The following is a 57,241-nucleotide window of genomic DNA, read 5'->3' on the forward strand; positions in this document are numbered from 1 at the left end:
CATCCACTTTTATAACCACTGTCGACCACAACGAAGACTAAACAAGCTGACTCCGGTTGCGTACCGACGCCAGCTTGCTGCCTAGAGGCTTTTTTCACTGTCTACAATTCGGGGGCTTGACCATTGTACAAATGAGGGCTTTCCAGATAGCGGCCGCCTGTTCCTTGCCAGATCGAGCGGCTGGGGGACAGCTTGGCTCCTGTTTCCACATCGATTTGGCATTGAACGATCCCGCCGACGCCGTTATCGTCCGTTCCGTTGCTCATAAAGAAGGTTTTGCCATCCTCAAAGTACAAATCCGGGTCAATTCCCCCCTGATCGACGTAGACCGGCTCCGACCACTCTCCATATATATCGTCCGTCCAGACATAGAAGTTTTGGCGCGTTGTATCGTTGGTGGTCGTCATATAGAAACGGCCGTTGTTGTGGCGCAGGGTAGGAGCAAAGACGCCTCCCGAGCTGGTCACGGTGTCCAGTTGAATCTGGCTTTTTCGGGTCAAGCAATGGCCGATCTGCGTCCAATTGATCAGGTCCTTGCTTTCGAAGATCGGAACACCGGGGAAAAATTGAAAGGAGCTGCACACCAGATAATAGCGGCCGTTTGCTTTGCAGATGCTGGGGTCCGGGTAGAAGCCTTTGATGACCGGATTCGTAAACTTCATGCATACACCTCATTCGTAGATTTCGATCCCAAAAAAGTTTGATTGGTCACTAAACAAAGTGAACACCAATGGGCCGTATTTTGCAAGGGGGAGCAAACGTTTTTTTGCAATCCAGTCCGTCTGTCGTGATCGGACACCAGTGTGCTGAAAAGCTTACTGGGGGATTGATCCTGTTCCAAGGCTTTGCTATCATCAAAATGTAACCGGATACATTCGGTGACAGATACGGAAAAGGTGGGGTCCGCACATGAAGATCACGGCTATTCAGGAGATCCACATTCAGAGAGCAGCGGGCGAGCCGTTGCAACTACCCTCGCGTGTTCAGGCGGAAGCGGAGGGTGGCGTAAGAGGCTGGCTTTCGGTGAACTGGGAGCCGATCTCTCCGATGCTCTTGAACAGAAGCGGAACGATCGTGGTGGAAGGAACGGTGGTTGCGGACGAGTATCCGAACCCGCTTATTCCGAATCGGGCGGATCCTTTTGTGATGAAGCATACCGATGGGTATTACTATTTCACCGGGTCCGTGCCGGAGTATGATCGATTGGTGCTGAGGCGATCCCGTACGATTGCGGGACTGGCGGATGCAGCTGAAACGGTGCTTTGGACGAAGCACGAAGAAGGCGAAATGGGCAGCCACATCTGGGCGCCTGAGCTTCATCGGATTAATGGAAAGTGGTACCTGTATTTTGCGGCGGGTTCCGCCGAAGACAAGTGGGCGATTCGTCCTTATGTGCTGGAGTGCGCCGAAGAGGATCCCATCTCGGGAGCCTGGGTGGAAAAAGGGGAGATCAAGCTCCCGAATGAAAGCTTTTCGTTGGATGCGACTACCTTTGAGCATGAGGGCCAGAGGTATTTGATATGGGCTCAAATCATCGGTGTGTCCAGCTTATTTATGGCAAAGATGAGCACGCCGTGGTCAATTGAAGGAGAACCGGTGAAGCTTTCAACCCCGGAGTATGAGTGGGAGATCCGAGGCCATCACGTCAATGAAGGACCCGCCGTTTTGAAGCGGAACGGGCGGATCTTCCTCGCTTATTCCGCGAGCGCCACAGATGATCGCTATTGCATGGGGCTGTTAACGGCTTCCGATAAGAGCGATCTATTGGACCCCGCTTCTTGGACCAAGTCGAAGGAACCGGTATTCGTCAGCCACGAGCAGACTTCCGAGTTCGGGCCTGGTCATAACAGCTTCACGGTATCCGAAGATGGAGTTGCGGATGTTCTTGTCTACCATTCGCGGTCCTATCGTGAAATTGCAGGAGAGCCCTTGTATGATCCCAATCGTCATGCCCGCGTTCAACCGCTGTGGTGGAACGCAGATGGGACGCCTTATTTCGGCCAGCCCGGGTGGAAGCCGCTAGCTGGATCAGGCGATCTCCAGGCGATCGCCCGAATCACCACGCGGTGCTGACGAGTCGAGGTTGCTTCCTTCTTGCATCGAATGCAAGCTTGACCGCGCAGAAAAAAGAGGGCCGAAGTGGCCCTCTTTTCGTTATCCGATTGTCTTTACCTTCAAGCGGATTACGTTCCAGGATGCCTTCGGCAAGCGAATCTCCAGCCTGCCCCCGTCCACCTGAAGCTCCTCTGTGCTTTGCAGATGAGGCTTGACGGTATTCGGTGCCTCCTTCGTGTTGCAAGCCCGAAGGTCGTCATGCGTCAGGACGTGATGCTCGATGACCTGAACCGAACCGAAGCTACGCAGGTCGGTCTGCAGCTCGAGGGCTTCCGTTAAATGGCGATTGACGGCAAACACCGTGACTTCTCCCGCTTCTTCGTTGTAGACCGCAACGGCCTCCACGTAGGGCACGTCGCTGAAGTCCTTGGAATCATACTTGGGCGAGTGGAGGATCGGATGCAGTACGGTTCCCCTCCCATAGAGCGAGGCGTGAAGGTAGGGATAATAGGTTGTCTGCAGCCACAACGGCCCGCCGTTCTCGGTGGAGATCGGAGCGATGACGTTGACGAGCTGTGCCAGGCAGGCAATCTTGACGCGATCCGCGTGCTTCATGAGCGTGATGAGGCAGCAGCCCACGACGAGAGCATCCTCCAGGTTGTACACATCCTCAAATTCTGGCGGCGCCACCTGCCAGCGCTGCTCCGCCCGGCTGGAGCCTTGGGTCTTCCAGACGTTCCATTCGTCCATGGAGAGGTGCAGCTTCTTCTTGCTCTTTTTCTTCGCTTGAATGTAGTCGCAGATGGAGGCGACGCTGCCGATGAACCGATCCAGATCGAGCGATCGGGCCAGGAAGTTGGGCGTATCGCCTTCATGATTGTTGTAGTACATATGAAGGGACAAGAGGTCAACATTGTCGTAGCAGAGGTCAAGCGTGGTCGCTTCCCATTCGGCGAAGGTATCCATGCTGCTGCCGGAGCTGCCGCATGCGACCAATTCCAGGTTAGGATCGACCCATTTCATCACCTTCGCGGTCTCATTCGCCAGTCGGCCGTATTCCACGGCCGTCTTCGCCCCAATCTGCCAGGGACCATCCATCTCATTGCCGAGGCACCACGTCTTGAAGCCGTGCGGCTGTTGATAGCCGTGCGCTATTCTCAGGTCGCTCCAATAGGAGCTGCCGGGATGGTTGCAATATTCCACGAGGTTGCGCGCTGCATCCACTCCACGAGTGCCGAGATTGACCGCCATCATGACCTCGGAGCCGGCGAGCCGCGCCCAATCGGCAAACTCGTTCGTCCCCATCTGGTTGGTCTCCGTCGTCCACCAGGCGAGCTCCAGCTTCTGCTTCCGCTCTTCTCGCGGGCCGACTCCATCCTCCCAGTTGTACCCGGACACAAAATTACCGCCGGGGTACCGAATGATCGGCACGTTCAACCGGCGAACGGCGTCCAGCACATCAAGGCGGTACCCGTTTTCGTCCGCTGCCGTGTGTCCCGGTTCATAGATTCCTCCATAGACGGCCCGTCCCAGGTGTTCGATGAAAGAGCCGTAAATTCGCTTATCGACCTCCGCCAGGACAAAATCCTTATCGACGATCAAAGATGCCTTCAAAGCCATCCTGCCTGCCTCCTTTTAATGAGGGTTTGGATTTCATGATGACTAAATTCAAATTCCGCTTCTCAAGGTTGATCTTATCTCTTGAGTGGGTCATTGACAATTTGATTTTTCAGGATTAATCTAAACCCGAATTCTAGGCTTGATAGGTTTTGGGAAGGGCTTAGGAAATAGGAAAGGAGGAGTGTCATGTACCTGACGACGAATGAGGAGTCCCTGCGGGTGTATGAAGCACTCGCCAGCGGGGTGCGCTTGCGCATCATCGAGCTGCTGGATCGGCGGGAGATGACGATCATGGAGCTGGCGGATGAGCTGGGGCTAAGCAATGCAATGGCAAGCACCCATGTGGCAAAGCTGCAAAAGGCGGGCCTGGTCGGCTCCCGGATGCGGCGCATCGAGGGAGCTACCTACAAATTCTGTTCGCTCACGGCAGACTTCCTCCAGATCAAGCTTTCTGGTGCTCTCCCGATCGCGAGAAAGGTTGTAGAGCTGTCTATACCTGTCGGTCATTACTCCGCCTTCGAAGCTCACCCCACCTGCGGGCTGGCTACCGTGGATCGGCTGATCGGGTATTACGACGATCCCCGTTTCTTCGCTGACCCTGAGCATGTTCACGCGGGCATTCTCTGGTTTGGCAAGGGCTTCGTGGAGTATACGCTCCCTAATTATTTGTACCAGGATCAGGTGATCCAGGAAATGGAGATCTCGATGGAGCTGGGCTCAGAGGCGCCTCATGTCAATGAGAAGTGGCCATCGGATTTGAACTTCTCTCTGAACGGGACCGAACTGGGCGTGTGGACGAGCCCGGGGGATTTCGGCAAGGAGAGAGGACGACTCACGCCCACCTGGTGGCATCCGGATGTGAACCAATACGGCATGCTGAAGGTTCTGCGCATCAATGCGAAAGGCACCTTTATGGACGGGCAGCAGATGTCTACGGTAACCCTGCAGGATATCGACTGGGAAACCAATCACTGGCGCCTTCGCCTGACGGCGGAACCGGCGGGACGGAGACGGGGAGGAATGACGCTCTTTGGTCGTGGCTTCGGGAACTACGATCAGGATATTTTTGTACGCATTTATCATGAATGAGCGGAAGGCAAGAGGCCGCTTGCGTGGAGTGAAGCGCATGAAGAAGCACGATTAGAGGAAAAAAGAGCATCGAACGCAGCCGTTACCCGGTTGCTCGATGCTCTTCTGGCTAGACGGGGAAATTGAAATACCGTTCGGCGTTTCGATAAGCAATGTCCTGAACCATTCCTCCCAGTAGATCCAGATCGTCGGGTGCCTCACCGCGCATGGCGAGTTCTCCGAGCCAACCGCAGAGCACCCGGCGGAAATACTCGTGCCGGGTATAAGACAAGAAGCTCCGCGAGTCCGTCAGCATGCCGACGAACCGGGACAAGAGTCCATTCTCGGCGAGCTTGGTGAGTTGTTCCCGCATGCCGCTGTAGGTATCGTTGAACCACCAGCCCGAGCCAAGCTGAAGCTTTCCGGGCATCTCTCCTTGGTAGCACGCCATCAAGGTAACGAGAACCGGATAATCGTTCGGGTTTAGCGAGTAGAGAATCGTCTTCGGCAAGCCCTGCTCGCGCTCTGCTCGGTCGAGCAAGCGGGACAGTGCCTGCGCGAGGGGGAGGTCTTGAATCCCGTCGAAGCCGGCATCGGGCCCGAGCTGCCGGAGCAAGCGGGAATTATGGTTGCGGAAGGCGTGCAGGTGCAGCTGCATCGTCCAGCCCAGCTCGCGGTAAAATCCGATCAGTGCACTCAACAGCTCCGTTCGGTAGACGGTCACTTCTTCCGCCGAGAGGGAGGCTCCTGCTCTTCTCTTCTGGAAGATTCGCTCCACGTCCGCTTCGCTTCCCGCCTGGTAGTGAAGGGTATCGAGTGCATGATCGGACAGGCGGCAGCCATGCTCGTGGAAGACCTGCATGCGACCCCTCAAGGCCTCCAGGAGGTCCCTGAAAGAAGTCACACTGCGTCCGGAGGCAGCCTCCAGGAGGCTAAGCCAATCGAGAAAGCCGGGAGAATCGAGGTTTAATGCTTTGTCCGGGCGGTAGGTGGGGTACACGCGAAAGGCCGTCTCCTCTTCGGCTAACAGCCGGTGACAGCTCAAGGAGTCAGCCGGATCATCGGTCGTGCAGAGCGCCGCGACCTTGGAACGCTTGATCAGTTCTCGCCGCTTGAAGGCTGGGGAAGCGAGCTGCTGGTTTACCGCTTCCCAGATGGCCGGGGCTGTTCGTTCGGTAAGACGCTCGTCGATTCCGAAGAAGCGGCGAAGCTCCAGATGGGTCCAGCTGTAGAGCGGGTTCCCGATCGTCATGGGAACGGTCTTCGCCCAGGCATAGAATTTCTCTTCATCCGATGCATCACCGGTGATGAAGCGCTCGTCAATTCCATTGGCACGCATGAGCCGCCACTTGTAGTGGTCGCCAGAGAGCCATGCGGCCGTCAGATTGGGGAATGCGCGGTTCTCGTAGATTTCCTTCGGGTCCAGGTGACAGTGATAGTCCAGAATGGGCATTTCCTTCGCATAGTGATGAAACAAATCCCGGGCTGTCGGACTGGTCAGCAAAAAGTTATCCTCCAAGAACATGGGAATCCACCTCGTAGGCATGGAATGGAGAAGCCGCCGAAGGACCTGCCGTCCCCAACGGCAGGTCCTTTTTCATAAAAACCTGATTGCGTTGAATGGCTCAATCCATACTCGTGGAATGAGGATGGTCATGAGCTCCCGGTTTATTTTTTTAGCAACGGAACAAAGATGGAGGCGCAGTTCCCTTGACGGAAGCGGGCGATGATATGACGGCTCTCATCACGATCATAGTTCGGGTGATCGGCCAGGTAGAGAGCATGCAGATGCTGATAGGCCGCTTCATACAGCATGGAGGGATTGTCTCCGTTGAACTCCAACTGGGTGATGTGGAGATAGAGGCCGCCGGGAAGAACAACCTGCTTTACGGTATCCGGTAAGCCTTCAAAGGAGCTTACGCGGATGCCGAAGGCGCTGTGGGCCGTGCCTCTCTCGTTGTTCACCGGGAATCCGTAGTACTCATGCAGGTAATAGCGGGAGACCGGGCAAGCATAAACCTGCTGCTCGACCTCAAAAAACTGGAAGATGACACTGTCATCAATTCCTGCTTCGGCTACGCAGCAAGCAACCTTCATTTCCGGGAGCACAACAGGCTTGAAGCGATAGCTGGCAAACGTGTCCCGCTCATCCGCTGGGAGCCGAATCGGCTCATACTTGGCGAGCAGGTCACCAGTAGCGTCATAGAGCACCCAGGGGGTAGAAGCGGAGTCCAACACATAAGGAGTTTCCTTACGGAAGGAACTGATGAAGAAATCGTCTGCCTGCATCCGTTCATGGAAGCCGTCGCGGTCCAGCTTTCCCTGGTCATTGATTTGAAATTTTGCGTAGCGGGCTGCTGGAATCGTCCAGGATTTCACGTTTTCCGGGAGTTCGTCGGGCAGCGTGGTCTGTTGCGGAATTTCAATCCCTACGAGCACCTGGTAGTTTCCGTCCCCTTCAATGTGAAAGCGAGCGCTCACCACCTCATAGGATCCGGGAGCAAGGCCCAGCACGTCGGCAAGAAGGGCGATATCGCCTTCCGTGATGAGCTTGGCGGCAAAGGCGCCGTCCGAAAAGCTTCCGTTGATGGCGTTCTGGCCGGCGTAGGCATATCCGCGGCTTTCGTAGCTGATAGGGACGCAGTACCCGACAACCGGAAGATTCGGTCGATCGACAATCGAGACGAAGGAATGAACCTTCTCGATAACCGTTTCCGTGGTGCGAGGCTTAGCAGCCTGCTCGGCCATGGATACGAGGACAGGCTTGCCTTTGGGGCCGTAGCCTCCCGGATTGATTTCTTCAGGGCTCCAATCAGGAGTGGGCAATGCATTCATGTGAAATACGCTCCTTTGTTAGATCAAGATAAGGTTATCCTACTTCTCCAGGGGCAAAAGAGTATTATCCGTTTCTATCATCTTTTAAAGGGAGGAACAGTTTGGTTCGGATGTTGTCCGGATCGAAGCCGCTCATGGCCTCATGGACCACGAAGAGCGAGTCTTCCTCGCAGCGAATGCCGATTTCGTCCACCCAACTTAAGAGAAGGCCCTCATACACCTCACTGTCCGCGGAGCAAGCTCCATCGAGTACGGCATAACGGCCGGCGGGCATGACCAGAAATAGCAGATCGCGGTCTTCCTCCGGCAGCATCAGAAGATCGTTCGTTTCCACTCCGCAGATACAGTCTCCCGCCTTATGAACCATGCAGAAGCGTCGGGCATTCGGAAGAACAAGAGGGTAACGTCGCTGCAGGAAGGAGCAGAGCTTCTCCGAAGCCTCTTCCTCCGCCTCCATGCCCCTGCCGTGAGCCGCAACAAATCGCTGCTCCGGCCAGACCTCCAAGCGTAAACGGGGGAAATCCTCCCGCTTTACAACCGGCAGATACAGAACAAGCTTGTGGACCTTACCGGAGCGATAGAGGAACTCTTCCCAATAGGGGGAATCCGCTTGCTTGAACATGCTGGAGCCGAGCCAACGGGTATACAGATCGTCCCAAGCGGCATTGACCTCCTCTTCCCGGTGTCGTGCTGTGGTTTTGGCAAAGACGGCTGTTCTCTCGGGAAGGAAAGCAAGGTTGGCGAACCCGCCTTCGGCGAGCAGCCCCACCAGGTCTTCACTTCCTTCGATATACAGCTCATAGGATGCGCCTCGATCCTTCCCCTGGGGACGATTCCGGCCAAAGATTCTGCCATTGTAGGCAGGCAGAAGCCGAAAGAGACGCGCGATCGCACGAGCTTCGATTCCCTTTGGCTCGGGATGGGAGTAAACCAACCGGAGGGTAAGAGGAAGGGTCTCGGTAGACAGTGTGATTTGACGCTGGCTTTGCTGGTTGAATCGCGGAAAATAGAATTCGTTACTGCTGTCCTTGTAGGCGAGCGGCGACAGGCCGGTAACAGCCTTCACGGAACGGCAAAAGGCTTGCTGGGAGCTATATCCACATTCGTAAGCGATTGCAGAGAGGCTGAGAGCGGAATGCTTCACCAGCGAGAGGGCCTTGGAGAGTCTTCGCTTCCGGATGTATTCTTTGACCGAATGGCCGGTCATCTGATAGAAATCCCGGTACAGCTGCATAGGGGAAACGTGGCTTCGCTCTGCCACCTGCCCCGCAGTGAGCTCTTGCGCCAATTGCTGCTCGATGGTTTCAAGGGCTGCTTCAAGATGAGGTTTTGTCTTCATGAACGAATCGCCTCGCGAGTGTCACAGTTGTTCTTTCTTCCAGTTTATCATGCTCATCGCTTCCAGACTTGCTTATTTGTAACAAAATTGAGAAGGCCTCCTCGCTGGCTAGGCCTTATTGCCTAGGAATCTTCCCGGTTGGTAGGCATCTGTTCGCTAGACTGGTATACTGGAGAGAAAATTCCAAGAGAGAGATGGGAGAAAACCATGGGAACGCCAAACGCGCTTTATGACCGGATTCGGACGGAAGTAGGCAAGCAGGTCGTTGGACAGGAGGAGGCGATTCGGCTTATCGTGGCCGCGCTTCTGGCGGAAGGGCATGTGCTTCTGGAGGATGTGCCCGGCACAGGCAAAACAACCTTAGCGAAGGCGCTCGCTCGCACCTTCGAGGCGAAATTCAATCGCGTGCAGGCGACCCCGGATCTGCTGCCGCAGGATTTGCTGGGGGGACTTGTCTATCAGCCCGGAACGGGAGAATTCACGCTGCGAAAGGGCCCGATCTTTACGCAGTTTCTGCTCTATGATGAAATCAACCGCTCCACTCCCCGCACGGCTTCCGCGCTCCTTGAAGCGATGGCGGAGCGTCAGGTGAGCCTGGACGGATTAACGGAATCCCTTGCGTTTCCCTTCTTCGTCATTGCGACGCAGAACCCGTTGGAATCGCAAGGGGTCTTTCCTTTGCCGGAAGCCCAACTCGATCGCTTCCTCGTTCGGGTGCGGCTGGGGTATCCCACAAGGGAGGAAGAAGCGGGCATCCTGCGCCGTTTCCGCTCTGGTGAAGAGACGGATACTCCATCAGCCGTGGTTACTCCGGAGCTTCTCGCCTCAAGCCAGGCGGAATGCCGCCAGGTGAAGCTCGCCTCCGATGTGGAAGCTTATCTGCTGGACATCGTTCAGGCGACGCGTGAGCAGGGGGCTTTCCGGTTTGGAGCGAGCCCGCGGGCTGCACTGGCTCTCCTCGCCATTGCCCAAGCGTTCGCTTGGCTGGATGGCCGTGATTTTGTTACCCCTGACGACATCAAGCACGGGGTAGTTCCGGTTCTGGCTCATCGTGTGCAGTTGACCCCTGAGTCCCGAGCAAGAGGAATTACAGAAGAAACCGCACTCTCCCAACTGCTAGAGATCGTGCCGGTTCCAACCGAGCTGGAGCTTCATCCGTGATCGGGGGACAGCGCTCACTGCGCGGAAGCGGAGAGCGGTCCTTGACAGCTCGAAGAGAAGGAGGTGGCACGGATGTGGATCCTTCTTTGGCTGGGTCTGGTTCTCCTCATTGCGGCATTTTGGCTCGCGCCTGAGTACGCCGAGCGCCGGGTTTACCCTCATGTGCTTGTCGAAGCCGATACCCTCTCTGAGGTGGCTGACGTGGGCGACGAGGTGGTCTTTCGCTGTCGCATGACGAACCCGAGCCGCCTCCCTTGCCCTCGGGTGGTTTTATCGATGCAGCTTCCCGAGGAATTGGCCGCGGCCCTTGGCAGCGAAGAGCGCAATGTGCGGGTGGAGACCTACCTTCTTCCTCGGCAGACGGCTGACATTCGCATCACCGTCTACGCCGTCCGAAGAGGCGTCGCTCGCTGGAATCAAGCCGAGCTGCAATTCACTGATATGTTCGGACTGCGCAAGTCAGACCGGACGGTGTACACCCAAGCCCAGGTCATCGTCAGGCCCTCGCGACGTGTTTCGGATGGAGCCAGCCCGTTGATGAACGAGCTGATCGGCGAGCTTCGGACGCAGCGCTTCTATCAAGAGGACCCGAGCCTGTTTACGGGAGTGCGCCCGTATTCCCGCGGGGATTCGATGCGGGCAGTCAGCTGGTTTGCGACGGCTCGCACCGGAGAGTTGATGGTCAAGCAGTTCGGATATACGACCGAGTCAAGGGTGCTCCTCCTCCTGAGCGGTCAGATGCATGAGGCTTTTTGGAAAATCCCGCAGCGCGACGTAATTGACGAGCTTTGCGAGCAGGCGATGCAGCTGACGGATCGCATGATCGGAGAGCGAACCTCGGTCGGCTTGCTGACGAATCTGACGGACGGCTTAGGCGGGGACCGGTATCTCTCGCCGGAGCCGGGGCTTGTGCAGCGTGAGCGCATCGCGAACCGGCTGGGCTCGCTGTCGCTTCATCCTGCGCTGTCATTGGCTGATCTCCTGCGGTCGGCTGCTCGCATCATACGACCGGGGGAGACCCTGGTGCTGCTCACGGCCTTTCAGGATGAAGAGGCAGAGAAGGCTCTAGCTGAGCTGAAACGGATGCATCCTTCGGTTTATGCTTATCCGAATGCTCATCGAGAGGAGGTGGCTCGAACCCGATGAATGCACCTGAATCCTCTTTGTCTTCCTTACCGCCGGCTGCCGTTCGCCGGGCCATGTCTCCTGCTGTTTACTTAGGGCTAGAGGGCTTTGTTCTTCTTAGCGGGCTGCTCTTGTTCGCGGGAGTCATCACATCAGACGTCGAGCGCTGGGTCCTTCTGCTGTTCGTTCCCTTTCTCTTGCTGGTGGGAACGGTTATGAATCAAGCCTATCGGCGATATGGGGAAAAGGCGGCCTTTCTCGCGGGAAGTGCTATTGCAGCGGGAAGTGCCTTTGGGGTCCTTTTCAAGCTGACCGATACCGGCTTTCTTGTCTGGACGACTGTCCTCGTCTTTGTCCTGGTCGGTCGCTTCGGGCTTTGGCTGGCCGATCAGGTCTCACCGGAGGAGCGGTTTCGCGGGTACTTCATCTGGGAATCCTGTGCCGTTCCGATACTCGTGTTGATCGCCTTTCGTCAATCGGAGGATCCTTCCTTTGTTCTGGCCGCTGTAATCTTCTATCTGGCCTTCCGCGGCTTCTCGCTCGTTTACGCCCAACGGACGGTCACAGGAAGCTGGAGCTTCCGGCTGCGCGGGGTGATGCTCCTATTTGTGATCGTGGCGGGATTGATTCCCCTGATCATGGTCTTTCCAGCGGTATCGGTGGTGCTCGGTTATTTGGGTGTCCCCGTGATTCGTCTGCTCACCTGGCTTACGCGTAACATTACGGTTCGTCCCGCTCCCGAGCAGGACCCCCTCGCCGGGGAAGGGCTCGGCAACCCGGATCGACAGCTTTGGCCCGAGACGCAGGTTACGGATGCCGGGGGAATTCCCGATTCCGTTTGGATCGGGCTCCTCATTCTCGCCATCCTTCTCCTGCTCGCCATTCGCATCAAGAACCGTCGCATGAACGAACGGGATTCCGCTGCGCCGGTGCAGGTGCAGATCAACCGCACGCCAGCCGTTCAGACAAGTGCCAAGCGGCTGAAGTACTCCACAAGCGGGAAAGGCATTCGCGCCGTATACCGGGAACTGCTCGGCGGAATGGAGCAGAAGGGAGAACCGGTGCGCGCTCACGAGACGGCGCGCGATTATACGCGGCGCATCGCTCTTGATCTGCCGCCTGGTCAAGTGACCCCCGCGGAGCTCGACGAGCTGGTGGAGCAATACGAGCAGGTGCGCTATGGAGGCGACCCGCTCTCCGCACCTGCGAATCCCGCTGCAGAGGGCAGCGCCGAACGGCTGCGGCGGGCAGAGAACCTGGTCCAGCGACTCGTGTCGCTCTTCCCGGCGAGAACCGTCGGGAAGGACGAAAAGCCCAAGCTGGACGGCAAGCCCAAGCCGAGCGGCAAGAAAAGCCGCTGATCCAGCGGGTGAGGGGATACAACCGGCGATGGATGCGAGAAGAGAGGAGAACGCTGCATGGCCCGAATAAAGGAAACCGCGTCCGAGCTGCCCGCCGAGCTGTCTCAGTTCGCCCTCCCGGACTTTCAATATTCGTTTCATTTCGGCGGGACTCACTGGCGGCGGGTTCATGAGGGGTGGTCCTACCCTGAGCACAACCATCTGCTTTTTGAGTTGAACATCGTTCGGGAGGGGGAGCAGATCACCACGCTTGAGGGCGACGGAGAATACGGGCAGAGGAAGGGAGACATCTTCTTCATTCAGCCCGGATGCCTGCATTCCAGCCGAATCGGAGCCGCAAGCAGCATGACCTACTTCAGTCTTCATTTCGACATCGATGATCCCGCCATGTATCGGCAGCTTTCCTGCCTGGGAACGACCCTGTACGAGAACGGCTCTGAGCTTGCTCGATTGCTGGCCCCCTTTTTTGATCGCTTACTGGCCATGACGGGAGATACCTTTGAGGAGGGATCGGGCAGCGATTACCGCCTGCGGGCGACCGTGCTCGGGTTGATCCTGCAATTGTGTGATTACGCGGCGGAGAACAACGGGAAACAAGACGAGCAACCTCCCGAGTTGGAATCGTGGGGGGCTACTCATCAGCTCCGGGAAAAGCACCTTCTGGAAAAGCGAATTCAGGATGTGCTGGAAGCGCCATTGGAGGGCTCGCGGCTCCAGGACCCGACCTTGTACCCTCGATTTCGTTGGGTGGGGCTCTTCTCGCTGTTGATTCCCGAAAGGAGCTTTTGGACCAAGACGGAGCGTTTTTTTGTAAAGCTGTTCCTCGACGAGCTTCTGTCGGAGCTGGGGGTCCCCGTCGTCGTCATCGGCAAGCCGCTCGCTACACTGGTCCTGTTCTCCGATCGCTTTCACGTTCCCCCTCTGGAGGAATACGCGGTACGGAGCAAGGCCCAGCTTGAGAAGAAGCTATCGGTTGCCATTCAGCTCGGCTTCGGCGGAATCTCCCATACGGTGGAAGACATCGGGGGCCTGTACCGGCAGAGCCTGCTTCAGCTGGATCTGGCCAAGCCGACACCGGGCATGAAGCCCAGCTATGACCTCGTCAGCCCCGTCATTCGCTCCGCCTTGCTCATGTTGGAGGCGGACTATGCCAACCCGGACCTGTCCCTTGCTCAGCTTGCCAGGACGCTCGGCTTGACCCCCAATTATGTTAGCGGCCTTTTCACAGCGGATACGGGACATCCCTTCACCTGGCACCTGTCCCGTATCCGCATGGACCGCGCCAAGGAGCTGCTGCGCGACACTAACGGGAAGGTGTTTCAGATTGCCAGGCAAGTGGGATACGCTGACCAGGCCTACTTCAGCCGCTCCTTCAAAGCCGCCATCGGAATCAGTCCGTTGGAGTTCCGCAAGCATGTGCAGACCTCCTAGAGCGCAGGAAAATGCAGGCAATCAAGCCGTCGCTGTGCAACAGAGCACCTTCATTGAAGAGAATCCTTATCGTAAGATAAGGGCACATTCGATGCGGGTGCTTTTTTCTTTTCACTCGGACGGAAACCTATTTTTGAAGGCATTGAACGATTTGCGACCCTGGCGACTCTAAGGAGAAGAGAGAGAGGTGACAGCATGGAGCAAGCTCGCCTGGTGGAGAGAGCGAAGAAGGGGGAAAAGGACGCCTTGTTGCAGCTGATTATGGCGGAGAAGGATGCCTACTATCGTCTCGCCTTGGCCTATATGAAGAACGAGCACGACGCCCTGGATGCTTTGGAGGATATGATTGTGACGCTCTATGAACAGATCGGGCGGTTGAAGAAGAACGGGAGCTTCTCCTCCTGGAGCAAGACCATCCTCGTGAATCGCTGCAAGCAGGCGCTGCGCAAATCCAATCGGATGCAGCCGTTTGGGGAAATGCTCGGGGACAACCACGAGAGTGGGCACGTCGGACAAGCACAAGGGCTGAATCTGGCGGACCCTCGCCGGGTGGAGGAACGGATGGACCTCCAAGCCATGCTGGATCAGTTGAATGAGGATCAGCAGGAGGCGATACGCCTGAAGTACTATCACGATCTGGACGACCGTACGATTGCTCAGATGACCGAGGTATCGCTCGGGACTGTGAAATCACGCATTTTCTATGGCCTGAAAAAGCTGAGGGCCTTATCCGGGAGGGATGGACATGAAGGAACTCACTGAACGCTTGGAACTGCAAAAGTCGAGGTGGGAGGACGTGTTGGCGCCGGAGGAGATGGAGGAACGGCTGCGAGCGGCACTGGATCGGGTTGAGCCTAAGCCCGTCAGGCGCCGGATGGTTACGCGAGGCCGGGCTGCAGCGGTGGCTGTGCTTGCTTTTAGCCTTTTTGCAGGAAGCCAGTATCATGCCCTTGCGTATTATGGAAAAAAACTGCTTGGCTTCGATGATATCGGGAGTGGAACGCTGCAAGCCCTTAACGAGCAGGGACTCGGTCAGTCTGTGGAGGAGCGAGTGATTCTCCAGGATGGGACGGAGCTGATTCTGGACGGCGTCATGTCGGACGCCAATCAATTTATTCTGTATTACACCTTGAAGAATCCGCGTGGACTAACGGACGAAAGCGGCTCGCTCTTTACTCCGGGGAGAATCACGGGCTTCTGGACGAACGCATCGCTTGCCACCGGTCAATACCGGTTGACCGAGGATAAGACCGAAATCAAGGGGATCTACACGTTCGACCCGGTCAGCCCGCTAGCCAAAAAGCTAACCTTTACCTTCTGGGACGAAGGGACGACAGCCCAACGGCAGGAGAGAAGCGTGACGTTCCCTTATCACCCCGAAGAGGCGATGGAAACGGCCCTCAAGCAATCCATCAACCGAACGCTCAAGGCAGGCGGAAGCAAGCTTACGTTCCGCTCGATTCAGGCGACCCCCACCATGACCTTGATCGAAGGGACGTTCCAAACGGATCGGGAGCGAGTGCTGGAGCGCTCCATGGACGGGGTGGAGCTGATGGTGAACGGCAAGCCGATGGAGGCCCAAGGAACGGGAGTCTCGCATACGGCCAAGGGCCGCCTTTTCGAGGTGAAGTTCGACGCCTTGCCTAGCGATCTAAAGTCGCTCCAGATCGTGTTGAAGGACTTCCTCACCTACGAAAAGCTGAACCGCAAGCTGACCTTCGCAGAACTCGCTCAGCCGCAAGCCTTGGCAGGCGAGGAGCTTCGGCTGCTGGAGACGAAGCACGGCGCGGAGGGGCTTGAAGTGACCATTGAAACCAGCGAGGAAGTCCGCTTCGATGATGTTTCGCTCGGAACGAAGGAGGGAGAGCGGGTGCCGCTCGAGGCCACCATTAATCAGACGATCGAAGCCAAGGAAGAGGGCGGCCCCTTCTATAACAAACGAACCCTCGTGTTTAAAACAAAGGGAGAGCCGGACTTCCTGCAGCTCGGCGGGATGTACTACCGCAAAGCCTATAACGAGACAATCGATATTCCGATCCGCTAGGGTTGCCGTCTATCGGTAGTGGAGCGTCAGGTTGTCGCTGTCGAAGTAGACAACATCACCGCTTTTCTCATGCCAGACCGCTCTCATGCGAGTAGGCTGCCGGATGCCGTCTACCACCTTGAAGTTGTCCATAAGAGCAGACCATCGCACCTGCCGGCTGGTGCCGTCCGATTCCACGACATAGCGATCATCGGTTGTGAAGGATACCGATTCCCCGCCTTCCCGAAATTGAAACCAGCCGCTGACCGACAGGCCATATGCCGAGAGTGTTGCTTTCACTTGGGTATCGTCGATCGGATTCCACACAATTCCACTCTCCAGGGCGGCGCTTGGAAATAGCAGCACCTCCGACAGGTAGGTGACGAGGCTAGCCTGATCGAGTTCTTGACTGTGCTGATCGAAGAGAGGGAAGAGCTTACCCAAGACGCCCTTCATGCCGCCTTTGCCTGCGAGAAAGGTATCCAGCCCTTCGAAGGGAACGCCGGCAAGTGAGGTATCAATCCAGGCGATACGTTCTATTGGTTGAAGAAAATTATACTGGGTGTAGTCGATCGTCAGGGACTTTCCGGACAGCAAGAAGGGGACATCACGAAACTCTGCCTTCATCGAACTCATTTTGGGCTGTCCGGTAAATCCAGAGGATTCAAAGTAGGTTCGGACCGACGGAGGGAGCGACTCCCAATCGGAAGCCGTGAATACTCCCTCAAGCGGGCTGGAGGTGGAGAGTCTCTCTTCAGCCAGTAGGTGGAACTTGGATTTCGTTTTGGAATAGGGGAGATGAAAGAAAGTCAGCGTTGCCCCAACGAGAATAGCGATTACAACCAAGGTGAGAATCATAGGCTTCCTACTCCTTTTCCTCATGAGAGGCTGAATCCTCCATTCGGGCGATGTTTTCGGCGAGCTTAACCAACCCGCGGTAGAGTCCTTCGGTGAGGGCGGGGTCGAAATCATGGAAGAGAGCGTCCATAAAGCGAGCTTCCTTCCCGTCTCTCGCAGCAAAATACTCCATGCAGTGCTCCGTCAGACGAACGCGCAAAATGCGGGCGTCCGAATCATCCCGATTGAGGGCGACGAAGCCTTGCTTTTCCAGAAGAAGCACCAGCTTCTTGACGTTCTGCCGTGAGCTGCCGAGTCGATCAGCCAGCTCGGTCAAGGGGAGGGAAGATGCTCCGCTCTTTAACAGGACCGCGATGGTCAGCCACTGCTTTAGGGTAACCCGCTCATCCAGTTTGTCACCCAGCACCTGCAACCGATTGACCAAAACCAGCATCGTACCGAAGCTGTACGCTTGTTGTTCTAGGGAATCCATCGATTGTACCTCCTTCTATCATTATGTAACCTGTTACCTAATTGGTCATTAGCTTGATTATAGGTAATAGGTTACCTTTTGACAAGGCCTGCTCTGCTTCTTCTTTCCACCTCGCATCGTACGCATGGTATAATGTCGATAAGTTGAAAGGAGTCGAGAACCGTTGGTTGAACGGATGGACATTCCGCTTGCGAGCCGAATGGGCACGAACAGCGAGCTGATCTATTATTACAGCGGACATGATCGCTGCTCCCCGGATCACAGCTGGGGCCCCGGACTCCGCGATCATTACGTCGTTCATTATATCATCAGAGGCCGAGGAAGCTTCACCTTGGGGAACCGCAGCTACCCGCTGGAGAAGGGACAGGGCTTCGTCCTCTTTCCGGAGGAGCTCGTCTATTACCAGGCGGATTCAGAGGATCCCTGGTATTATGTCTGGATCGGCTTCAACGGGCTGAAGGCTGGTGAATTCCTCCAGCGCGCCGGACTGGATGCGCATCATCCTGTGTTCGATTACCCGGGGCTGCTTCTCGCCCCGGAACGGCTGGAGCACTTCATGAAGACGGATCGTCCTGAGCCGAACGACGACCTGAAGTGGACTGGACTTCTCTATCAGCTCCTCTGGGGGATGGCCGAATCGGGACGACCGGTCCCTCCCGAGGAGCAGAGTGCAGCCGACGGTTACGTTCTGCGCGCCGTGGAATTTGTCCACAAGAACTATTCCCGCAAAATCTCGGTTACGGACATCGCCCGTTACGCGGGAGTGGACCGCAAGCATCTGCACGCCATCTTCAAACGCAAGCTGCAGCTCTCCCCTCAGCAATTCCTCATCCGCCATCGAATGGAGATCGCCACGGAGATGCTCCGGCTGACGGAGCTGCAGATTGGCGATATCGCACGCTCGGTCGGGTACGAGGACCCGTTCTTGTTCTCACGCATGTTTCGCAAGACAAAAGGGGAAGCCCCCGCCAAGCTGCGGCAAGCGCAGCTCGGTCACGTTGCCTCCCCATTGGAAGAGTCATGATGAGAATGAGCCTCCTGAAGCGCGATTGCTAACACGCGCCAGGAGGCTCTTTCTTGTTTAGAGAACCAGAATTCGCACATCGTAGGGAGCAAGCTCGCATTCTCCCGACAAGACCTCTCCGCGGAGCAGCTCCTCCTTCGGTTCGGTAAGGGTGATGCGGGCCGGCTCATTGGCATAGTTGAGCAGGAAGGCGTACGTGCGGCCATCGCCCTCCCGCAGCGTGAGCTCGACCGTGGAAGGCAGGCGCAGCCAATCGGCAGCGGGAGAGTGAATGTTAAGGCGGTCGAGGATGCGACCCGCCGATTCCTCATGGAACACCGCACCGAAATACCAGACTTCGCCTTCGCCCAAGCCACGCCGGGTGACGGCAGGCTGTCCCTCGTAATAATCGCCGGCGTATACGGCTTCCACCGTCACGTCCTCCGCCTCTACGCGGAGCACCTCGTGAAATTCGTCAGCGCGGGTGAGCGCTTGGTTTCCATTTTCCTCCGGCGAGGAAACCCACCGAATAGGGACAGGCTTGCGCGTTCCCTTGATTCGGGTGAAGTCGTCTACGGTGATGCCGGTCAACGCGGCGGCCTGCCCTGGGAAGGGAAGCATGTAGCAGTGACCGCGCTCATCCTTGTAGCCGGTTCGACAGCCGAAGATAAGCGTCCCCCCTGCCTTCACATAGTCGGTGAGGAGGTGGGCGGTGTCTTCCCGCATGATGGCCGGGTGTGGGTAGACGAGGACGGAATAACGCAGCAGCTCGGCCAGGGTTGTCGTCGGGCGCAGGTACAGGATGTCGTTCGGAATGTGCCGGCGCTGCATCGCCTTGAACCAGGCTTTGCCGCTCTGCCACGAGAAGGGGCCGTGCCAGATGTCGTATTCGCCGTCCCACTCGTTGTCGTAGTCCCGGACAATGGCAATGCTCGCCTGATTTTTCTTGCCAGCGATGCGTTCTCCGATTCGGCCGAGCTCCTGGCCGATCTGGGCTGCTTCCCGTACACGGCGGTTCGGCCGGTTGTCATAGTCGTGGATGCCGTGCCAGTAGATTTCATTGCCGACAGTAGCGGTCCGCCAGCGGAAGTACAGCACCATGTCCGCTCCATGGGCGATGGACTGGTAGGTCCACAGCCGCATTTGACCGGGGCGAGGAGAAGGCATGTCCATCCGGTTTACCCAGCCGCCTGCACCGGATTGCTGCTCCATGATGCAGAAGTTGGGCGAGATGGAGCGGACGGCTGAGAGGGTGAGGCTCCAGTTGCGATCGAGAAGGGGATCTTCCTCGGTGTCGCCGCCGATGGTAGAGAACTGCGGATAGGAGTCATAGCTGAAGAAATCCAGCTGTTCTTCGGTCAATCGGTGGCTGTCCAGATGACCGAACAAGCCGTTCGTGGTGATCCAATGATGCGGGACCAGCTCCCGGAGAATGTCGGCCTGCCGTTTGGCGAACGCAAGCGTGCTGTCTGAGATGAACCGCTTCTCATCAAGCGCCAGATGCGGGTTGGGCTGGCCGGGGGCTGCCGTCGGCCGGGTTAAGTACACCTGCTGCCAGTCCGTATAGGTTTGGCTCCAGAAGACGGTGCCCCACGCTTCGTTAAGCGCTTCCAAAGTACCGTACTTTGCTTGCAGCCAAAGACGAAATGCGGCATGGTCCGCCTCGGAGTAATACACGCTGATCTCGCAGTTCAGCTCGTTGTCGATCTGCCAGCCGATCACCGCCGGGTGGCTTCGGAAATGAGCGGCCATTTCCCGGGTAATGCGGGCACAGAGCTCCAGAAAGATCGGGCTCGTATGGTTGGTATGTTGGCGCATGCCGTGATGAAGGGTGACTCCGTCTCTCGTGACGTTCAAGGCTTCCGGGTACTTTTGCGTGAGCCAGGCGGGCGGCGTGGCGGTGGGAGTGCCCAGAATGACCTTCAAGCCGTGTGCATGGGCGGCATCCAGAGCGCGGTCAAAGAGAGCAAAATCATATCGGCCTTCCTCCGGTTCGAGGATCGCCCAAGCGAATTCCGCCATACGGATGATCGAAAAGCCCAGTTCTTTCATACGCGCGAAGTCATCGTTCCACATCGCTTCCGGCCAATGCTCTGGATAGTAGCAGACGCCCAGCATGGAGGGCGGGGGGACTTGGGTTCGGGTCATGAGGATACAGCCTCCCTGTTGATGGATTTGGGTCGCAGCCGCCGGATTTGCGGGATGGTGAAAGGGCTTCCGGTCAGGCTACCTCCATTGTATAGGATGTACGGACAACTTGTCTTCTTTTTTCGAAAAGGAGGGGATGTTCGTACGTACCTTTTCATAATCCTTGCCTTGTCACCGCCTCGAATTTGCGCTAAGGTGAAGGAAGGATGGACCCGGACAAGACGAGTGGATGGCAGCAAAAGCCGATTCGTTTGCATGTTCTGGGAAACGCTTTATTTGACATGGATGATTCAGGAGGTCGATCTATACAATGGAAGAATTGCTTTGGCCGAACGGCGCCCCTTATGCCACGGGAAGCGGCGGGGAGGACAAGCCGGCGGTTACCCCTTACTTGGTCTCAGGCACGACAGCATCCCCTCGTGCCGCGGTGGTGATCTGTCCAGGCGGAGGGTATGAAATGCGCGCCGACCATGAAGGGGAGCCGATTGCGTTATGGCTTAATTCGCTGGGCATCTCCGCCTTTGTTCTCCGTTATCGGGTGGCTCCCTATCGCGAGCCTGCGCCTCTCTTGGATGTGCAGAGGGCCATCCGCTATGTTCGCTTCCGGGCGGACGAGTGGAACATCGATCCAACGCGTGTCGGCGTACTTGGATTTTCCGCTGGCGGTCATCTGGCGGCTTCGGCTTCCACGCTCTATGACCGGGGGGATGCCAGTGCGGTGGATCCCATCGACCGCTTGTCGTGCCGCCCCGATCTGTCTATTCTCTGCTATGCCGTCATCAGCATGCGCGACGGCATTACCCATGACGGCTCCCGGGAGAAGCTTCTCGGCATCAAGCCGAGCGAGGAGTTGCTCGCTCGCTACAGCGCCGAGGAGAACATCACGGCGGATACGCCGCCCGCCTTCCTTTGGCACACCTCGGAAGAGGGGCTTGTGACGGTGCTGAACAGCTTGATGTATGCGTCAGCTCTTAAACGGGAAGAAGTCCGGTTTGACCTGCATGTGTATGAAATGGGACACCACGGCCTCGGCCTCGCAGAAGACCAGGAGCATGTTCGCCACTGGACAGGACAATGTGCCAGCTGGCTGAAGCAGCGTGGGTTCTGCAACTAACTTCAAGCAGAGACTTGCCCTTCCTGGGCGTAAGCCCAGACCCCCGGAGCGCTGCCGGAATACGATGTAGGCAGCCGCACATCGGGGGGAGAGTCTCTATGAATCGCGAGGAATGGGTGCTCGTCGTCTTGGTCTTGTTTCTCCTGCTCGTTCTGCTCCTGCTGCTGGTTGAGTAGAATCGTATTCGCTTCTCTGCATCGGAGCCTCTTCGTCTACTCTTTTTTGTCTGTCTCCAGAAGAGGCTCACCCGCATGACCATCACGCTGCCGGCGCGACAATGTCCGGTTTGAAAGGAGTTTCTGACCCATGAATACCAAGGCGGATGCTTATCTTGGCGATTATCAAGGAGAAAAAGCAGTCTGGCTGAAAGCAGGGCGTTATGAAGCAGCCCTCTTGCCCGAAATCGGCGGCAACCTCATCGCGTTCCGCGATACGGAGAACGGGTATGCCATTTTGCGTGAGCCCGCATCGGACGAGATGGATGCCTTCAAGGCGAACCCCGGCGTACACGGGATCCCGGTGCTCTTCCCTCCGAACCGCTTCGAAGATGGCAAATTTCCATGGAACGGGCGCGTGCTGCAGCTTCCCGTCAATGAGACCGATCGAGGAAACCATCTGCACGGCTTTTTGTATACAGCGGCATGGAATGTGGACCAGGTTGGCGTAAACGGAGAGGAAAGCTATGCGGTTATCTCGATTACGGTGACAGAAGATCACCCGATCTACCGCCACCTGCCTTTCTCGTTCACCTTCCAGCTTCGCTATACCCTGCACCCGACTCTTGGATTGGCTCAGCACGTGCTCATCCGCAACCTGGGAGACGAGCCGCTTCCTTGCTTGCTGGCGTTCCATACCGCCATCAACGCGCCGTTCGTTCCGGGAAGCTCGGCTGATGATTATAAGGTCAAGCTGACCATTGGCGACCGCTGGGCCATGACCGAGCGGATGCTGCCGACGGGAAGCTTCCAAGCTCTCGCTCCTGAGGAAGAACAGCTTCGGGATAATGGCGTGTATCCCTATTTTGCTTCGATGGACAACCATTACACGGCCAAGCCTCAAGGCGGCCGCAACCGGATGGAGCTGACCGATGCCCGAGCCGGAATCAAGCTGGTCTATGACGCAGGAACCGCGTACAAGCAGTGGATGATTTGGAACAACGGAGGCGAAGTCGGGTTCTTTTGCCCAGAGCCGCAGATGAACCTCGTGAACGCTCCGAATGTCGATCTCCCCGCAGAAGAGATCGGGCTGATCAGCCTGGCGAAGGGCGAGCTGTTCGAAGAGACGAGCCGTCTGTACCTTCTCAGCAACGACTAACGAGTAAAGAAAGAGTAATCCCAGAGCTCCCATGCCGGGAACCGTCGGAAATCGGTTCAGGCAGGGGGGCTCTTTTTGTAAAAAGAAGGAAAGGGGTGTAAAGAAAATCACTGTAAGAGAAGAGCAGATTGCGATAATATTGATAATGAGATTCATTATCAATTAACATTCGAAGGGTGAGAAAGCCTTGGCGATTCAAATGGAACCTTACTCCCTTGATTTCAGTCGATTCACCGTTCAGCTCCAGGATGCGGAGTTGAAAAGAATCGGTCGCGACCCTTACCTCGGTCTTACTCAGGAACTGCTCGTCCATCCAACCTTTCTCGTCCTCCTGGAAGGCTCTTGTCAACTGAGGCGGGGGAGCCGCGTTTGCGACATGAAGACGGATACGCTTTACATATGCAAGCCGGGAGGGACCATCTCCCTTAACTCGGACCGGGAATCCGCATCTGTGGCTGTTTTAAGAGTGGGGATGTATCGGCCCTCAGCCGATTCCAAGGGGCATCTGGAGCCCATCAACGGGCAAGGCGCCTTCCCGTTTCCGGAGGAAGCCCGATTGCCGCAGCCGGTGAAGCCGACGGAGCGCTGCCGAGCTATCTGCAGCTTATGCAGCTGTGAAGATCCCATTCTCCGCTGCCGAGCGCAGATTGAGACGATGGAATTTTTGCTGGAGGTGGCGGAGGGACATTCGGGTCAAATGGAGCCTGCTCTCGATCCTATCGAAGGCGTGAAGAACTACATGGAAGAGCATCTCGATGAACCGCTTACGACGGATCGTCTTGCTGCGATGGCCGGGCTCACCGCCAAACGCTTCACCTCTCTTTTTCGGAAGCGGTATGGGGCTAGCCCGCATGATTACTTGACGCGGACTCGCCTTCACCATGCGGTTCGCATCATGCTTCGTCCATGTCAGAAGCTGAAGGACGTTGCTCACGCGGTAGGGTACGAGGATGAATTTTATTTCAGTCGTTTGTTCAAGCGCGTCTACGGCTTGTCTCCATCCCAGTATGTCATCGAACGGAAGCATCGCACCGCCGTCTATGGCAGCTCGGCAGGAACCGGCTATCTGCTCGCACTTGACGTCATTCCGCAGGCGGCACCGCTGCATCCCAAATGGTCCGGTTATTACCTGGAGAACTACGGAACGGATATTCCCTATCCTTTGGAAGACCGGCGAATGGAATCGACAGTCGACTCCAACCTTCACCGCTTGCGGGATGCCGAACCGCGACTGATCGTTTGCCCATCGGATCTGACCGGACAGGAGAAGGAGCAGTTGGAGAGCTTGGCACCGACCTTTCTCCTTCCGCCTGAAGAGAACGAGAGCTGGAGGATCGGCCTTCGCCGGCTGGCCGAGCTTCTGGGAGTGGAAGCGAAGGCGAAACGGTGGATTCGGGAATTTGAGGAGCGAACAGCTCATGCCAAAGCACGGATTAAGGCAGCTTCGGGAGGAAAAGCCCCTGCTGCGCTGTTCATTCGCATGACGGCGGAGGGGATGTTTGGTCTGGGCTCTCCTGGAACGTTGGATTATGTCTACCGTCACCTCGGGATTAAAAGGCCGGATATGGCTCCGAGGGATGGGGACGAGGAGGAGCGGGTTACCCTGCAGCAGCTCGCCTTCGCAGAGAAGGAGCACCTGATGATTCTTGTTCGCCAAGATACGAGGACCCTGATGGAATGGAAAAAGCTCCTCCGAACCCCCGAATGGCAGTCGCTTCCGGCCGTTCGCTCCAATCGGGTGCACTTGTTATCCTCCAGCCCGTGGCGGGAATACTCCCCGATTGCGCTGGATCGGATGCGGGAAAACCTGATCCATTTGTTCGATGCTCATTCAGCGGGATCAGGGGCATCGGTGAGGCAGTTGGGGGGATAGAGGCAAAATATCCATGCCGAACGGGAATTTTGTCTATGGAGATCAGCGAACATCCTTCCTATGATAGTAATTGAGAATCGTTATCAATTAAAAATTCGGAAGGGGTTCGAAAGAGAAATGAAACGGTTAACCTTTAGCTTGATGTTGGTCCTTGTGCTGGCGGTAATGGCTGGCTGCAGTTCGAAGAGCACCACGGCCGAGTCGCCGTCGGCATCGCCGGCTTCGACGGAGCAAGCCTCCACCGCACCGTCTGCCACCACGGCTCCAACTACGGAAGCCTCTGCCGCCACGCACACGATCAAATACCTCGATAAAGAATATGTCGTACCGGTCAAAGCCGAGCGCATTGTCATCGCGGGCGCGTTGGAAGCGATGGAGGATTCGGTCCTGCTCGACGTTCATCCGGTAGGAATGGTCTCCTTCTCGGGTAAATTCCCGGCGCTCTATGCTCCGATCGCAGACAAGGCGGAATCCATCGGGGAGAAAACAGAGCCGAACTTCGAGAAAATTTTGTCTCTTAAACCGGATGTCATTCTCGGCACCTCCAAGTTTGATGAAGCCGTGATTCAAAAGCTGGAGCAAATCGCGGTGACCATTCCTTATTCTCACGTTTCCACCAACTGGGATGCCAACCTGAAGCTGCTGGGCGAGCTGTCCGGCAAGAGCGATGAGGCGACCAAGCTGATCGATCAATTCAAAGCCGATCTGGATACAGGCAAGACCAAGGTCGAAACATCTTTGAAGGACAAGAAGGTCGCGATCGTTCGGATTCGGCAAGGCGAAATTTGCATCTACGGACCGAACCTGTTCTTCAATCCGATTCTCTACACGGATCTCGGCGTAGCGGCTCCCGATGTAATCGCTGCGGCGAAGACGCAGGAGACGCTGTCTGTCGAGAAGCTGGCCGAGATGAACCCGGATGTTCTCTACATTCAATTCTCGGAAGATGAGAACGCCAATTCAACGGATGCCGTCGACAAGCTGAAGGCAAACCCGATCTTCTCCAGCATCAATGCGGTGAAGAACAACCAGTTGTTTGTCAACGTCGTCGATCCCTTGGCACAGGGCGGAACCGCCTACAGCAAGGTTCAATTCCTGAAAGCCTTCCTTGCGAACGTGCAGTAGGGTTGACGGAGAGCTGAATGATGCGTATAACCAACCGATTGCCGGCGTTAATCCTCGGATTGACGCCGGCTGTTGCTCTATTGCTCGTCGCCGCCTCTGTCCTGTATGGAGCGAAATCCATCCAACCCGCCGATGTGTGGCAAGCCATCGTCCATTTCGATCCCTCGAATGTGGATCATCAGGTCATCCGTCACTCCCGACTGCCGCGGGCATTCGGCGCGTTGCTCCTTGGGGCATGCCTTGCTTTGTCCGGTGCGGTTATGCAGAGTATCACCCGCAATGATCTTGCTTCCCCCTCGCTCATGGGGGTGCTGGACGGCTCCGTATTTGCGGTTACCGTGGCCATGATCTTTTTCCCGACTAGCGGAGGGCTTGGTCTGATCGGCTTCTCCCTCGTAGGGTCCGCCCTTGGCGCCATTCTCGTCTTCGGGTTGCTTCGGCTGATTCCCGGGAAGGGAGATCCGGTTACACTCGCCATTCTCGGGACCTTAACCGGTATGTTCCTGAATGGAACCGCGGATGCTCTGGCGCTCTACTACCACATCCCGCAAAAAATCAGCTATTGGTACAACGCCCGCCTCTACCAGTTGGACCCGACCCTGATCAAGCTTTCGCTGCCTTTTGCGATCGTTGGATTGATCATCGTTCTGCTTCTCTCTCGCTCGATTACGCTGCTGTCGCTCGGGGAAGAGCAGGCGGAGGGGCTTGGCGTTCGAACGGGCCTTGTAAAAGTGCTGGCAATGATCGGTGTCACGCTGCTGTCCGGAATTACGGTGGCCATTGCAGGGAAGATCGCCTTCATCGGCCTGATTGTGCCGCATATGGCACGGAAGCTGTCCACTCGGAACTCCCGGCTCGTCCTGCCGCTCTCGGCGGTTCTGGGCGGCTTGTTCCTCGCGTTCTGCGATATCTTCTCCCGGTTCCTGAACGCCCCGTTCGAGACGCCGATCGGTGTGGTGACGGCGCTATTCGGGGTGCCCTTCTTCCTCTACCTCATCAAGAGAAAGGGGGGACGGACATGAGGGAACAGGGACAACCGATAAATAACCGGAAGCCGGTCCACGACGAGAAAGCTGCTTTGACTAAGAGAGTCCCGCTTCTGCGAAGAGGCTCTCGCTTCCTTCCCTATGCCGTAACCATGGCGCTGGCGGCACTTCTGATCTACCTCGGGATGACCAATGGCGAATTTGATCTGAGTGTTTCGGAGGTGATGAAGACACTCCTCCGAATCAGTCACAACCCAGATTTCGAGCTGGTTGTCTTTCAATTCCGGCTCCCCCGCATCGTGCTGGGTGCAATTGTCGGCTTTGCGCTCGGCATGGCCGGTGCCGCCGTCCAGAGCCTGACGCGCAATCCCCTTGCCGATCCGGGCATCCTGGGCATTCACAGCGGGTCGAGCTTCTTTGTGATTTTGTTCATGTTCGCCTTTCAAGGGGTCATCTCCCTTTCGGGCAAGTTGGCGGTGATGGCGATGCCCTTGTTCGGTCTGATCGGCGGGCTCCTGTCCGTCATCTTGATCTACACGCTCGCCCAGAGCCGCGGCAGCTTCGATCCGCGCCGGCTCATCCTGGTCGGGATCGCGATCAGCTCAGGGTTCGGGGCGATGACGATGTACCTCTCCCTGAAGATGAACCCGCGCGATTTCGAAAAGGCAGCCATGTGGCTCTCCGGCAATCTGAATACGGCCAACTGGCTGTATATTCAGACGACCCTGCCCTGGGTGCTGCTTCTGGCGCCGATTCTTTGGGCCAAGTCCAGGAAGCTGGACCTGCTCCGCCTGAACGACGACAGCCTGATCAGCCTGGGCGTGCCGCTTAAGCGGACGCGCAATGGCCTGCTCGCGATCAGTGTCGGCTTGACGGCAGCAACCGTTGCGGTCGCCGGAACCATCGGCTTCGTCGGCTTGATCGCGCCGCACATCGCTTACCGCCTCGTCGGCTACCACAACCGCCGGGCTCTTCCGCTTGCGGGACTGCTCGGCATGGTGCTCGTGCTGGCCGGAGATTTTATCGGACGAACGTTCTTCCTGCCGGCGCAGCTTCCGGTCGGGGTCGTCATCTCGGTCATCGGCGCGCCTTATTTCGTCTACTTGCTGATTCGGCGGAACAAGCCGCGAGCAGCTTAATCACACCGGCTAGAAAAGGAGCACATCCCTCATGAACGCGCAATCCACTATGGAAGAAAGAGAATGGAAGGGACGCAGGCTTACGGTGTACCTTCCCCCCACCTACGCATTGTCGGAGAGGGCCTATCCCGTCGTCTATGTGCAGGACGGGGGGAAGCTGATGGGGGCCTGCTATCGCTATATGGAACGGTTGTTCCGCGAGGAAAAGGCGGAGGAAGTCATCGTTGTCGGCGTCCATTCAGACTGCCGCAACGATGAATACACCCCTTGGCCGACGGAGGCGGTAACGGCCGGCCGCCCTTCCTTCGGGGGAAGGGGCCGGGCCTACCTCGACGAGTTGGCCGACTCCATCAAGCCCTGGATCGATTCCGCCTATCGCACGCTGACCGGTCCCGAGCATACGGGACTGATGGGCGGGTCCCTGGGCGGCCTGATCTCCTTGTTTGGCGCCTATTGGCGGCCGGATACCTTCGGCCGCTTCGGCCTATTGTCCGCCTCGCTCTGGTATGAGAACGTGCTGGAGAGCCTTCTGGAATGGCCGGCTCCTGACGCGGGACAGGCCTTCTATGTCTCCGTGGGCAACCGGGAGGGAATGGGCAAGGAGAATCAGCAGCGGAACATGGTCCCGACCACCCTTGCCATGTGCCGGGAGTGGCGGGCGAAGGGCGTTTCGCCGAAGGCGCTTCATCTGGAGATTGTCGATGGAGCGACCCATGATTTCGTCTTCATGGCCCGACAGCTTCCCGAAGCGCTCGCCTGGTTGTTTCCTCCGGTCGATCGGTATGCGGCGCGCTTTCGTACGCCGGCCGCAGTACCGCCCCTGATGACTCCGCTGCCCGTGCAGGCGACAGAGCCGTTTCACGCGGCTATCCCGTATGCCATGCCGGGTACGGAGCAGTTCGATCTCATCTCCGGCATCACCGGCCTGCCTTACCGCATCTTCGTCCACGTGCCGCTGAAGCCGCCGCCTCCCGGCGGATACCCGGTGCTCTACGCAGTGGACGGCAATGCCTACTTCGGCTCGCTGGCCGAAGCGATGCGGCTCGTCACCCGCCATCCGCGCGGCTTGCCGCCCGGTGTAGTCGTCGGCATCGGCTATCCCGCCGAAGGCCCGTTCGTCTCCGAGCGGCGCTTCTACGACCTCACCACGCCGGCGGCGAGGGGAAGCCTGCGGCCGGACGGTTCATCGTGGCCGCTCAACGGCGGGGCAGACCGCTTCCTCGCCTTCATCGAGGGCGAGCTGATGCCCCTCCTCGGCCGGCGCTTCCCGATCGATTCCACCCGGCAAGGGCTGTTCGGCCATTCGCTCGGCGGCTATTTCACGCTGTATGCCCTCCTGACGCGTCCGGGCTTGTTCCGCTCTTATGTGGCGGGAAGCCCGTCTCTTTGGTGGGATGATCGAATTCTGTTCCGCAGGCTTCCTGAATTCGAAGCCCGACTCCGCTCGAAGGAGACGGAGACGGATCTGCTGTTCACAGTCGGAACGGAGGATGACAAAATCTTTGAGAACGCGAAGGCGTACCATGAGCGGCTGCTCCCCTACCGGGAGCAAGGGCTCACCCGCCTCGTCTGGCGAGAATTTGCCGAGGAAGGGCACATCTCGGTGCTGCATCCTCTCATCAGCCCCATGCTCCGCTTCCTCTTCGCGCAGGAAGGCGAGGAGCTCTGCATCTGATCTCATTGCAACCCGTCTAGCCGGCACCACCGGCTCGACAGATCCAGCAACGCACCGGTATGAGCGTGCTCGTCGCCCCATAGGAACCGATGGTCTTTCATCGGGTTCCAGAACGGGGAGGGCGAGCACGCTTTTTTCACGGGTCATAAAACCCTCCCAAATGTTCCATACTAACCCAAGCGCCCGATGAATAAAGGGGGGTTCCCATGGAAAATTGGTATGTCATCGTGTGGCGCTCCCTATCGGCGGTTGTGATCCTGTTCGTGCTGACGCGCATTCTCGGGAAAAAGCAGATCTCCCAGCTCACTCTTTTTGAATACGTGCTCGGCATCACGCTCGGGGAATTGGCCGGCTTCATCTCCACAGATGTCGAGGCGCATTACCTGCACGGGGTGATCGCGCTTCTCATCTGGTTCCTGGTTCCGTATGCCCTTGAGCACATCACCCTGCGAAACCTCCGGATTCGAAACTTTCTGGAAGGAAGCATGACGGAGGTGATCAAGGACGGCAAGATTCTGGAAAAGAATCTGCGCAGGGAGCGGTTCTCTCCGGATGATCTTATGGAGGAGCTAAGGAAGAAGGATGTCTTCGATGTGAACGAGGTGGAATACGCTGTTCTCGAAGCGGGCGGGGACTTGAACATCCTGCTCAAAAAAGAGTACCAGCCGCTTACCGCGAAGCTGCTCAACATCTCCATTCCAAACGAGAAGACGACGGAGTCGCAGGTCATCATCATGGATGGAAAGGTCGTCCCGGAGGCGCTTGTACAGGCAGAGAAAAGCGAGCGCTGGCTGCATAAGGAGCTCGACAAGCGAAAGGTGAAGCCGGAGGAGATTTACCTTGCCCAGGTGGACGGAGACGGCGGGCTCTATCTCGATCTCTTTGATGATCGCCGTGAGCTTCCAGCCGGAGAAAGTCCGGTTCTTCTGACGAGCCTCCTCCGCAAATGCCAGGCCGACCTGGACCTGTACACGCTGACGGCAAAATCGGATAAGGAACGGGAGAGCTACCGGCGATGCTCGCATGATCTTAAACAGGTACTTCGCGAGCTTTCTCCGCTTCTCAAGACGTAAGAGACTGCGATGGATCAGCAAGAAAGGGTGAATGGGACATGGCCAACAACAAGAAGAAGACCACACCGACCCAGGCCAACTATCAGCAGCTGGCAAAAGCGAAGGAGCCGCCGCGCCGCATTGTGCGCAACTGCATCCTCGCCTTCTTGGTCGGCGGGCTGATCTGCACGTTCGGAGAACTGCTGCGCAAGCTGTTTCAGGAATGGGGGTTCACCGAGAAGACAGCGGGAGACCCCACCGTCGCGGTACTCATTTTGCTCTCTTGTATCCTGACGGGACTCGGGGTCTACGACAAATTCGCCCAATGGGCCGGTGCTGGAACATCGGTGCCCGTTACTGGCTTTGCGAACTCGATGTGCTCTGCGGCGATGGAGCATCGCAGCGAAGGGCTCGTCTACGGCGTAGGAGGCAACATGTTCAAGGTGGCGGGAGCCGTCATCGTGTTCGGCACGGTGGCCGCCTTCTTTATCGGAATTCTGCACGGCCTATTTGCGTGAGGAGGGACAGCATGCTACAAGGAAAACAAAGCTGGCGGTTCGATTCCCCTCCGGTCATTTTGGGCTATGCGTCCGTGGTAGGGCCGGAGGAGGGCAAGGGGCCGCTCAAGAACGAGTTTGATCTCATTCACGAGGACATGCGGCTTGGGCAAAAGAGCTGGGAGCTCGCGGAGCAGCAATTTCTGGAGCAAGCGATTACGCGTGCCGTGGAAAAGTCGGGCATTGACCAGAATGCGGTCAATGTATACGTTGGCGGGGATCTCATGAACCAGATCACGAGCACGAGCTTCGTGGCCCGTACTGTGGGCTTGCCCTATCTCGGGGTGTTCGGGGCCTGTTCCACGTCGATGGAAAGCTTGGCGGTTGCCGCGCAGCTCATCAGCTCCGGAGCTGCTCATTACGCGATCGCGGGCACGTGCAGTCACAATTGCACGGCGGAAAAGCAGTTCCGTTACCCGACGGAGTACGGCTCCCAGAAGCCTCCGACCGCTCAATTCACGGTCACGGGCGGCGGGGCATCGGTCCTCGGAGCCAGCGGAAGCGGTCCGCGGATCAAGGGCGCGACCATTGGCAAGATCGTGGACATGGGCATCAAGGACCCGTTCAACATGGGAGCCGCGATGGCGCCGGCTGCGGTGGATACGATCACCCGCCATCTGCAGGATTTCCAACTGGAGCCTTCCTATTATGACCTCATCATCACCGGAGATTTGGCCGAAATCGGCCATTCGCTTGCCCGCGATCTGTTTGCCGAGAACCAGGTGCCCATCGACCAGACGGTGTTCTCCGATTGCGGCCTTCTGATCTTCGACCGTGAAAAGCAGCAGGTCCAAGCCGGAGGAAGCGGCTGCGGCTGCTGCGCGACGGTCACCTACGGCCATCTGCTCAACCGGATGAACCGAGGGGAATTGAAGCGCATTCTCGTGGTGGCAACAGGCGCGCTCTTGTCCCCGTTGTCCTATCAGCAGGGAGAAAGCATTCCCTGTATCGCCCACGCCGTAGCCATCGAGGCGGAAGGAGGAGGAAACTGATGGACTACGTATGGGCCTTTCTCGTGGGGGGAGCCATCTGCCTGATCGGGCAGATCATGATCGACGGCTTCAAGCTGACGCCTGCGCATACCATGGCGACACTCGTCGTCGTCGGCGCCATCGTGGATGGACTCGGCTGGTATGACCCGCTGATTCGATTCGCCGGGGCGGGCGCTACCGTGCCGATCACCAGCTTTGGCAACTCGCTCGTCCACGGAGCCTTGGTGGAGTTTGACCAGAATGGCTGGATTGGCATTCTGACCGGTATCTTCAAGGTGACGAGCGGCGGTATCTCCGCGGCGATCATCTTCTCATTCCTGGTCGCGCTCGTCTGCAAGCCGAAGGGCTGATGGCTTGTATCGGTTTGCTCTTCTTCGCCAGGCGGTTCTCCCATGGAGAACGCCTGGCTTTTTGCTGTGTCGCCGTTCGGTTCTTCCTCAGGAAGAGTTTTCTTCAATTAGAAGAGTGGGAGCCTTGTGTGGACTCTATCAAATCCTGTAAACTACCTTTATGGATCTTGTTCGTTTGCAAAAGATCAATCATTTTGTCGAATACCGCACTTATCACCCCACTACTGGAGGCTAGCATATGGAGGGAATTCGCAAGGAAGAGATGGCATCGATCGAACGCTTGAAACGTAACCTGGAAGCTTGTATCTTCGGAAAAAGCGAAGAGATCGAGCTTTTGCTAACCGCTTTCCTGTCAGGCGGCCATGTGCTGCTTGAGGACGTCCCCGGCACCGGGAAAACGGTGCTGATCAAGGCATTGGCCCGCTCCATCCGCGGCCAGTACCGCCGCATTCAATGCAACCCCGACCTGCTGCCAACCGACATCACCGGCGTATCCATTTTTCACCCGAAGGAAGAGGAGTTCGTCTTCCGGCCAGGACCGGTGATGACCCATATTTTACTGGCGGATGAAATCAACCGCGCGACCACCAAGACCCAGGCCGCTCTGCTCGAAGCGATGGAAGAGGGCTTCGTGACGGTGGACGGTGTCGCTTACGAGCTGCCGAAGCCCTTTTTGCTGCTCGCCACCCAGAATCCGATCGATTTTGAAGGCACGTATGTACTTCCCGAAGCTCAGCTTGACCGCTTCATGCTGAAATTCTCCCTCGGCTACCCGGACGAGGCGACCGAGCTTCGCATGCTGGCCATTCAAAGCAAGGAGCACCCGGTCACCTCGCTCGAACCGGTGATTGAGGTGGAAGAGGTCCTTGCCCTGCAGCAGCGGGTTCATGAGATTTACCTGGAAGAGGAGCTCGCCAAATATATCGTGGGCATCGTGCGCCGTACCCGGGAGCACCCGTCCATTTTCCTCGGAGCGAGTCCCCGCGCCACGCTCGCGCTCAGCCAGGCGTCCCGTTCGCTTGCCTTCCTGCGCGGCCGCGATTACGTTCTTCCGGATGACATCAAGCTCCTTGCTCCCCGCGTATTGAATCACCGCCTGCTGCTTCATTCCGAAGCCCGACTGGAAGGCCTGACCATCGAGAACGTCATGAATTCCGTGCTCGAGCAGGTCAAGGTTCCCGTCCGGCTCGCGAGGTGACGCGCGTTGAAGGGGATCCATCGGCGCGAGAAGCCGAAGAATGTTCGCTTTTCCATGAGGTACGGCCTCTTGCTGGCTTTCTTTTTGGTGAGCTTGGTCTTTCTGCTCTTCCAGGGCGGCAAGTTGGCTTACATGATTTTTGTCATCGTCGCCATTCTCTGCTTGTATATCATTCTGGGACGTTGGAGCGGAGTTGCCCGGACGGAAGGGAAGCGGAGCGTAGAGGGGGCCAGCCAAGAGCTGCTCAGCGCGGGAACCTCTCTTTCGGTCACGGTTCAGGTGCACATTCCAGGTTTTTGGCCGCTCCCGTATGTTCGCATCAAGGATACGCTTACCCACCACGGGGCCGGCGGGACGACCTTCGAGTCCGTCTTCATCCCGGACTGGAAACGAAACGGGGAGATCCGCTATCGGACGCATCCGCTCCGCCGCGGCCATTACCGCTTCGAAGGGACGGATTGCTCGACGGGAGACATCTTCGGGGTGTTTGAGCACGGGGGACGAATCGCGCTCCCTCATTCCTTCCGGGTGCTGCCGGAGACGGTGGCCGTCTCCGAATGGACCGGGCTTCAGCAAATGATGAGAGGCGTCCAGCATCATTCCATCACGACTCGCGCCCAGCGGGAGACGACCCAGATTAACGGTGTGCGGGAATACAACTACGGAGACCGGCTGTCCCGCATTCACTGGAACGCGACGGCCCGCACCGGTACGTGGAAATCGAAGGAATTCGAGCGGGAATCCGAGCTCAGTACGCTGATTATTCTCGAGCGCAACCGGGACCGTTACGTGGACCGGGAAGCGTTCGAGCTCGCGGTGTCTGCGGCTGCCTCCTTGCTGGAATTCGGAAGAAAGCAGCGGTTGTCGATGGGGCTTCTGTCCGTAGGCAGGGAAGCGACGTTCATCGAAGCAGGTTCTGGTTCTCTTCATTATCGCTCGATTATGGACCATCTGATCGGGGTGGAAGCGGACGGTACCCATCCCATCACACGCGTGTTGGAAGAGCACGGGCGGAATTTCATTCCAGGGATGCTGGCTGTTGTCGTCACGCCGGAGCAGAACGGAGACGCCTGGAAGGCGCTTAACTGGCTTCATCATAAACAAGTAAACGGCTGCCACGTACTCACGTCAGCGGATTCGGAATCGGATCGAAGATCTTGGGTGAAGTTCATGCAGACGAAGGGCTTTCTGGCCTACCCGATCACCAATCTGCAGGAGCTTCCCGCACAGTTAGGAGGGCGAAGCTGATGGCGCAGCGTGTTTGGAAAACGACTCCTTCAGCAGGTACTTCCTCTGGTACATCCGTGCGCCGTATCTCCGTCGATTGGCTGAACCTGTTTGGTATCCTGTTCAGCGGGCTGTTCCTGGTTTCATTCATTCATTGGTTTAGCGAAGAAGACGGCGGATTCCTGCCCAAGACGGTGCTGCTGCTCTATTGGACGCTTGGGATTGTCTTCGTAACCGAAGCGGCACGGGCTCGGAACCGATTCCTTCACCGAGTCCTGCAGTTTGTCCTTCTTCTGGTCTTTTTTGGAATCGCCCTGGGGTATACGCCCATCTGGGAGAAACCGAAAACCGTCGGTCAATTCGGCCAGCTTTTTCTGGAAAATGCCGAGCAGTTGTATCCTTACTTGTGGTTCGGAATGGGCACCTGGATTTTGTATCTCTTCACCATCTGGTGGATGAAGAGCAAGAAGCGAATCGCCATCGCCCTTATCCTGGGGGTATTGGCCATGGCGCTCCGCGACTCCTTCAGCCTCGTCTATCTCTGGGACGAAGCGGCTTGGCTCATTCTGTGCGGCCTGTTCCTGCTCGTCATTCGGCATTTCGGGAGCTTGCGGGACAAGAGCCCGGACAACTGGGGGTATATCGCGGATTACCCGATCTCCTCCATCACGCCCATCGTGCTCTTGCTCACTATTACGGTAGGGGCGGGTACGCTCGCTCCCGACGTGAACAATGTGCTCACCGATCCTTATACGCTGTACATGCGCTGGGAAGGCGAGCCGGTGACGGTTCCCGGCAAGCTCAAGGAGCTGGCGAGCCCGATTCTGCCAACGACGAGAGGATTGTCCGGCTACAGTCGAGACGATTCCGGGCTCGGCGGCGGCTTCGACTATGACTATGCGACGGTCTTTACGGTCGAGACGAGCCACCGCAGCTACTGGCGAGGAGAAACGAAGGAAGTCTATACTGGATCGGGCTGGCAGGACAGCCGGGCCACCCGAACCGCGCAAATGCTCGACATCTCAGGCAAAGAGGATGCGTTTGTGCCTGATTCCCGCCTCGACCTGTCCAAGCGCAAAACCGTCGAGGTCAAGCAGACGATTACCTTCCTGGAAAAGTCGCCGAAGTACGATATCGCATTCGGAGCCTTTGAGCTGAGCTCGCTGACGAGCGTGAACAACAAGGATACGGGCTTTGACGCGGCCTGGCGAAGCCCCTCTGCGGAGCTTTTGTGGGGAGAGGGCGGAAGGCCGAAAACCTACACAGTGACATCCGAAATGCCGATTCTCGACGAGAACGGCCTGCGCAAGAGCCCGATGACGTACCCGGAAAAGGCGCAGCTCGGCACGTACCTTGCTGTTCCCGACAGCTTGCCGGAGCGCGTTCGGACCCTGGCCGCCGATATCACCAAGGAGGCAAGCGATCCCTACAGCAAAGCGAAGGCTTTGGAGACGTACCTGCAGACGACGTTCCCGTACAACAACAAGCCGGACGAGAGCAACAGCAGCAGCAAGGATTTTGTCGATCGCTTTCTGTTTGAAACGCTTCAGGGCTATTGCGACTACTACTCGACCGCGATGGCGGTCATGGCCCGAACGATCGGCCTTCCGACGCGTTGGGTGAAGGGCTATTCATCAGGGGCGAGCCCCTTCGATGAAATGACCCCGCAGGAAATCATGGGCCGGCTTGGCGAACGCGATCCGAATGGAGCGGGAACCTATACGGTGCACAACTCCAATGCTCACTCGTGGGTGGAGGTGTACTTCAGCGGGTATGGGTGGATTCCTTTCGATCCCACCTCGGGGTTCGTGGTTCCTTATGCAGACGACCCTTCGCAGCCAACCAAAGAGCCTGTTCAGCCTGAGCAAGCTTCAGAGCCTTCCATTTCCTCGACAAATGATTCGAGTGGCATCTCGTTCGGCGGGTGGACATTCGCCGGCCTTGGTGTATTGGCAGCAGCGGGTCTCGTCTTCTGGTATGCCGCGGGCATTCGTCGTGGACGTTGGACTCCCGTTTGGCTGAAGCGGATGATTGCCGCAAGCCGTCCCGAGCCCAATTATGACCGCCTTCTGGTGAAGGAATTCGAGCGCGTGCTGCGCGTCTTCCGCCGCCGGGGCTTCCCGGTTCTCGAGCATGAGACCGCACGGGAAACGGTGGATCGCTGGCGGCAAAAGGACTCCTGGCTATCGAGCGACCTCGAAAAGCTGCTCGCTCTGTTCGAGAAGGCCAAATACAGTCCCCGCAGCGTAACCGAGGAAGAAGCGGCTCGAGCAGCCGGCCTCTCCCGCAAGCTGCGCAAGGATCGATGACCCGTCGAATACGATCCGATGAAACCTGGATCATAAGCAAGCCGTTCGCCTTATGCGGGCGGCTTTTTGCCTGCAGTCGACCGTGAAAAGTTGATTTTGCGCGGAATTGGACTTGTATGGTATAGTTTGGTGTACTATGAAGCATTTGAGGTGAACGGATTGTTGAATAAACTGGTTCCCCGGCAGCAGGTCGCGACCGTCTATGAACTGGTCCTGACCGAGCTGTGGGAGAGGGGAATCCGAGGAATCATCACGGATTTGGACAACACCCTGGTAAGCGCCAGGACTCCGCTCGCGACTCCGGAATTGATCAAGTGGCTGAGCGAGCTTCAGCAGCTGGGTTTTAAAGTGGTGGTGCTCTCCAATAACGGGGAGGCGAGGGTGAGCAAATTCGCCGCTCCTCTTGAAATCCCGTTCGTATACGGCGCCCGCAAGCCGCGGATCGCCGCTTTTCATCGCGCGCTCTCGATCTTGAATTTGAAGCCGGAAGAGACCGCGGTTCTTGGAGATCAGTTGCTTACGGACGTGCTGGGCGGCAACCGGATGGGGCTCTATACGGTTCTGGTGCAGCCGATCGCTCTGCAGGAGGAAGGCTTCTTTACCCGCGTCAACCGTGTAATTGAGAAGCTCATCCGCCTCGTGAACAAAAATGCATGAGGAGAGCTGCCCGCCGCAAGCTCTCGAAAGGAGTACCCCATGACAAACCATAAAGGAATCCCTGTACCCTTGGGAAGCCGCGAATCCTTGAGATGTGAGGGCTGCGGAGTTAAGCTGCAGACGGAAGATCGCACCAAGCTGGGCTATGTGCCGGATCAAGCGCTCGACAAGGAGCCGGTCATCTGCCAACGTTGCTTCCGTATCAAGCATTACAATGACCTATCCGGAACGACACTTAACCAGGACGATTTCCTGGCCATACTTGGAAGCATTGCCGCCACCGACAGCCTGGTCGTGCACATCGTCGATCTGTTTGATTTCCAGGGGAGCCTGATCCCCGGTCTCCAACGGTTCATCGGGAACAACCCGGTGCTGCTTGTCGTGAACAAAACCGACCTTCTTCCGAAGGCGACGAATCTGAACCGTCTCCGCAACTGGGTCCAACGCGAAGCGAAGGAATTCGGGCTTCGGACGGTGGACGTCGTCCTGGTCAGCGCCAAGAAAAATGCGGGCTTCGATCAGCTCCTGGAACGGATGGATGAATACCGCAAGGGGCGGGATGTCTACGTTGTCGGCGCGACGAACGTAGGGAAGTCGACGTTGATCAATCGCTTGATTCGCGACTACAGCGACCTGGAGGCCGAGCTGACGACTTCGCCTTACCCGGGCACGACGCTGGGGCTCGTGCACATTCCCCTCGATGACGGCAAGTCCATCATCGACACACCGGGAATCGTCTACCGCCATCGGCTGACGGAGCTTGTGAACAAGCAAGACCTGCCGGTTCTTCTGCCAAGCGGCGCCTTGAAACCGAAGGTGTACCAATTGAATGAGGGGCAGACGATTTTCTTCGGAGCGTTTGCGCGTTTTGATTTCGTAAAAGGTGAGCGACAATCGTTCACCTGCTATATGTCCGAGGCCCTCAAGCTGCACCGGACCAAGCTGGAGCGGGCGGATGAGCTGTATGCCGAGCACAAAGGAACGCTGCTCGCCCCGCCGGTCCTTGAGCATCTGGAGGAGCTACCTCCACTCACGAAGCATGCGGTGCGGATTCCGCAAGGGGCCAAGATGGATGTGCTGCTCTCCGGCCTGGGCTGGATTACCGCAACAGGAACCTTTGCCGCCGATTTGGTCATCTGGGCGCCAAAGGGCGTTAAGGTCGCCATTCGCCCGGCGCTGATTTAAACGGACAAGGCAAAGGCAAATGTACCCGATAAGGGAGAACATGGAGCCAATTGCTCCATTCAGGAGGGATACGTGTTGAACCGCATGCTTCCGCAACCGATTGATGCACACACCGTCCTGTTCGGGGTGTTTGGAGACCCGGTGGCGCATTCGCAATCTCCGCGGATGCTGAACCGGGCTTTTGCCGAGACGGGAATCGGCGGGGTCTACGTCGCCTTTCACGTTCTTCCGACGGAACTGCCCAATGCCGTCTATGGCATTCGTGCGCTGGGACTTCGCGGGGTGAACGTAACCATCCCGCATAAGGTCCACGTGATGGCGCATCTGGATGAGGTGGATGAGAGTGCCCGGGCGATCGGAGCCGTCAACACCATCGTCAACCACGAAGGCCGCCTGATTGGGTACAATACCGATGGGATCGGCTATGTTCGCTCGCTTCGCGAAGAGGCGGGCTTTGACCCGGCCGGCAAACGGATCGTGGTGTTGGGCGCAGGCGGTGCCGCACGAGGAATCGTCTGGGCGCTCGCCCGCGAACAAGCCGCCGAGATCGTCATCGTGAACCGCACGGCGGAGCGAGCGGTCGAGCTGGCGGAGAGCTTCGGCGAGCCCGAGCGGGTAAGAGGCTGCGGCTCCGACGGAGCGGAGGCTGCGCTTGCCGGGGCCGAGCTCGTCGTGAATACAACACGCGCGGGCATGCATCCGGATGTCGAAGAGAGCCCGCTCACGCGTTCGCTGCTTCATCCGGGCCTTCTCGTCAGCGACATCGTCTACAATCCGCGTGAGACGCAGCTGTTGAAGGACGCGCTCGCCGCGGGCTGCCGCGTCCATGGCGGCCTCGGCATGTTCGTGCACCAAGGCGCGTACGCCTTCGAGCTGTGGACGGGGGCACAGGCTCCCGTGCAAGCGATGCGCGACGAGGTGGAGGCCGCGCTCGCCGCAAAAATCAATGTTATTTCAAAAGAATAGAGGGTAAAATCATGTTAACCGGAAAACAAAAACGCCACCTGCGCGCACTCGCGCATCACTTGACTCCGATCTTCCAGGTCGGAAAAGGAGGCGTCAACGATCACCTGATTCGTCACATCGCTGAAGCCTTGGAGGTTCGCGAGTTGCTTAAAGTATCCATCCTGAATAACAATTCAGACGATGCTCGCGAGATTGCGGAAGCGCTGGCTTCCGGCGCAGAAGCGGAGCTCGTACAGGTGATCGGGAAGACCATCGTGCTGTACAAGGAATCGCGCGAGAACAAAACGATTGAGCTGCCGTAAGGCCGGAGGGAGTCTTGCATGAAGATCGGAATCATGGGGGGAACCTTCGATCCCATCCACATCGGCCATCTTCTGGCCGCGGAACGGGCGGGGGAAGCCGGCGAACTGGATGAAGTCTGGATCATGCCGGCGAACGTCCCGCCGCACAAGCCCCATGCCCCCCGCGCGGACTCCCGCCACCGGCTTGAAATGACCCGTCTGGCGGCGATGAGCAACCCTCGCCTGAGCGTCACGGATTTCGAGCTGGTCAAGGGAGGTACCTCCTACACCGTCGATACGATGAAGGAGCTGGCTTTGCGGAATCCGCAAGCTGAGTTCTCGTACATCATGGGTGCGGATATGATCATGTACCTGCCCAAATGGCATCGCATTGACGAGTTGGCACGGATCGTGCGCTTCATCGGTGTGGCTCGGCCTGGCTTTGCGCTTCGGGTAGATGAGCTTGATCCTTCCCTGCAGGAGAGGATCACCATTGTGCCCATGCCGCAGCTCGACATCTCGTCGACGGAGATCCGCGCCAGGCGGCAAGCGGGGTTGTCGGTCCGTTACCTGGTCAGCGATTCGGTGTTGGATTACATGGAGGTGAACCGTCTGTATGAAACGTGAAGAGTTGATGGAGGCTGTCCGCCGGGAGCTTCCGGCCAAGCGTTGGCAGCATACCGTAGGGGTCATGCAATCGGCTCGGGAGCTGGCCGAGAAGTACGGCGCTGACCCTGACAAGGCGGAGCTCGCCGGACTGCTCCATGACTACTGCAAATACTGGCCCACGGAGCGCCAGCGGCTGGTGATCCTGGAGAGCGACCTGTCCAATGACCTGCTGCAATACGACAAGCCGCTCTGGCATGCACCGGTCGGGGCGTATGTGGTCAGCAAGGAATTTGGCATTGACGACGAGGATGTGCTGAATGCCATCCGTTACCATACATCAGGCCGAGTGGGCATGACCATGCTGGAAAAGGTGGTCTGTCTGGCCGATTATATGGAGCCGGGAAGGGATTACCCAGAGGTAGCCGCCATCCGCAAGCTGGCGGAGACGAGCGTGGAGCGGGCGCTTGTGGCAGGCTACGACTCCACCATTCGCTATCTGCTCAGCAAGGGAGAAAAGATCTATCCCCTTACTTTGTTATCAAGAAATGCCCTGATCGAGGAGATCCGGGACAGGAGGAACAATCGATGAATGAACAACAACTGCTGGATCTCGTCTGGGAAGCAGCGGACAGCAAAAAAGCCGTGGATTTGATCGCGCTTGATCTGAAGGGGATTTCCCTCATTGCCGATTACTTTGTAATCTGCCACGGGAATTCTGAGACGCAGGTACAGGCGATTGCTACTGACATTCGCAAGAAGGCGGAAGCCGCCGGCGTTCGCGTGCGCGGACTCGAAGGAATGGACAAAGCACGTTGGGTGCTGGTCGACCTGGGCGATGTCGTTGCCCACGTCTTCCATCGGGACGAGCGGGAATACTACCGTTTGGAAAAGCTCTGGTCGGACGCGAAAGCGGTTGAGCGCGTATGACCATGGAGGCCGGACAGGTACTCACTCTGCGGGTCGCCAAAGAAGTACCGCCTTACGGGTTTTTCGTCACCGATGGAACCCGTGAGGTGCTGCTGCATTATACGGAGAAGACCCGGAACATCAAGCCGGGAGATTCCGTCGAGGTGTTTTTGTTCTATGACACCGAGGATCGGCTTGCCGCCACGATGAAGAAGCCGTTGATCCGGTTGGATGAAGTGGCCCTGCTGGAGGTGGTGGACATCCACCCGCGCATCGGCACCTTCCTGGACATGGGGCTCGGCCGCAACCTGCTCCTTCCTTTCTCCGAGCAGCCGGAGATGAAGGAGCTTCGTCCGCAGAAGGGCGACCGGGTTTATGTCGCCCTGCAGCATGATCGCCAGGGCCGGCTCGTCGCCAGGCTTGCTGGAGAAGCGGAGCTCGTTCCCCTCGCCATTCCGGCTCCATCCACTTGGATCAACCAGTGGATGGAAGCGCGCGTGTATAAGCCGCTGCAGCTGGGAACCTTTGTGGTGGTCGATGGCGGAGTAGCGGGCTTCGGAGCAATCGGAATGATTCATTCCAGCGAACGCACACGTATGCTTCGCGTCGGGGAAACAGTGAAGGTTCGCCCTGTTTTCATCCGCGAGGACGGCCGCGTCAACCTGACGATGCGGGAATCGAAGGAAAAAGGACGCGAGGAGGACTCCACGAAAATTCTGGACTTCCTGCTCGCGCGCCCGGGCGGTGCCATGCCGTATTCCGACAGCACGCAGGCGGATATTCTCATGACGAAGTTCGGAGTCAGCAAGGGAGCCTTCAAGCGGGCGCTCGGCAAGCTCATGAAGGAAGGGCTGATCGAGCAGCGCGAGAACTGGACCTACCTGACCGAAGCAGGCAAGAAGCTGGGCGAGAAGGGCGATCCGGAGAGCGAGCAATAAGCGAATCGCATCATAACTCGTCTGAGGAAAAAGAGTATGGATGTCACAGGCCGTTACGCGCCATCGAAATCGCCAAGAGATTCGTTTCAGAGGTCGGCAAGCCGAAAGGCTTGGCGTTGCTCTGCGAGCGGTAGCGGCGAGTTCAGCGCGTCGCGGCCTTTTTGGTTAGGCTAAGTAAGGGATGGAGGAGGAAGGCAACATGGCTTACGGACATTTTGCAGCGGTGTATGATCGGTTGATGGAGGACATGCCCTATGAAGATTGGTTGTCCTTCGTGGAAGAGAGCTGGCGGCTGCACGGGCTTAAGCCTGTACGAGTCGTCGATCTGGGCTGCGGCACGGGAACGATCACCCTTCCGCTGGCGCAACGAAAGTATGCGATGACCGGGATCGACCTGTCTGCCGATATGCTGACCGTTGCCAGGAAAAAGGCGGAGGACGCGGGGGAATTCGGCATCACCTGGCTGGAGCAGGACATGCGAGACTGGGCGCTGCCGAATGCCGCGGATGCCGTCATCTCGCTGTGTGACTGCCTGAATTACCTCACGGAGGAAGAAGACATTCGGGCGGCGTTCCGAGCCGCTTATGAGGGGCTGGCCCCCGGAGGCTTGTTCCTGTTTGACGTCAACACCGAGCACCGCTTCCGGGTGTATGCGGAGGAGCAGCCGTTTCTACTGAACGAGGAAGATGCCGCGTACATCTGGTACTGCGACTTCGAAGAAGAGACCTCGACCATCGTCCACGACCTGACGATCTTCGCCAGGGAAACGGCGGAGCGCTATCTTCGCATCGAGGAGGAGCATATCCAGCGCGCCTATTCTCTTAATTGGCTGAAGGAAGAGCTGAGCCGGGCGGGATTCGTCCGCGTGGATTGTTATGGCGATTTTACCTGGAATCCGGCTCATGCTGAAACCGAGCGCGCCTTTTTTCTTGCCGTTAAGGGTGATCGGATCTCCTCCTGATTCGGAAAGCATTGACAACGACACGCGTGTCATTTTATTATAATGACATGCGTGTCGTTATTTTTAGAGGAGGAAGAGCAGCATGACGCCCAAATTATCAGAGGATCAAAGGGAAGACAAACGCAGGCAGATTTTGCAGTCGGCTATCCAGGTTTTCAGCAAGCGCGGCTATAAGAGCGTGACGATGAAGGATGTGGTGGAGGAGTCCGGGTTAAGCCGCGGAGGGGTTTACTTGTACTTTTCCAGCACAGATGAAATGCTGCTTGCCATCCTGGATGACATCGACAACCGGGATGAGCAATTTTTTCAGCAGGCGGGGGAGAATGTCGGCTCGTGCTGGAGTGCTATTGTCCAATTGCTCGGCGGGATGGCGGCTACTCAGGAAGAAGACTCGCTGGCGGTTGCCTTGATGGAGTTTTTTCTGGATCGGGAAAAGGTGGAGGAACGTCGCCAGATTCAGATTGGACGCTATGAACGGGTTCGCGCTTTTGTGGAAACCTTTCTTGCCAAGGGCACGGAACGGGGAGAATTTCGTCCGCTTCTTCCTCTGCCTACCCTTGCGCGCATGATCATCAGCTTTACCGAAGGCGTCCACATCGACAGCTTGCTGATCGGGCACGAGCCGCTTCACGTCCAAGAGCAAGCGGAAGGCTTCCAGATGACGCTTCGCCATCTGCTGCAGGTTCAGAATCCGGAGGAGGCTAGCTGATGAAGGAGCTGTTTCGCAATCGCTTGTTCGTTCGCTTGTTCCTCGCTTCCTTCGCCTCCCAACTCGGAACGACCGTCGGGAATATGGCGTTCGCCTTCTATCTGCTCGACCGTTTTGCAGCTCAGCCGGGCTATGCCTCGCTTGCGGAGCTCATGTATTCGCTGCCGACGCTCTTCGTCTTCTTTCTTGTAGGGGTAGTGGCCGATCGGTATGATCGTCAAAGGATCGCAGCGAACAGCGCCTGGATTCGCCTTGGACTTACCGCTATTCTTTTTGGCTCCATCTGGCTAGGCGTTCTTCCGCTTATCTTCGCTGTTCTGTTCTTGCGCAGCGCGGTAGCGAAATTTTATGCACCGGCAGAAACTGCGTTGCTGCAAGGCATCCTTCACAAGGAGCAGTACATCTCGGCCTCCGGTTTGAACCAGATGCTGTTCGGGGTGTTCATGTTGTTCGGAGTAGGGATTGGCGCGATCGCTTATACGATGATCGGCATCTATGGAGCGGTTGCCATCGACGCTTTCGGCTTTCTGACCGCAGGCTGCCTGCTGCAAACCTGCTCTTTTCCGAAGGGAGTCCGTAGTCCTGGCAAGGGAGAGGCTCAGCCTGATGAAAGAATCGCACGGTCTGGCTTGAGTTTAAGCCGTATGGTGGCGGATTTTCGGGAAGGACTTCATTATATCCGGCAGCGTCCGCTGCTTATGGCGCTCATTGCAGGTTTTTTCCTCTTCGGGTTCTTGAACGGAGGCTTTGCGATTTTGCCCATGTTCACGATGAAATACAAGCTGGCCCCCGATGAATACAAAACCTTTTCCTCCCTGTTTGCTCTCTTTCTTGGAGCAGGACTATTCCTCGGCAGCGGGATTGCCCCCACGATCGTGAAACGATGGAAGCCGCACGGAACCATTCTTGCAGCCCTGCTCTTATCCGGTATCTTGATGACGGTGCTGGGCTTCGTTGATCAGCCATGGGTATACTTGGGTCTTGTCTTCGGCTTAGGCTTTCTGATTGCCCCCCTCAACGTCGCTATCGGCGGCTGGATTCCGAGTCTGGTGGACCCCTCCATGATGGGAAGGGTGACGGCCTGGAATGACCCTGTGCTTATGCTCGGCCAATCGATTACCCTCGGGCTCGTGACCCTTCTGTACCCGGGAACGTTGTCCCTCCTGGCTTTGTATTTGGCGCTTGCCGGTCTCATGCTAACGGCCTTTCTCCTCTTCGCCTTCACCTTGCCCCGTCTGTCTCGCCAAGCCGAAGCCGCTGCTGAAGCACCCTCGACTGTCATGGCTGACCCTTCGTCCCTCTCTTCAACAATTGTCGATTAGCGCGCAGCCTTCGCCTCAAGACCATTCCTTCTTGTCCGTAAACCAGATGTCGCGGAAGCGAACCCAGCCCAGGGATTCCAGCGTGACGCCGCGAATGGACGGATGGAAAGCGGTTTTGAGGCTTTTTCGATAGAGAAAAAACAAGCTGCTCCGCTGATCGAGAAGCTCCTCAATCTCCAGAAACCGATCGATGCGGCCCTCCGAATCGGCTTCGTGCCGGATGTCGCTCATGAGCTGCCTGAGCTCGCGGCGAAGGGGGTCGTCGGCGTGTTCGCAGATGCTGGTGAAGAGGTCGATCAACCGGAGCTCCCGCTGCTCGTCAAGGGTAACGGCAAACAGCAGCAGGTCCGCTTCGAACCGCTTGTCAGTGTTGAACTCTTCTGCTGCGAGCAGCTGCAGCTTGATCTCAATCCCGCTCTCCGCGCATACCCGGGCGACCAGTCTGGCATCTCGTTCATATTCCGGGATGGTGATGAGGGTCAAGGGGGGCAGGGGAGAAGCAGTCGAGGCATTCCCCTTCTCCAAGGAGTCCTCCAGCCGGTCGTCCCCGCGATCGAGATACGGCATCGCTCCTTCTCCCATGGTGCGAATCGGCCAAAAGCTGTCCACTCCGTCCACGACGTCCCCGTCCAGCAAAGCGAGAAGCCTCTCTCGATTCAGAAGACGACGAAACCGGATGCGATCCGCAACGCTAACCAATGCCCCGCCCGGCTTATGCGGCGCCGTGAGAAACTTGCAGGTCATCCCGGTCTGCCGAATCTCCTGCCAGCTTCCGGCCTCCCGATCGGGCAGGCGTACATTGTGCATGAGCTGAAACGGCGGCATGGTTTCCCGCGCCTGCTCCACATGCTCTTCGGCGATGCTCCACACCTCTATCCGATCCAGAAACCCTCTACCTTGAAAGTAATCTGCGAAGGCATCCAAAATCCACACCTGTCCCGCGCGTTCGACGAGCCGGTAAGGTCCGGTACCTACCGGCTGCTCGCCAAAGCTAAGGCCCAACTCCTCGCACCGATCCATCGGGACGATCGAAGCCCGGCTGCTGGCAAGGAAAGACGGGAACAGCTCGTTGGGCTGCTCCAGCTCGATCTGGACGGAATACGCATCCGGAGTCTCGATCCGCTTGATGCCGCGGTACACCCAATTGAACAGGCCGTGCGGCGCCAGCGCAAGCAATCGCTCCAGCGTATACCGAACATCGGCCGAGGTGAGCTCCCGGCCATGGTGAAAGCGAACGCCCTTGCGCAGGTAGAAGGTCCAGCTCGTGCGGGCTTCGTCCGCTTCCCAGGCATGAGCGAGATGAGGATGCAGCCCGCCCTTGCTGTCGCATTGAATGAGCCCGTCGAAGAGCTGCTGAACGAGGTGGGATTCGCCGGTGAAGTGAATGCGGGCCGGATCGAGGCTGTGAAGAGTCTGCGGCAAAGGAAACCGCAGCATATCCGACCGGCGCTGGCCGCGTCGAACGGTCTGGACCCCGAACTGCCGGGTCAGCCACTCCCTGGAGAGGGAGGAGGTGTCCAACTGGAACGAGCGAAGGAGCTCAATGGCCGCGAACAGATCGTTTCGTTCGGCGAGCTCCTCCGCTTCCTCCACGGCAGCCCGGGTTAGCGGGACGTGGAAGGTAAGCTCCGAACGGTTCGCTCTCCCTCGTTTCGGCTGCCAGGTGAGCCAGCCCTTCTCCTGCATGCGGCCGATCAGGGTGATGATCGTGCGAGGGGTGCAGTCCAGCACCTCGGCGAGCTCGCCGGTGGTTACCTCAATGGCCTCAAGCGGAGCCGATTCCGCGAACGATCCATAATGGCGGCATAGCTCCAGGTATTGCTTGCGAAGCTTCATGTCGGACCTCCTTTTGCAAAATATGAAATTAATAAAATGAAACTTGCACTTTTTCTTCTTATTTTACAGGTTACAATGAAAGGAGAAAACCCCAATCGGTACCGTTTCGAAAAGGAGAGGTCCACGATGAACGAATCGATCCAGGCGAAAGCCAGCGTCCCGTTGTGGGGACTGCTTGTCCTGCTCTTTGGTGTGCTGAGTCAGTACTTGCTTGTTGACCGGTCTCCGGGAATCTCGGTCGCGGTCCTGCTTCTGGCCTATTATGGACTGCTGTTCTTCTTTACCCAGGGGAGATCAGAGACCGGGAAGGGTTTCCTTCTTCGTCCCTGGCAGCTTTGGCTCCCGTTAGCGGCCGCTCTCCTGCTTGCGCTATCGTACACCCTGTTTGCGAATAGCGTATTCCGTGTATTGAACGTTCCGGTGCTTGCGGCGCTGCTGGTCTACCACTCGCTCTTGCTGCGGCAGGACGGCTTTCTCCATAAAAAAGGATCGAAGTGGCTCACCGCTCTCCTCTATGCAGGGATTGGGGCTCCGATTAGGCGCCTGCTCGTTCCCGCTCAGTTGATCGGCAAACGCATTCGATTCGGCAAGAAGGAGAACACCTCGGCTTCGCAGGCACGAAAACTCCTTTTGGGGCTGGCGCTTGCGCTTCCGGTTCTGCTGTTCGTCCTGATGCTGCTCGCCTCTGCGGATCCGGTGTTTGATTCATGGCTCAGCGCTTTTCCAGAATGGCTCGGAAGGCTGTCTCTTGGAGAAGGCGTAGGCCGCTCGGTGTTCGCCCTCGTGATCGCGTGGTACCTGTTCTGCTTCTTCTGGGGACTTGTCCTGGAAAAGAGAACGGCCTCCCTTGATCCCGAAGCGGAGCACGCGGATGGGCAAAAGACAAAGCAGGGTCAAAAAGGAACTCTTTTCGAAGAAGAGGCTCACCTGCATGACGGACTTGGTATTCCCAAGCTCGATCCACTGGTGGCGGCGGGCTTTCTCGGCGCGGTGAATGTGCTCTACCTGCTGTTCGCCATTGTGCAATTCGCCTATCTGTTCGGAGGGGCGCAGGGGCTGCTGCCGGAAGGGGTCGTCTACGCCGATTACGCCCGGCAAGGCTTCGCGGAGCTGGTGCTGGTCGCGGCGATCAACCTGACGATCCTGCTGGCGGGCTTCAAGGTGATTGCTCCGGGAAGTCCCGTCATGGATCGGGTGCGCCGCCTGCTGTTTGGCCTTCTCGTCTTATGTACGCTGGTCATGTTGATATCCGCTTATACTCGATTGTCGCTGTATGAGGATGCTTACGGATACACGATGCTCCGACTTTTGGTGCACGGATTCATGCTGTATCTCGGTGTGTTTTTTCTGCTCGCGTTGGCCCGCATCTGGAGAGAACGTCTGGAGCTGTCCAAGCTGTTCGCCGTGACGACCTTGCTCGCCTGTCTGGTGATGACCTACGCCAATCTGGATGAGCGGATCGCCCGCAACAATACAGACCGTTACGAACGCACAGGAAAGATCGATGCGGCCTATCTTGGCGGATTGTCTTCGGATGCTTACCCGGTTCTCTCCAAGTTCCAGGCCGAGCATCCCGAGATTGAAGGTCTCTTGCAGGCGGTGCATGAGATCAAGCAAAGAGCCCAAGCCGCCACTCATCAAGGCTGGCCTTCCTGGAATTACTCTCACTGGAAGGCGGCAAAAGGAGGGACCGACGGATGATCATATGGCTGAACGGTGCATTCGGAGCTGGCAAAACCCAGACGGCTTATGAGCTGAAGAGGCGACTTCCGGGTTCGATGGTTTATGATCCGGAGGTAGCGGGAGCTTTCCTGCAAAAGGTGATCCCGAAGGAAGCGGCAACCGGCGATTTTCAGGATTATCCGATGTGGAGAGAAGTGACCTACTCCACGCTGGCCTATTTAAATAAAAGCTACAAAGGTATCATTCTTGTGCCGATGACCATTACCGAACCATTGTACTTCTGGGAGACGATTGGCCGTCTGCGTAAGGAAGGGATCGATCTTCATCACCTCACCCTTCGCGTCTCCCGTGAAACCTTGGCGAAGCGGCTGCGAAGCCGGGGAGAAGGGGGCGATTCGTGGTCGGTCGCCCAAATGGATCGCTGCCTGGAAGCGTTGGAGGCCGAGCTGTTCGCCGAGCATCTCAACACCGACGAGCTGACGGTATCGGAAACGGCAGAATCCATCGCGGCCAGATTACAGCTGCGCCTGCGCAAGGACGACCGAAGCCGGTTCGGGAAATTCCTTACTCGCTGGTTTGTACAGCTTCGAAATTAATGTCGAGAAGGGGTTCATTCGATAGGGTGTTTCTTGACAATTCCTCGGAGACTTTCTATAATGTCAGCAACAAGGCATTGAAAAGGACCAGTAATTCGACAAGCGCTTTCCCAGAGAGCCGGTAGGGTGGGAACCGGCAAGTGCGACGGATGAACTCGCCTTTGAGCCGAAGGATGAACCCGACAAGCGACGATCACCAAGAGCGAAAGCTCCTGACCGGTCAGCCCGGAAGTAGTCCGACCGTCTCGCCCGCGTTAAGGGTGTGCAAAGTGAGCCGGAGGCAACGTTTGTCCGGTTAACTAGGGTGGTACCGCGGGAAATCAACCTCTCGTCCCTAGCTTAACAGCTGGGGCGAGAGGTTTTTTTGGCAGTTATGAGTCGAGGAGGATAACCATGACGCAGGAAAGTAAGCAAAACGAGGGGCGCGAAGGGACGGTCGGCTACCATCCCCAGGCGCTCGAGCCCAAATGGCAAGGCCGCTGGGATAACCAAAAAACCTTCAAGGTGCTGGAGGACAACGACAGACCGAAGTTTTATGCCCTGGATATGTTCCCCTACCCGTCGGGAGCGGGTCTGCATGTTGGACACCCCGAAGGCTATACGGCGACGGATATCATTTCCCGCTTCAAGCGGATGCGCGGCTTCAACGTACTCCATCCGATGGGCTGGGATGCCTTCGGCCTTCCGGCCGAGCAATTCGCCATCGATACGGGAAATGACCCGCGCGACTTTACGAAGAAGAACATCGACAACTTCCGTCGGCAGATCAAATCCCTCGGGTTCTCCTACGATTGGGACCGCGAGGTCAGCACGACGGACCCGGAATACTACAAATGGACGCAATGGATTTTCATCCAGCTCTATAACAAAGGCCTCGCATATGTCGACGAAGTTCCCGTAAACTGGTGCCCGGCCCTCGGTACGGTGCTGGCGAACGAGGAAGTCATCGACGGCAAGAGCGAACGCGGCGGCCATCCGGTTATCCGCAAGCCGATGCGTCAATGGGTGCTCCGCATCACGGAATATGCTGAACGGCTCTTGGAGGACCTGGAGGAGCTTGATTGGTCCGAGAGCATCAAGGACATGCAGCGCAACTGGATCGGCAAGTCGAAGGGTGCTGAAGTGAAGTTTGCGATCGAGGGCCATGCCGACATGGCGCTTACGGTCTTCACGACACGCCCCGACACCCTGTTCGGCGCTACTTATTGCGTGCTTGCGCCGGAGCATGAATACGTCGATGCGATTACGACGCCGGAGCAGTTGGATTCCATCCAGCTGTATCGCGAGAAAGCCTCCCATAAGAGCGATCTCGAGCGCACCGACCTGGCCAAGGAGAAGACCGGGGTCTTCACCGGAGCTTACGCGGTCAACCCGGTGAACGGCGAGCGCACGCCGATCTGGATCGCCGACTACGTGCTGGCGGGCTACGGCACCGGGGCTATCATGGCGGTACCGGGTCACGATGAGCGCGACTACGAATTTGCAACGGCCTTCCAGCTTCCGATCAAGGAAGTGGTGAAGGGCGGAGACGTGGCGAAGGCTGCCTATCCGGGAGACGGAGAGCATGTTCAGTCCGGCTTCCTTGACGGACTGAAGAACGAAGAAGCCATCGCCAAGATGATCGCCTGGCTGGAAGAGAACGGCAAGGGGCAAGGCAAGACCACCTACCGCCTCCGCGACTGGCTCTTCAGCCGGCAGCGTTATTGGGGCGAGCCGATCCCGATTCTGCACCTGGAAGACGGCACGATGAAGACGGTTCCGGTGGAAGAGCTGCCGCTCATGCTTCCGAATGTGGATTCGGTGAAGCCTTCCGGAACAGGAGAGTCTCCGCTTGCGAATGTCGAAGACTGGGTCAACACCATCGATCCGGAGACCGGCATGAAGGCACGCCGCGAGACGAACACGATGCCGCAATGGGCGGGAAGCTGCTGGTATTATCTCCGGTACATCGATCCGCACAACGACAAAGAGTTTTGCTCGCCGGAGCTTCAGAAGAAGTGGCTTCCGGTTGACCTCTACATCGGCGGGGTCGAGCATGCGGTCCTTCACCTCCTGTACGCCCGCTTCTGGCACAAGGTGCTCTATGATCTCGGCTTTGTGACGACCAAGGAGCCGTTCCAGAAGCTCGTCAACCAAGGGATGATTCTCGGGAACAACAACGAGAAGATGAGCAAATCCCGCGGCAATGTCATCAACCCGGACGAAATCGTGAGCAAGTACGGGGCCGATACGCTCCGTCTGTATGAAATGTTCATGGGTCCTCTGGAGGCGACCAAGCCATGGAGCGAGACCGGGGTCGAAGGGGCTTACCGCTTCCTCAACCGGATCTGGCGCTTGTACGTCCAGGAGGACGGTACGCTGAACCCGAAGCTGACGAAGGACGAGGCGGCAGGAAGCGCCGAATTCAAGCGTGTATGGCACCGCACGATCAAAAAGATCACGGAGGATTACGAGGGCCTGCGCTTCAATACAGCGATCAGCCAACTGATGATCTTCGTGAACGAAGCGTACAAGACCGAATCGCTTCCGATCCAGGCGATGGAGCATTTCGTGCAACTGCTCTCGCCGCTCGCTCCGCATATCGCGGAAGAGCTCTGGGAGCGCCTCGGCCATACGGAGTCGATCACCTACGTTCTGTGGCCGGCTTATGACGAGGCGATGACGGTCGATGACGAGGTGGAGATCGTCGTGCAGGTGAACGGCAAGATTGCCGATCGCGTGAAGATCGCCGCCGACCTGTCACAGGAAGCGATGCAGGAGGCTGCTTTCGCACTTCCGAAGGTGAAGGAGCTGACAGAGGGCAAGTCCGTCGTCAAGGTCGTCGCCGTGAAGGGCAAGCTCGTTAACATCGTCGTGAAGTAACAAGAAAGTAACAAGAAAGAAACAGGAGCATTCAACGAGGAACAGCCATATAGGGATAAACCGCTCCCTCAAAAGAGAAGGACCTTGCTGCTGCGAGTAATCGCAGTCGGCAAGGTCCTTTTTGATTAATGGCGCAGCCGATTTGTTAGGTGCTAGTGCTGGGCGCAGAATCAGAAGCGGATGGTGAATCCCATCCCGCGAACAGTTCCGCCACCTTCTCCGCATCCTCGCGGAATTTGGCGTGCGTCACCTCGATGAGCCGCTCGAAGGTTGAACCGAGCTCTTGATCCAGCAGCTTGAGCGCGCCTTCCGTAATTCCGCCGGGAACCGAAACCCGGCGCACGATATCCTGCGGGCACATGCCGCCTGAGGTCAAGAGCATACCGGTGCCAAGCAGCATCTCGCTGGCCATGCGTCGGGCTTCCTCGCGGTCGATGCCGGACACTTCAACGGCTGCCGTGATGAGCTTGTCGAGCAAAAAGGCGAAGAAGGCCGGCCCGCAGCTCGACAGATCCGAGCTGATGCGGGTGTGCTCCTCCCGTACTTCCAGCGGCCGGCTGATGGGAGCCAGGAACTGCTCGAACCGCTGCCTGTCTTTTCGCCCCACCCGGCTGCCATAGATGCAAAGTGCCGCACCGCCGAGCACATAGTTGGTTACGCTCGGGATGACCTTCGCGACTTTGCCGGGGAGCCGTTCTTCCAATTGGTCGACCATAACCGGGCTCGTAATGGACACCACCCACTGGTCTTCCCGGCAGAAGGGGGCAATTTGATGAAGCAAATGAGGGTAATCCCCCGGTTTTACGCAGAGGAAGAGGATATCGCTTCTTGAGGCAGCCTCTGTAACACTCTCCGCGAGCTGAAGGCCGGGAAAGCAGCGGGCTAGCCGTTCGGCCTTGGACGGAGTCCGGTTGACCGCTAGAATCTCCTCCGGAAGCAGCTCGCCGGAGCGGATGAACGCTTCGATCAGGATGCTTCCCATGCTTCCGGTCCCGATAAAGCCAGTCAACACCTTTCGTCCCTCCTTATCCATGCTCCTATGTCGCAGAGCGGATATACCGATTCCATTCACTTTATGTATCGGGTTGGGATTCTATGTATTCTTTTTAGCCTCACGTTGATGTTAACGGAAAGCTTATCCAATGTGACGAACATCGACAAAATGCGCTAATTGACAATTATTCCAAATAATAGTAGCGTAAAAGTCGTAGTCCCGCTCTACCATTTTATTGGAAGGAGGATGATATCGTGCATTATGTCGTCATGCCTGCTACCAAGATGAGCATCGGGTATTGCTACAGCTGCAGCAAAAAGGTTTGCGCCCAGGTCTGTCATCACAACTGTACCATTGTTTGCGCTATTGACTGCATTGTGAACGAAACCTAAGGGTTGCGAGGTGGAAGAGGATGAAATATGTCGTGAAGCCGATCCATAAGAGCGGATTCGGGTACTGCTACTGCGACCGGTGCTCAGATTGTCACGATCTGTGCGGAACCCAATGCGGCGTCAAGTCGAAAAAGTAGAAAGGAGGAGTGGCATGTCCTACGTGGTCCTTCCGAGGAATAGGTGGGTGCAAGGCTATTGCTTCTGTCGAAACTGCAACAATTGTACCTCTCGCTGCTCCAACAAGTGTGATCCCTATTATTATTGATTGATGATTTAGGAGGTTGGTCGATGGAATACATCGTGAGGCCTGAAGCCAAAACCAGCGGCTATTGCTTCTGCAACCGTTGCGACAAATGCGATTATTGCACCAAATGCAGCCCCAAGATCGTCGTCTAGTCCGATTATGGAAAGGATGAATGGCATGCATTACCTGGTACGGCCTGTACGAGGCTTTGTAGTTGGCTACTGTTATTCGACGAAGTGTAACGAATGTCATCGCTGCGATGTGTGCAGACCCAAGTACGTATGAGTACGTTTTTTTAAGCGATTAAGTGATTTTCTTCACTTAATAGAAGCGATGGAAAGGAGGTGAATCCACCATGACCTTCGTCGTGCGTCCTGCCAATCGGTTTGAGCTTGGCTTCTGTAATGCGTGCAGCAAGAACTGCCACAATGACTGCGGTAAACAAACGGGCTGCGGGTATGACCCCAACTCCTGCGGCGGCAAACGCTAATCAGCATGTGAGAACAGGCAGGTCTTTCATAGTAAAAGAAGGGAGAGAGGGTTATGCAATTCGTCGTGCAACCGAAAAACAAGTTTGAAGTGGGCTTCTGCATCGCGTGTAAATCGAACTGTGACAATCGCTGCAAGGACCAATGCGTCATCCTGAAGTAATCGGCATTCATTCTGTAAGGAGAGAGGTGGACCTGGTATGACCTACATAATAAGGCCTCAATCCAAAACCGCAGAGGGCTACTGCCTCGTCTGTGTTCATCAATGCCACAACGACTGCACCAAACAGTGCGGAATGTATCATCCATCTCCATGATCCTACATCCGGGATAAGTCCCGTCTAGAAGCGGCTGTACGGCGCGAATGCGTACGGATGCACCCGCTTTGCGCCCAGCCGTCTTCATTCTGTGACGGAACATACCAATTTAATCTTACGGGGGGAAAAGGCGAATGAAGGTATCCAGGTATAACATGTTTTGGACGCTGGAGGATGGGACAAAGCTTGCCTTTAACAGCATGACCTGTGCTCTCGCAGAGGTGAACGAGGATTTTCTGTCTATGTTGGATCGAGCACCGGAGCTTGATTATGAAGGGCTCGCGGGCGAGGAGAAGGATTTGGTCGATCAGATGCTCCTCGGCAACTATATCTTAAAGGACAGCTTTGACGAGTTGAAAGTGATCAAGTATCGTCATTTTGCCGGTAAATTCAACTCGGACAGTCTCGGGCTCACCATCGCTCCAACCTTGAGCTGTAATTTTGGTTGTCCCTACTGTTATGAGAATCCGAAGAACGGCATGATGAGCCGAGAAGTACAGGATGCGCTGGTCGAGCTGGTGAGCGATGCTGCCAAGCAGCGAAAGGAAATCAGCATCACCTGGTATGGGGGAGAACCGCTTCTGGCTAAGGGAATCATCGCCGATATGTCCGAGCGAATGATTCGGGTCTGTGAAGAGAATGGGGCAAGCTACGGAGCATTTATCGTCACGAACGGATACCTGCTGGATGATGAGACCATCGCGCAGTTCAAGGAATTGCGGATTAACGGGGCGCAAATCACCTTGGATGGTCCAGCCCGAATTCACAACACCCGCCGCATGCTGAAGACGAGTGACAAAGGAACCTTTGACGCCATTCTGGCCAACACCCGCAAGTTGAAGGAGAACGGTATTCAAAACATCAGCATTCGCATTAACGTGGACAAGACAAATGTAGATTACATAGAAGAGCTGCTGGATATTTTGATTGATAACGACTTGAAAGACGTGGGCATTGGCCTCGGACATGTCAATGCTTATACCGATGCTTGTACTTCGGTGGCAGATGCCTGCATGAACACAGAGGAGTATGCCCGCAAGAATGTGAAGTATCAGGATATTCTTCATCGCAAGGGCTTCAGTGCAGGCGGCTATCCCTATTACCCGGGAATTAAAGCCAACTATTGCTGCGCAGATTCTACGAGCTCCTTTGTCGTTGACCCCGAAGGGTTCATGTATAAGTGCTGGAACGATGTTGGTTCTGTGGAAAAAGCCGTTGGACAAGTGCTTCGCCGTAATGAAGCGCCGGATGAGGATATGTACATGCGCAATGTGGATTACATCTTCTGGTCTCCTTTCGATTATGCCGAGTGCGTGGAGTGCAGCCTCCTCCCGGTTTGTATGGGCGGCTGTCCCTACAACGGGGCGCGCAATGGCTCCAAGCCCGAATGCGAGAAATGGAAGTACAACTTGGAGGACGTGTTGAAGCTGACCTATTTGCAAAAGAAGGACAGCCCGGAGCCCGTCTGCGTGGGAGATGCCTGCGGCTGTGAATGACCTCTTGGGGATTACCCTGACCGATCCTCGTGTTCTCGCTTATTTGGGCACGCAGGATCGTTGGATTCAGAAGATCCGGCTTCTGAAGGAGCAATTTTCCTTTTCGAAGCCGGTGGAGGTCATGCTGTTTGATGGCACAGAGGAGCTTGGCTGCTACCTGGGAATGGAGGTTCCGAATTGGGTGACGGGCACCTACTCCGACGGCAGGATCCTCATGCTGGATTACCCCGCCTGGGTGGATAAGCGGTCAGGGGAGTTCGGCCAGATCGTCGTTCATGAATTGACGCATGTCATTGTAAATGACAGGACGGCCTCCCGCTGCCCACTCTGGCTTCACGAAGGTCTCGCGCTCCACTTTGCGGAACAAACGGCCTCCATGTGGATTGAAG

Annotated in this window: 53 protein-coding genes and 1 other annotated feature (1 of these 54 cut by a window edge); of the genes, 43 read left to right on the forward strand and 10 right to left on the reverse strand. The window is 57.0% G+C overall.

Annotated features, from left to right (window positions below; translation table 11 throughout):
• Positions 1–101: 101 nt before the first annotated feature.
• Positions 102–662 carry a family 43 glycosylhydrolase gene (locus AAFN83_RS20500; protein ID WP_347772861.1) on the reverse strand — a complete coding sequence of 187 codons (561 nt, stop codon included), beginning with the start codon at positions 660–662 and terminating at the stop codon, positions 102–104.
• 247 nt (positions 663–909) lie between these two features.
• On the opposite strand from AAFN83_RS20500, the gene AAFN83_RS20505 reads away from it, so the two are divergent.
• Positions 910–2,073 carry a family 43 glycosylhydrolase gene (locus AAFN83_RS20505; RefSeq protein WP_347772863.1) on the forward strand — a complete coding sequence of 388 codons (1,164 nt, stop codon included), beginning with the start codon at positions 910–912 and terminating at the stop codon, positions 2,071–2,073.
• Between the two features lie 81 nt (positions 2,074–2,154).
• Here the strand turns inward: AAFN83_RS20505 and arfA are convergent, their stop codons facing one another.
• On the reverse strand, positions 2,155–3,675 hold the full coding sequence (gene arfA / locus AAFN83_RS20510; protein ID WP_347772865.1) for an arabinosylfuranosidase ArfA: 1,521 nt from the start codon (positions 3,673–3,675) through the stop codon (positions 2,155–2,157).
• Positions 3,676–3,861: 186 nt separating this feature from the next.
• Here arfA and AAFN83_RS20515 point away from each other — a divergent pair, with 186 nt between their 5' ends.
• Entirely contained in the window at positions 3,862–4,764 is a 903-nt protein-coding gene (locus AAFN83_RS20515; protein WP_347772866.1) for an ArsR/SmtB family transcription factor, read from the forward strand.
• A gap of 109 nt (positions 4,765–4,873) precedes the next feature.
• Here the strand turns inward: AAFN83_RS20515 and uxaC are convergent, their stop codons facing one another.
• From uxaC to AAFN83_RS20530, 3 genes are all read right to left on the reverse strand, one after another.
• Positions 4,874–6,268, reverse strand: coding sequence for a glucuronate isomerase (gene uxaC, locus AAFN83_RS20520; protein ID WP_347772868.1), 1,395 nt, complete (start codon positions 6,266–6,268; stop codon positions 4,874–4,876).
• 143 nt (positions 6,269–6,411) lie between these two features.
• Complete coding sequence (locus tag AAFN83_RS20525) at positions 6,412–7,578, reverse strand: GyrI-like domain-containing protein (RefSeq protein ID WP_347772871.1); 1,167 nt, start codon at positions 7,576–7,578, stop codon at positions 6,412–6,414.
• A gap of 64 nt (positions 7,579–7,642) precedes the next feature.
• Entirely contained in the window at positions 7,643–8,917 is a 1,275-nt protein-coding gene (locus AAFN83_RS20530; protein WP_347772873.1) for a helix-turn-helix domain-containing protein, read from the reverse strand.
• Between the two features lie 207 nt (positions 8,918–9,124).
• On the opposite strand from AAFN83_RS20530, the gene AAFN83_RS20535 reads away from it, so the two are divergent.
• From AAFN83_RS20535 to AAFN83_RS20560, 6 genes are all read left to right on the forward strand, one after another.
• Positions 9,125–10,078 (forward strand): AAA family ATPase, encoded by a 954-nt coding sequence (locus AAFN83_RS20535; RefSeq protein ID WP_347772875.1) that lies wholly within the window; start codon positions 9,125–9,127, stop codon positions 10,076–10,078.
• Between the two features lie 72 nt (positions 10,079–10,150).
• Positions 10,151–11,224, forward strand: a complete 1,074-nt coding sequence (locus AAFN83_RS20540) for a DUF58 domain-containing protein (RefSeq protein WP_347772877.1) — start codon at positions 10,151–10,153, stop codon at positions 11,222–11,224.
• Positions 11,221–12,564 (forward strand): DUF4129 domain-containing protein, encoded by a 1,344-nt coding sequence (locus AAFN83_RS20545; protein WP_347772879.1) that lies wholly within the window; start codon positions 11,221–11,223, stop codon positions 12,562–12,564. The genes AAFN83_RS20540 and AAFN83_RS20545 overlap by 4 nt, the downstream gene beginning before the upstream one ends.
• A 57-nt stretch (positions 12,565–12,621) precedes the next feature.
• The gene (locus AAFN83_RS20550) at positions 12,622–13,995 is read left to right on the forward strand and encodes an AraC family transcriptional regulator (protein WP_347772881.1); all 1,374 of its coding nucleotides are present in this window, start codon (positions 12,622–12,624) and stop codon (positions 13,993–13,995) included.
• 195 nt (positions 13,996–14,190) lie between these two features.
• Positions 14,191–14,757 carry a sigma-70 family RNA polymerase sigma factor gene (locus AAFN83_RS20555; protein WP_347772883.1) on the forward strand — a complete coding sequence of 189 codons (567 nt, stop codon included), beginning with the start codon at positions 14,191–14,193 and terminating at the stop codon, positions 14,755–14,757.
• Positions 14,741–16,039, forward strand: a complete 1,299-nt coding sequence (locus tag AAFN83_RS20560; protein WP_347772885.1) for a DUF4179 domain-containing protein — start codon at positions 14,741–14,743, stop codon at positions 16,037–16,039. The genes AAFN83_RS20555 and AAFN83_RS20560 overlap by 17 nt, the downstream gene beginning before the upstream one ends.
• Positions 16,040–16,048: 9 nt before the next feature.
• On the opposite strand, the gene AAFN83_RS20565 is transcribed toward AAFN83_RS20560, so the two are convergent.
• Positions 16,049–16,876 (reverse strand): DUF6544 family protein, encoded by an 828-nt coding sequence (locus tag AAFN83_RS20565; RefSeq protein ID WP_347772887.1) that lies wholly within the window; start codon positions 16,874–16,876, stop codon positions 16,049–16,051.
• 7 nt (positions 16,877–16,883) lie between these two features.
• Complete coding sequence (locus tag AAFN83_RS20570) at positions 16,884–17,348, reverse strand: MarR family winged helix-turn-helix transcriptional regulator (protein ID WP_347772889.1); 465 nt, start codon at positions 17,346–17,348, stop codon at positions 16,884–16,886.
• 163 nt (positions 17,349–17,511) lie between these two features.
• On the opposite strand from AAFN83_RS20570, the gene AAFN83_RS20575 reads away from it, so the two are divergent.
• A complete protein-coding gene (locus AAFN83_RS20575; protein ID WP_347772891.1) occupies positions 17,512–18,372 on the forward strand; it encodes an AraC family transcriptional regulator in 861 nt (286 codons plus the stop codon).
• Positions 18,373–18,429: 57 nt separating this feature from the next.
• Here the strand turns inward: AAFN83_RS20575 and AAFN83_RS20580 are convergent, their stop codons facing one another.
• Entirely contained in the window at positions 18,430–20,499 is a 2,070-nt protein-coding gene (locus tag AAFN83_RS20580; protein WP_347772893.1) for a beta-galactosidase, read from the reverse strand.
• 310 nt (positions 20,500–20,809) lie between these two features.
• Here AAFN83_RS20580 and AAFN83_RS20585 point away from each other — a divergent pair, with 310 nt between their 5' ends.
• From AAFN83_RS20585 to AAFN83_RS20705, 25 genes are all read left to right on the forward strand, one after another.
• Positions 20,810–21,613 (forward strand): alpha/beta hydrolase, encoded by an 804-nt coding sequence (locus tag AAFN83_RS20585; protein ID WP_347772895.1) that lies wholly within the window; start codon positions 20,810–20,812, stop codon positions 21,611–21,613.
• Positions 21,614–21,919: 306 nt separating this feature from the next.
• Positions 21,920–22,927: an aldose 1-epimerase gene (locus tag AAFN83_RS20590; protein WP_347772897.1), complete on the forward strand. Its 1,008-nt coding sequence runs from the start codon at positions 21,920–21,922 to the stop codon at positions 22,925–22,927.
• Positions 22,928–23,114: 187 nt separating this feature from the next.
• Complete coding sequence (locus tag AAFN83_RS20595) at positions 23,115–24,800, forward strand: helix-turn-helix domain-containing protein (protein ID WP_347772899.1); 1,686 nt, start codon at positions 23,115–23,117, stop codon at positions 24,798–24,800.
• A gap of 117 nt (positions 24,801–24,917) precedes the next feature.
• Positions 24,918–25,925 (forward strand): ABC transporter substrate-binding protein, encoded by a 1,008-nt coding sequence (locus AAFN83_RS20600; RefSeq protein WP_347772901.1) that lies wholly within the window; start codon positions 24,918–24,920, stop codon positions 25,923–25,925.
• A 20-nt stretch (positions 25,926–25,945) separates the two neighbouring features.
• On the forward strand, positions 25,946–26,947 hold the full coding sequence (locus AAFN83_RS20605) for a FecCD family ABC transporter permease (RefSeq protein WP_347772903.1): 1,002 nt from the start codon (positions 25,946–25,948) through the stop codon (positions 26,945–26,947).
• A 116-nt stretch (positions 26,948–27,063) separates the two neighbouring features.
• Entirely contained in the window at positions 27,064–28,050 is a 987-nt protein-coding gene (locus AAFN83_RS20610; RefSeq protein ID WP_481810538.1) for a FecCD family ABC transporter permease, read from the forward strand.
• Positions 28,051–28,081: 31 nt separating this feature from the next.
• Positions 28,082–29,725, forward strand: coding sequence for an alpha/beta hydrolase (locus AAFN83_RS20615; RefSeq protein WP_347772907.1), 1,644 nt, complete (start codon positions 28,082–28,084; stop codon positions 29,723–29,725).
• 206 nt (positions 29,726–29,931) lie between these two features.
• Positions 29,932–30,798: a DUF421 domain-containing protein gene (locus AAFN83_RS20620; RefSeq protein ID WP_347772909.1), complete on the forward strand. Its 867-nt coding sequence runs from the start codon at positions 29,932–29,934 to the stop codon at positions 30,796–30,798.
• 38 nt (positions 30,799–30,836) lie between these two features.
• The gene (spoVAC, locus tag AAFN83_RS20625) at positions 30,837–31,295 is read left to right on the forward strand and encodes a stage V sporulation protein AC (protein ID WP_347772911.1); all 459 of its coding nucleotides are present in this window, start codon (positions 30,837–30,839) and stop codon (positions 31,293–31,295) included.
• Between the two features lie 11 nt (positions 31,296–31,306).
• Complete coding sequence (gene spoVAD, locus AAFN83_RS20630; protein WP_347772913.1) at positions 31,307–32,326, forward strand: stage V sporulation protein AD; 1,020 nt, start codon at positions 31,307–31,309, stop codon at positions 32,324–32,326.
• Entirely contained in the window at positions 32,326–32,676 is a 351-nt protein-coding gene (gene spoVAE, locus AAFN83_RS20635; protein ID WP_347772915.1) for a stage V sporulation protein AE, read from the forward strand. Before spoVAD ends, spoVAE begins: the two co-directional genes overlap by 1 nt.
• Before the next feature lie 238 nt (positions 32,677–32,914).
• A complete protein-coding gene (locus AAFN83_RS20640) occupies positions 32,915–33,874 on the forward strand; it encodes an AAA family ATPase (RefSeq protein ID WP_347772917.1) in 960 nt (319 codons plus the stop codon).
• A gap of 6 nt (positions 33,875–33,880) precedes the next feature.
• Positions 33,881–35,122 carry a DUF58 domain-containing protein gene (locus AAFN83_RS20645; protein WP_347772919.1) on the forward strand — a complete coding sequence of 414 codons (1,242 nt, stop codon included), beginning with the start codon at positions 33,881–33,883 and terminating at the stop codon, positions 35,120–35,122.
• Positions 35,122–37,410, forward strand: coding sequence for a DUF4129 domain-containing transglutaminase family protein (locus AAFN83_RS20650; RefSeq protein ID WP_347772921.1), 2,289 nt, complete (start codon positions 35,122–35,124; stop codon positions 37,408–37,410). The genes AAFN83_RS20645 and AAFN83_RS20650 overlap by 1 nt, the downstream gene beginning before the upstream one ends.
• Positions 37,411–37,569: 159 nt before the next feature.
• On the forward strand, positions 37,570–38,067 hold the full coding sequence (locus AAFN83_RS20655; protein ID WP_347772923.1) for a YqeG family HAD IIIA-type phosphatase: 498 nt from the start codon (positions 37,570–37,572) through the stop codon (positions 38,065–38,067).
• A gap of 39 nt (positions 38,068–38,106) precedes the next feature.
• Positions 38,107–39,252, forward strand: coding sequence for a ribosome biogenesis GTPase YqeH (gene yqeH / locus AAFN83_RS20660; protein WP_347772925.1), 1,146 nt, complete (start codon positions 38,107–38,109; stop codon positions 39,250–39,252).
• 84 nt (positions 39,253–39,336) lie between these two features.
• Entirely contained in the window at positions 39,337–40,218 is an 882-nt protein-coding gene (locus tag AAFN83_RS20665; RefSeq protein ID WP_347772998.1) for a shikimate dehydrogenase, read from the forward strand.
• Between the two features lie 11 nt (positions 40,219–40,229).
• The gene (yhbY, locus tag AAFN83_RS20670; RefSeq protein WP_347772928.1) at positions 40,230–40,520 is read left to right on the forward strand and encodes a ribosome assembly RNA-binding protein YhbY; all 291 of its coding nucleotides are present in this window, start codon (positions 40,230–40,232) and stop codon (positions 40,518–40,520) included.
• Between the two features lie 18 nt (positions 40,521–40,538).
• Complete coding sequence (locus tag AAFN83_RS20675; protein WP_347772930.1) at positions 40,539–41,126, forward strand: nicotinate-nucleotide adenylyltransferase; 588 nt, start codon at positions 40,539–40,541, stop codon at positions 41,124–41,126.
• On the forward strand, positions 41,116–41,697 hold the full coding sequence (gene yqeK, locus AAFN83_RS20680; RefSeq protein ID WP_347772931.1) for a bis(5'-nucleosyl)-tetraphosphatase (symmetrical) YqeK: 582 nt from the start codon (positions 41,116–41,118) through the stop codon (positions 41,695–41,697). Before AAFN83_RS20675 ends, yqeK begins: the two co-directional genes overlap by 11 nt.
• Positions 41,694–42,035 (forward strand): ribosome silencing factor, encoded by a 342-nt coding sequence (gene rsfS / locus AAFN83_RS20685; protein ID WP_347772932.1) that lies wholly within the window; start codon positions 41,694–41,696, stop codon positions 42,033–42,035. Before yqeK ends, rsfS begins: the two co-directional genes overlap by 4 nt.
• Complete coding sequence (locus tag AAFN83_RS20690; protein ID WP_347772934.1) at positions 42,032–42,952, forward strand: CvfB family protein; 921 nt, start codon at positions 42,032–42,034, stop codon at positions 42,950–42,952. The genes rsfS and AAFN83_RS20690 overlap by 4 nt, the downstream gene beginning before the upstream one ends.
• A gap of 199 nt (positions 42,953–43,151) precedes the next feature.
• Positions 43,152–43,913 carry a class I SAM-dependent DNA methyltransferase gene (locus tag AAFN83_RS20695; RefSeq protein ID WP_347772935.1) on the forward strand — a complete coding sequence of 254 codons (762 nt, stop codon included), beginning with the start codon at positions 43,152–43,154 and terminating at the stop codon, positions 43,911–43,913.
• Positions 43,914–43,995: 82 nt separating this feature from the next.
• Entirely contained in the window at positions 43,996–44,622 is a 627-nt protein-coding gene (locus tag AAFN83_RS20700) for a TetR/AcrR family transcriptional regulator (RefSeq protein WP_347772937.1), read from the forward strand.
• Positions 44,622–45,944, forward strand: a complete 1,323-nt coding sequence (locus AAFN83_RS20705; protein WP_347772939.1) for an MFS transporter — start codon at positions 44,622–44,624, stop codon at positions 45,942–45,944. Before AAFN83_RS20700 ends, AAFN83_RS20705 begins: the two co-directional genes overlap by 1 nt.
• 15 nt (positions 45,945–45,959) lie before the next feature.
• Here AAFN83_RS20705 and AAFN83_RS20710 read toward each other — a convergent pair whose 3' ends face one another.
• Positions 45,960–47,780 (reverse strand): ABC transporter substrate-binding protein, encoded by a 1,821-nt coding sequence (locus tag AAFN83_RS20710; protein ID WP_347772941.1) that lies wholly within the window; start codon positions 47,778–47,780, stop codon positions 45,960–45,962.
• Between the two features lie 126 nt (positions 47,781–47,906).
• Between AAFN83_RS20710 and AAFN83_RS20715 the strand changes: the two genes are divergently transcribed.
• From AAFN83_RS20715 to leuS, 3 genes are all read left to right on the forward strand, one after another.
• Positions 47,907–49,481, forward strand: a complete 1,575-nt coding sequence (locus AAFN83_RS20715) for a DUF4153 domain-containing protein (RefSeq protein WP_347772942.1) — start codon at positions 47,907–47,909, stop codon at positions 49,479–49,481.
• A complete protein-coding gene (locus tag AAFN83_RS20720) occupies positions 49,478–50,059 on the forward strand; it encodes an AAA family ATPase (RefSeq protein ID WP_347772943.1) in 582 nt (193 codons plus the stop codon). Before AAFN83_RS20715 ends, AAFN83_RS20720 begins: the two co-directional genes overlap by 4 nt.
• 68 nt (positions 50,060–50,127) lie before the next feature.
• Positions 50,128–50,398: a binding site (T-box leader), on the forward strand.
• Positions 50,399–50,452: 54 nt separating this feature from the next.
• Positions 50,453–52,921, forward strand: coding sequence for a leucine--tRNA ligase (gene leuS / locus AAFN83_RS20725; RefSeq protein ID WP_347772944.1), 2,469 nt, complete (start codon positions 50,453–50,455; stop codon positions 52,919–52,921).
• Positions 52,922–53,066: 145 nt separating this feature from the next.
• Here the strand turns inward: leuS and comER are convergent, their stop codons facing one another.
• Complete coding sequence (gene comER / locus AAFN83_RS20730; protein ID WP_347772945.1) at positions 53,067–53,933, reverse strand: late competence protein ComER; 867 nt, start codon at positions 53,931–53,933, stop codon at positions 53,067–53,069.
• A 394-nt stretch (positions 53,934–54,327) separates the two neighbouring features.
• On the opposite strand from comER, the gene AAFN83_RS22165 reads away from it, so the two are divergent.
• The 6 genes from AAFN83_RS22165 to AAFN83_RS20745 all read left to right on the forward strand — a co-directional run.
• Complete coding sequence (locus tag AAFN83_RS22165; protein WP_481810535.1) at positions 54,328–54,444, forward strand: Clo7bot family Cys-rich peptide; 117 nt, start codon at positions 54,328–54,330, stop codon at positions 54,442–54,444.
• Between the two features lie 462 nt (positions 54,445–54,906).
• Positions 54,907–55,041: a Clo7bot family Cys-rich peptide gene (locus tag AAFN83_RS20735; RefSeq protein ID WP_347772947.1), complete on the forward strand. Its 135-nt coding sequence runs from the start codon at positions 54,907–54,909 to the stop codon at positions 55,039–55,041.
• A 53-nt stretch (positions 55,042–55,094) separates the two neighbouring features.
• Positions 55,095–55,202 carry a Clo7bot family Cys-rich peptide gene (locus tag AAFN83_RS22170; RefSeq protein WP_481810536.1) on the forward strand — a complete coding sequence of 36 codons (108 nt, stop codon included), beginning with the start codon at positions 55,095–55,097 and terminating at the stop codon, positions 55,200–55,202.
• A gap of 37 nt (positions 55,203–55,239) precedes the next feature.
• Complete coding sequence (locus AAFN83_RS22175; protein WP_481810537.1) at positions 55,240–55,356, forward strand: Clo7bot family Cys-rich peptide; 117 nt, start codon at positions 55,240–55,242, stop codon at positions 55,354–55,356.
• A 134-nt stretch (positions 55,357–55,490) separates the two neighbouring features.
• A complete protein-coding gene (gene ctpM / locus AAFN83_RS20740; protein ID WP_347772949.1) occupies positions 55,491–56,852 on the forward strand; it encodes a radical SAM/SPASM domain Clo7bot peptide maturase in 1,362 nt (453 codons plus the stop codon).
• Positions 56,845–57,241 carry the 5' portion of a hypothetical protein gene (locus tag AAFN83_RS20745; protein WP_347772950.1) on the forward strand. It continues 248 nt past the right edge of the window, so the window shows 397 of its 645 coding nt (coding positions 1–397); the start codon lies at positions 56,845–56,847; its stop codon lies beyond the right edge, outside the window. Before ctpM ends, AAFN83_RS20745 begins: the two co-directional genes overlap by 8 nt.

Source organism: Gorillibacterium sp. CAU 1737, from assembly GCF_039888655.1.
Classification (GTDB): Bacteria; Bacillota; Bacilli; order Paenibacillales; family NBRC-103111; genus Gorillibacterium.

Bases quoted from the DNA above. Each gene is read 5' to 3' on its own strand.
- AAFN83_RS20500 (WP_347772861.1), bottom strand. From the start codon at position 662: ATGAAGTTTACGAATCCGGTCATCAAAGGCTTCTACCCGGACCCCAGC.
- AAFN83_RS20505 (WP_347772863.1), top strand. From the start codon at position 910: ATGAAGATCACGGCTATTCAGGAGATCCACATTCAGAGAGCAGCGGGC.
- arfA (WP_347772865.1), bottom strand. From the start codon at position 3,675: ATGGCTTTGAAGGCATCTTTGATCGTCGATAAGGATTTTGTCCTGGCG.
- AAFN83_RS20515 (WP_347772866.1), top strand. From the start codon at position 3,862: ATGTACCTGACGACGAATGAGGAGTCCCTGCGGGTGTATGAAGCACTC.
- uxaC (WP_347772868.1), bottom strand. From the start codon at position 6,268: ATGTTCTTGGAGGATAACTTTTTGCTGACCAGTCCGACAGCCCGGGAT.
- AAFN83_RS20525 (WP_347772871.1), bottom strand. From the start codon at position 7,578: ATGAATGCATTGCCCACTCCTGATTGGAGCCCTGAAGAAATCAATCCG.
- AAFN83_RS20530 (WP_347772873.1), bottom strand. From the start codon at position 8,917: ATGAAGACAAAACCTCATCTTGAAGCAGCCCTTGAAACCATCGAGCAG.
- AAFN83_RS20535 (WP_347772875.1), top strand. From the start codon at position 9,125: ATGGGAACGCCAAACGCGCTTTATGACCGGATTCGGACGGAAGTAGGC.
- AAFN83_RS20540 (WP_347772877.1), top strand. From the start codon at position 10,151: ATGTGGATCCTTCTTTGGCTGGGTCTGGTTCTCCTCATTGCGGCATTT.
- AAFN83_RS20545 (WP_347772879.1), top strand. From the start codon at position 11,221: ATGAATGCACCTGAATCCTCTTTGTCTTCCTTACCGCCGGCTGCCGTT.
- AAFN83_RS20550 (WP_347772881.1), top strand. From the start codon at position 12,622: ATGGCCCGAATAAAGGAAACCGCGTCCGAGCTGCCCGCCGAGCTGTCT.
- AAFN83_RS20555 (WP_347772883.1), top strand. From the start codon at position 14,191: ATGGAGCAAGCTCGCCTGGTGGAGAGAGCGAAGAAGGGGGAAAAGGAC.
- AAFN83_RS20560 (WP_347772885.1), top strand. From the start codon at position 14,741: ATGAAGGAACTCACTGAACGCTTGGAACTGCAAAAGTCGAGGTGGGAG.
- AAFN83_RS20565 (WP_347772887.1), bottom strand. From the start codon at position 16,876: ATGATTCTCACCTTGGTTGTAATCGCTATTCTCGTTGGGGCAACGCTG.
- AAFN83_RS20570 (WP_347772889.1), bottom strand. From the start codon at position 17,348: ATGGATTCCCTAGAACAACAAGCGTACAGCTTCGGTACGATGCTGGTT.
- AAFN83_RS20580 (WP_347772893.1), bottom strand. From the start codon at position 20,499: ATGACCCGAACCCAAGTCCCCCCGCCCTCCATGCTGGGCGTCTGCTAC.
- AAFN83_RS20585 (WP_347772895.1), top strand. From the start codon at position 20,810: ATGGAAGAATTGCTTTGGCCGAACGGCGCCCCTTATGCCACGGGAAGC.
- AAFN83_RS20590 (WP_347772897.1), top strand. From the start codon at position 21,920: ATGAATACCAAGGCGGATGCTTATCTTGGCGATTATCAAGGAGAAAAA.
- AAFN83_RS20600 (WP_347772901.1), top strand. From the start codon at position 24,918: ATGAAACGGTTAACCTTTAGCTTGATGTTGGTCCTTGTGCTGGCGGTA.
- AAFN83_RS20605 (WP_347772903.1), top strand. From the start codon at position 25,946: ATGCGTATAACCAACCGATTGCCGGCGTTAATCCTCGGATTGACGCCG.
- AAFN83_RS20610 (WP_481810538.1), top strand. From the start codon at position 27,064: ATGGCGCTGGCGGCACTTCTGATCTACCTCGGGATGACCAATGGCGAA.
- AAFN83_RS20615 (WP_347772907.1), top strand. From the start codon at position 28,082: ATGAACGCGCAATCCACTATGGAAGAAAGAGAATGGAAGGGACGCAGG.
- AAFN83_RS20620 (WP_347772909.1), top strand. From the start codon at position 29,932: ATGGAAAATTGGTATGTCATCGTGTGGCGCTCCCTATCGGCGGTTGTG.
- spoVAC (WP_347772911.1), top strand. From the start codon at position 30,837: ATGGCCAACAACAAGAAGAAGACCACACCGACCCAGGCCAACTATCAG.
- spoVAD (WP_347772913.1), top strand. From the start codon at position 31,307: ATGCTACAAGGAAAACAAAGCTGGCGGTTCGATTCCCCTCCGGTCATT.
- spoVAE (WP_347772915.1), top strand. From the start codon at position 32,326: ATGGACTACGTATGGGCCTTTCTCGTGGGGGGAGCCATCTGCCTGATC.
- AAFN83_RS20640 (WP_347772917.1), top strand. From the start codon at position 32,915: ATGGAGGGAATTCGCAAGGAAGAGATGGCATCGATCGAACGCTTGAAA.
- AAFN83_RS20650 (WP_347772921.1), top strand. From the start codon at position 35,122: ATGGCGCAGCGTGTTTGGAAAACGACTCCTTCAGCAGGTACTTCCTCT.
- yqeH (WP_347772925.1), top strand. From the start codon at position 38,107: ATGACAAACCATAAAGGAATCCCTGTACCCTTGGGAAGCCGCGAATCC.
- AAFN83_RS20665 (WP_347772998.1), top strand. From the start codon at position 39,337: ATGCTTCCGCAACCGATTGATGCACACACCGTCCTGTTCGGGGTGTTT.
- yhbY (WP_347772928.1), top strand. From the start codon at position 40,230: ATGTTAACCGGAAAACAAAAACGCCACCTGCGCGCACTCGCGCATCAC.
- AAFN83_RS20675 (WP_347772930.1), top strand. From the start codon at position 40,539: ATGAAGATCGGAATCATGGGGGGAACCTTCGATCCCATCCACATCGGC.
- yqeK (WP_347772931.1), top strand. From the start codon at position 41,116: ATGAAACGTGAAGAGTTGATGGAGGCTGTCCGCCGGGAGCTTCCGGCC.
- rsfS (WP_347772932.1), top strand. From the start codon at position 41,694: ATGAATGAACAACAACTGCTGGATCTCGTCTGGGAAGCAGCGGACAGC.
- AAFN83_RS20690 (WP_347772934.1), top strand. From the start codon at position 42,032: ATGACCATGGAGGCCGGACAGGTACTCACTCTGCGGGTCGCCAAAGAA.
- AAFN83_RS20695 (WP_347772935.1), top strand. From the start codon at position 43,152: ATGGCTTACGGACATTTTGCAGCGGTGTATGATCGGTTGATGGAGGAC.
- AAFN83_RS20700 (WP_347772937.1), top strand. From the start codon at position 43,996: ATGACGCCCAAATTATCAGAGGATCAAAGGGAAGACAAACGCAGGCAG.
- AAFN83_RS20705 (WP_347772939.1), top strand. From the start codon at position 44,622: ATGAAGGAGCTGTTTCGCAATCGCTTGTTCGTTCGCTTGTTCCTCGCT.
- AAFN83_RS20710 (WP_347772941.1), bottom strand. From the start codon at position 47,780: ATGAAGCTTCGCAAGCAATACCTGGAGCTATGCCGCCATTATGGATCG.
- AAFN83_RS20715 (WP_347772942.1), top strand. From the start codon at position 47,907: ATGAACGAATCGATCCAGGCGAAAGCCAGCGTCCCGTTGTGGGGACTG.
- AAFN83_RS20720 (WP_347772943.1), top strand. From the start codon at position 49,478: ATGATCATATGGCTGAACGGTGCATTCGGAGCTGGCAAAACCCAGACG.
- leuS (WP_347772944.1), top strand. From the start codon at position 50,453: ATGACGCAGGAAAGTAAGCAAAACGAGGGGCGCGAAGGGACGGTCGGC.
- AAFN83_RS22165 (WP_481810535.1), top strand. From the start codon at position 54,328: ATGAAATATGTCGTGAAGCCGATCCATAAGAGCGGATTCGGGTACTGC.
- AAFN83_RS20735 (WP_347772947.1), top strand. From the start codon at position 54,907: ATGACCTTCGTCGTGCGTCCTGCCAATCGGTTTGAGCTTGGCTTCTGT.
- AAFN83_RS22170 (WP_481810536.1), top strand. From the start codon at position 55,095: ATGCAATTCGTCGTGCAACCGAAAAACAAGTTTGAAGTGGGCTTCTGC.
- AAFN83_RS22175 (WP_481810537.1), top strand. From the start codon at position 55,240: ATGACCTACATAATAAGGCCTCAATCCAAAACCGCAGAGGGCTACTGC.
- ctpM (WP_347772949.1), top strand. From the start codon at position 55,491: ATGAAGGTATCCAGGTATAACATGTTTTGGACGCTGGAGGATGGGACA.